This is a genomic window from Mycobacterium sp. IDUB_37 (assembly GCF_055419245.1).
This window is the reverse complement of sequence record NZ_JBVAXG010000005.1, coordinates 453,626-511,296: the sequence shown is the minus strand read 5'-3', so window position 1 is coordinate 511,296 and position 57,671 is coordinate 453,626. Positions and strand designations below refer to the sequence as shown.

Genomic DNA, 57,671 nt, shown 5'->3' with positions numbered 1-57,671 from the left:
TGTGTGGCCAGTGCCGCCGACCGCTGTGACCACTCACGCCACCCGGTGGCGGCCGGTTCCAGCGTGATCTTTTGGCCGGCCAGATGCTGACCGAATGCGATGACGATGTCGCTGCCCAGAATCTGGTGTGATGCCGTGTCCGCGACCATCGCGTGCACTCCGAGCCCCAGATAGTTGGGCCCACCGGCAGCGCCAATGATGTGTACAGCGGCAAGCGGAGCAGTCGAATCACTCTGCTCCACAATGGCTTCGGCCAGAATCCTGGATACCGCCGCTCGCTCTTCGGCGCTTTCGCCGGCTGATTGATCGGGCAGATCGCCGGGCAGCGACCGGACGGCCAGACCGACGAAATCCGATGGTGCGGCAATACGCTGCTCCCACACTCCGGCGTTGTCGACCAGTTGTAGTCGCAGCACGTCGTGATGATTGGTCAGCGCGGTGAGCACCGTCAGGATGTCCTCTTGTGTCACCGAGGAGGCCAGTCGCAGGATCAGTGGCACCCGCCAACGGCCGCCATCGCGCAACCCTCGCTCCAGGAAGTAGGTGGTGTTCGGCAGCACCGCCGGATCCGACTCGGGCTCTGGTGGTTTGGCCAAGCCACTGGCGGTGAACGCCGCATCGACGGCCGCGGTCAGTGCCGCCAGGGTCGGGTGTTCGTAAAGATCCTGGGGCGTGATGCTCAGGCCCTCGTTGGCGGCTGCCATGGCGATACTGATTGCCATTAGCGAATCACCGCCCAGGTCAAAGAAATTGGCACCCGGATCGATCGACCTGACTCCTAGGCACTGCTCCCAAACGCGTTGCAGCGTCGCTCCGGTTTGCGTCGCGGTTTGCGAGTCGGCCTCGGCAGTCGACGCGCCTTTAACCTGTGCGCTGACGGGCGAACCGTTGCTGGCGGCGGTGCCGGGCTCCCGTGCCGTGACCTTCGGTTCGATCCAATGCCGTTGACGCTCAAACGGATAGCCGGGCAGGGAGACGATGTGCGGGGAGTTGCCGGAGTGCAAGGGGGCCCAGTCGACATCCACCCCGGCCGACCAGAGTTCGCCGAGGGCGCGCAGGAAGGTGTCGCGGTCGTCGGCCTGCTGAATGGGATGGCGCATGAGCCGGACGGAACGGTGACTGCTGGACCACCGGGGGTGGCGGATCGCCGAACCGGTCAGGCTGCCGCCGGGACCGATCTCGACCAGGATCCGCTTCGGATCAGTGAGTACGGCGTCGAGTTCGTCAGCGAACCTGATCGTGGAACTGATCTGACGGGTCCAGGTGGCCGGGTCGGTGGCCTGCTCATCGGAAAGCCAGGTTCCGGTGAGGTTGCTCAGCAGTCGGGTATTCGGGGCTCTCAACTGCTGACCGGATAGGAATTTCTCGAACTCACCCAGCATGCCGTCCATCGCGCTGGTGTGGAATGCGTGGGTGGCGCGTACCCGGCGCACCGCAACGCCGTGCTCGCTGAGGCGCTGGGTGAACGCGCGGATCGCGTTCTTGGGTCCGGCGACGACGCAGTTGTCGGGATCGTTCACCGCAGACAACTCGACGCCGTCCACCAGGTGCTGCGCGACATCGGCCGGGCTCAACGCGACTGCGACCATGGCGCCGGGCGGGGCCTCATGCATCAGGCGGGCCCGCAACGCGATCGTCTTGACCGCGGTCTGCAGGTCGAACACGCCGGCCAGGGTGGCCGCGATGTATTCGCCGGTGCTGTAACCGATGTAGGCGTCGGCCCGCACGCCATAGCTCTCGACCAGCTTTGCCAAAGCGAATTCCACCGTGAACAACGCCGGCTGTGAGCGGTCGATGCGCTCCAAATCAGTTGTCGTAGAGCCCGAGCCTGATTCGGTCCGACCCGCTGCGCCCGGCTGCGCCGCGCTTGCGATCGGCCCGGATTCGCCGAAGATCAAGTCCGGCAGATCCAGCCCGCTCTCGGCCCGGAACGCCGTCGCGCAGGCGTCGAAGTGTTCGGCGAACACAGGCTCGGAGTCGTAGAGGCCCTTGGCCATCCCGACGTGCTGGGCGCCCTGACCGGGGAACAGGAAAACCACTCGGTCTCTGGTGGCGGCGTCGCTGTCTGCCGCGGATGCGCCGACGAAGACGTTGTCGTGTTCGGCGGCGCGCAGCAGGCTGATCGCCTGGGCCCGGTCGTCGACGACGGCGGCCATGGTGACGCCGTGCCTGCGTCGTCCGGCGAGCGTGTGGGCGACATCGGCGAGGTCAGGTGCGCCTGCACGCTCCAGGGTGGTTGCCAGCGCAGTGCGCGCCTCGGTGAGGGCCGCGGCGGTTCGCGCCGACAGCAGTAGTACCTGCGGGCCAACCTGTCCGGTCGGCGCCGGAGCTGTCGCGGGCGCCTCTTCCAGTACCACGTGGGCATTGGTGCCACCGATGCCGAACGAGCTGACCCCGGCCCGGCGCAACCCGTCGGATTCCCATGCGCCATAACGGCTTTGCACGGTGAACGGCGTTTCGTCGAGATGCAATTCCGGGTTGGCGCTGGTGTAGTGCAGCGTGGCGGGAATTGCCTTGTTCTTGAGGCAGAGGATGGTCTTGATCAGCGCGGCGATCCCAGCGGCGACCTCCAGGTGGCCGATGTTGGATTTGACCGAGCCGATCACACACGGGCCCGGACGTGGTTCTTCGGAGACTTCGAATGCTGTTCGCAGTCCTTGGATTTCGATGGGATCACCCAGCGGTGTTCCGGTGCCGTGTGTTTCGACGTAACTGATCGTCGACGCGTCGACGTCGGACACCGCGTGTGCCTCGGCGATGCAGTCGGCCTGAGCGGACGCGCTGGGTGCGGCGAATCCCATCTTGGCTGATCCGTCGTTGTTGATCGCCGATCCACGGATGACGGCATGGATCCGGTCTCCGTTGTCCAAGGCTGCCTGCAACGGCTTGAGGACCACAAGTCCTACACCGCTGCCGAACACCGTGCCGTCGGCGCGCACGTCGAAGGGACGGCAGTGGCCTACGGCCGAGAGCATCTGGCCGGGCGAGTGCCAATATCCGACATGATTTGGGACACAGAGGGATACGCCACCGGCCAGCGCCATGTCGCACTCACCAGACAGTAGGCTCAGGCAAGCCAGATGCACGGCAACCAGCGATGACGAACACGCGGTCTGCACCGCGAGGCTCGGGCCACGTAGGTCGAACTGATGGGAGATCCGGGTTGTCAGAAAATCCTTGTCGTTCTGCAGGAACAGGCTGAACTGATCGAAGTTGAGTCCCTCGGCCATCACCGAGTTCGGGTCGCGGTGCGACATCAGGTTGTGCAGGAGATAGCCGCTGGGAGAACTGGTTCCGTATACGCCGATCGAGCCGTCGAACCGTGCGGGGTCGCAGCCGGCGTCCTCGAGCGCATGCCACGCGCACTGCAGAAACAACCGGTGTTGTGGATCCAGAACCTGCGCGGCCTGCGGCGGGAAGCCGAAGAAGCCGGCGTCGAACTCGTCGATCCCGTCGAGCAGTGGCGCGCGACGCACATACGCCGAAGCGGCCAGGGCATGTTCGCTGACTCCCTCGTCGCGCAGTTCCTGCTCGGACAGCGTGACGATCGACTCCTTGCCGCGTCGAAGATTGCTCCAAAACGCCGAAAGATCGTTGGCGCCAGGGAACTTGCCGGCCATGCCGACCACCGCGATCGCGTTGTCGGGGATGCTCACTGCTTTGTTCCTCCCTGTGATCCAGGTTTCGCTTTGCGCCGCATCGCGGCTCCTTGTCGCGCTACCGCGCGCTGCTGCGCCCGGTCGCGAACGGTGGCACTACTTTTCTCGTTCTCGTCGCCTGCATCCGGACTCGAGAGCCCGAGTTGGCGCATCAAGTCGGCCGTCAAATCTCGCAGGGACGCGCCCTGCAGTATCACTGCCACCGGCGGCTCCACACCGAAGTCCGCCCGCGTCCCGTTGCGGATCCGCACCGCCATCAGGGAATCCAGTCCCAACTCGGTCAGGGGCATGCCGGCATCGACGGCCGATGCGTCGGCGTAGCCCATTACCGCGGCGATGCGCGCGCGCATCCGGTCGGTCACTGCTTGCTGGGCCACTGCGGGGTCCATGTCGCGAAGCGCGTCGGGACCGTCCCAGTCGCGCAGGTCGCCGGCCGTATCCAGCTCCTCGACCACCCGGGAGAAATAGCCGATGCCGCGCATCTCTGGGAAGACGGTCAGTGCCCGGTCGGCACGAAGGCGGGTAACGCCGGTGACCGCCCGGTCGGCGGCCAGCAACTCATCGAGAGCTTCGATGCCCTCCGCTGGTGTGATGGTGTCGAGGACACTTCCCACCAAGGCCTGCGCGACACCCACCTCCGACCACGGTCCCCAGTTGATTGCCGCCGCAGGCAGGCCCGCCGCGCGACGCCACTCGACCAGGGCGTCAAGCCACCCGCTGGCGCACGCGTAGGCCGCCTGCCCCGGAGAGCCCAATAGTGAAGCGGCGGAGGAGAATCCAAGCCACCAGTCGAGCTCGCAACCAACGCTCGCATGGTGCATGCGCAGTGCTCCGTCGGCCTTGGGCGCCCACACCCGTTCCAGGCTATCTCTGGTCATGGAAGTGACCAGCCGGTCTTCGATGACCGCGGCGCCGTGGATGACGCCGCGCAGCTCGGCTCTGCCCGCCGCCTCGACGAGGCTTTCGGCCACTCCCGGCGCCGCTACGTCGCCGCGCACGAACACGATTTCGGCCCGGACTTCCAGTTCTGCCAGTACTTTCTGCTGTTCTTCGGTGGGTTCACTGCGGCCGTTGAGAATGACGCGCCCAGCGCCGCGGTCCACAAGCCACCGGGCAACGACCAGGCCGAGACCCCCTAGACCTCCCGTGACGACGTACGCGGCGCCCGGACGCACCACCGGGCGGTGCGTGCCCGAATCGAGAGTGGCGCGCGACAGCCGTTCGACGAAGCGTCGTTCACCACGCCGCGCGATGAGGTCGTCTCCGTCGGGGCCGTGCAGTTCTGCGCTGAGCGCGGCAATCGGGTCGTGCGTGCTGTCGGCGAGGTCCAGGTCGAGCAGAGTCGCGCGCAGGTCGGGATGCTCGAAGGCGAGGACTCGCACCAGGCCCTTCAACGCGGCCGTCGCCGGGGACACCGGCTCGCCTTCGCGCACGCAAAGCTGGCCCCGGGTGACCAACCACAGCCGTGGTGATCGGCCATGCCACGTCCCGACGACCGCACGCACGACGGTTGCGATCGACCAGACCCACTCTCGCGCGGCGCTCAGCTGCCCGTCCAGCCCTTTTTCGGCGCTTCCAACGAAAATGACCAAGCCTGCCGGTGGGTGCTCGGGATCGCCTGCAGTCTCGGCGAATGCGGCGAGCATCGCCGATTCGTCATCAAGATTGGCGGTCTGCACGGGTCTCACCGAACTGCGCCAGCGGTGGACGAATTCGTCTGCCAGCAATTTGGCGGGTGCGTCCAGCGTCGGGGGGGAGAGTACCAGCCAACTTCCGCGCTCGATTTGGGCAGCCGCTGTCACTTCGCTGAGTGGGCTTTCGGTCCATTGGGCGTCAAAGATCTTCTGCGCCAACGGCAGTGGTACCGTGCGGCGTTCGACGCGGCGCAGATAGATACCGTCGACCTCGGCCGCTACGCAACCCGAGGCGTCGATCAAGGCGATCTTGCCCAACTTGCCGGCGCCGCCGTCGATATTGTCCAAGAACGCGCGGCAACGTACCTGCCGACCAACGTCGCCGTAGATGCGGATCGTCTCGAACGACACTGGCAGGTAGTTGGATTCGGCCGAACTCGCGACCTCAGCGTCGGATATCGCGGCAGCCAGGCTCTGCAGTGCCGCGTCCAGCACGACGGGGTGGAGTCGATACCCGGGATGCCGGGGGAGTTCGTTGGGGACGGTGATTTCGGTTTCCGCAGAACCGTCGGCCAACCGCGCAATCCGGGTCAATGCGGCGAAGGAGGGACCGTGGTGTTGACCGGTTTTGCGCAGCAGCGCATAGAAATCGGCCGGTGACACGATTGTCGCGCCCGCAGCACTCGGTTCGACGTACCTACGGGCAACCGCGTGCGGCGCCCGGTCAACCGTGGCGGTGGCGTGCCTGGTGAACTCGCCGCTGGATTTACGGGAGTAGATTTCGACACGAATCTTGCCTTCCGCGTGGCGAATCAACTGCGTCGTCAGCACGGTGTGGCTGTCGAGGGGGAGCATCTGCTCGACCTCCAACCGCTTGATAACAGGGTCGCCAACCGCCGTGTTGGCTGACGCGTCGAGTGTTTCGCCGGCCGCTGCCAAAGCGATCTCGGCAAATCCCGCGGCGGGCATGATGGATTGCCCGAACACCTTGTGGTCGGCCAGCCAAGGACTTACATCGGTTCCCACGTCGGACTGCCAGACATGGCCTCCGCCGGAAGGCATTTCAATGTGGGCGCCGAGCAGCGGGTGCCCGGCGGCCAGCTCCGCCATCGCCGATCGGTCCGCGACCCAGAACCTGGCGTGGTGCCACGGTGTGGTTGGCACGTCGACGAGTCGCCCGCCGGTCTGGTCGGACTCGGCTGATCCCACCGTGACGAGTTGGGCGTGAAAGAAAAGGGTCTGGTCCTGATCGCGGTTCATCGCCGACGTCACTAGATGACCGTCGGCCAGGGTGTCGGTAAGGGCATGCGTGAGTACCGGGTGCGGGCTGATCTCGATGAACGTGTGATGATCGGCGCCCGCCCGGGCCACGGCCTGGTGGAACCGGACCGGGTTGCGGAGGTTGGCCGACCAGTACGAGGCGTCCATCGCCGGTTGGCCGTTCTCGTAGACGGTGGTAATCAGCGGGATGCTCGGCCGCTGCGGCACCAAATCTGCTAGCGCGCTGCGCAATTCGGGTAGTATCGGATCGATGATCGGGTGATGCGACGCCACGTCCACTTCAACGCGCCGCGCCAACCGGTTCTGCGCCGCGACCGCCGAGATCACCGCGTCCACCTGTTCCGGCGGCCCGGCGATCACTGTCTGGCGCGGCGAGGCATGCACCGCCAGCGTCACTTCCGGATAGTCGACAAGCAGCGCGGTGACGCTATCGGCGTCCAACTCCAGCAGCGCCATTGCGCCTTGTCCGGACAGTCGCGCCATCATCCGCGATCGGGTGGCGATCACCCGCAGCCCCTGCTCGGGCGTCAACGCGCCGGCCACCACCGCGGCAGTGACTTCGCCCATCGAATGCCCGATCACCGCATCCGGCGCCACGCCGTAGGACTTCCACAATTCGGTCAGCGCCAACTGCATCCCGACCAACACCGGCTGGATGCGTTCGATACCCACCACTTCTTCGCCGTCAGCCAGCGTTTGCTGCAGCGAAAAGCCGGTCTCAGCAACGAATATCGGCTCGAGCTCGGCTATCGCCTTGGCGAACACCGGTTCATCGGACAGCAGTTGCCGCCCCATCCCGGCCCACTGCGAACCCTGGCCAGAGTAGACAAACACCCGGCCGGGCGCGCTGGCACGTTGATCGCATCCGACCACCGCCACCCGCGGTTGTCCGGCGGCCAGCGCTCGTAACCCGGCAATCGCCTCCGCGCGTTCGCGCGCGATCACCGTGGCGAACTCAGGATGCCGGGTCCGGTGCCGATGCAGCGTGTGTGCCACGTCGGACAATGGGATGGTCGCACCCGGACCGGACATCCAGTCTGCGAGCGCCCCGGCCATGGAGGCCACCCGCTGATGGCTCTTGCCCGACACCGTCAGCGCCGAAACATGGGCCGCGGCATAGGGCGTCGGTACCGCGGTAGCCGGCGCGTCGGGTGCCTGCTCGATGACCAGATGCGCATTGGTGCCGCTGAGACCGAACGACGACACCGCGGCGCGGCGCCGCGTCCCGGGCGTCGGTGCCGTCGGCCAAGGGCCGCTTTCGGTAGGCACGAACAGGCGGGTCGCCGATGCGTCGATCGCCGGGTTCCACCGGGTGAAGTGCAGATTGCGGGGAATCTGCCCGTGCTGCACCGCCAGCACTGCCTTGATGAAACCGGCGACACCGGCGGCAGCCTCCAGGTGACCGATATTGGTCTTGACCGACCCCAGCGCGCACGAGCCGTCACTTCCGCCTTCAACGCGGCCGTAGGTCGCAGCGAGCGACTCGAACTCGATGGGGTCGCCCAACACCGTTCCGGTGCCATGTGTTTCGACATAACCGACGGTGCCAGGGGCGACATCGGCGAGCCGCAGAGCGGACGTGATCACGTCGCGTTGCGCGAGTGCGTTCGGTGCCGTCATGCCGTTGGACCGACCGTCGGAGTTGGTGGCCGAACCGCGCACCACCGCCAGCACCCGATCCCGGTCGCGCAACGCATCCGCCAAACGCTTGAGCACCACTACGCCGCAACCCTCGCCGCGGACGAATCCGTCGGCGTTGGCGTCGAAGCTGTTGCAGCGTCCCGTCGGCGACAGCGCTGACCATTTCGATAACGCGATGGCGGTGAACGGCGACAAGGTCAGCTGCACCCCGCCGGCCAACGCCACGTCGGTCTCGCGCAGCCGTAAACTCTGACAGGCCAAGTGGATTGATACCAACGACGATGAACACGCGGTATCCACGGCGACGGCCGGACCCCGTAACCCCAACAGATAAGAGATCCGTCCCACCGCGGCGCAGTGCGGCGTTCCAGTACTGAGGTAAGCGTCGATGTCTGCCCGGCGCTCAATATTGACGATCGTGTAGTCCCACGACGACAGGCCCATCGTCACGCCGGTTCGGCTGCCGTTGAGGGAATCCGGAGGGATGCCTGCGTGCTCGAGCGCCTCCCAGGCGACCTCGAGCAGCAATCGGTGCTGCGGATCCATCGCCACGGCTTCACGCGGCGTGATACCGAAGAAATCGGCGTCGAATGCGTCGGCATCGGGAACGAAACCGCCCCATTTCGTCGTCATCCGCCCCGGGCTCGATGGATCCGGATCGTAGAACGCGCCCGCATCCCACCGATCCGGTGGCACCTCGGTAATCGTGTCCACGCCGTCCATCAGCAGTTGCCAAAAGCTATCCGGCCCAGTCACATTCCCGGGAAAGCGACAACCGATGCCTACCACGGCGATGGGTTCGGCGATGTCGGTCGGAAAGGCCGTGCCGGCCCGGATCAGCTCGCGCGCCAGAGCTGCCCGTGCGTTCGGCGACAGTTGTGCCGCGCGCTCCGCCAGACTCGTCATGCATCACCTCTCGACGCGGCTTCCAGCTCGCTGGCGTCGACCAGATCGGAGAGCAAGTCCATTTCCTCATCAGACAATTCGGGTTCCTCGGTGGAAGTCTCTGCGGCTGCCGGCGGCGCGTAGTCCATCCGCTCGCACAGCGCCGTCGCGAGATCGCTGATTGTGGGGTATGCCCATACCAACGCGACCGGCAACGTGATGCCCAGGGCTGCCTCCAGCCGATTTCGCAATTCCAGGCCCATCAGCGAGTCGAGGCCGAGCGTTTCCAGCGGCCGGTTGTAGTCGATGGGACCGCTGGAGCGCAGCACCCCCCGGATTTCGTCGGCGATCGCGGCTGCCAGGTGCCCGGGGCGCTCGGCGGCGTCGAGGATATCCAGCTGGGCCCGAACCTTGCCGCCGCCACGGCGTTCTCCACTCTTCAGGGAGGCGTCCTGCAACTTCGCGAACAACGATGATCCCGCCACCGCGGGGAAGGACTGGAACCACTGCCGTGCGTCGAGGCTGAGCACGCCGGTACGCGCCCGGTCGGCGGCGAGCACCGTCTGCATAGCCGCCAGCCCCTGGTCGACCGTGATCAGCGAGACGCCGAGGTCGGCGAAATTCTGCGCGCGCCCGACCTCGGCCCAGGGGCCCCAGTTGATTCCGACGGCCGGCAGTCCCGCTGCGCGCCGATAGGCGACAAGGCCGTCGACCCATGAGTTCGCGGCGGCGTAGGCGCCCTGGCCGGGTGTGCCGAGCAGCGAGGAGGCTGAGGAGAAGGTCAGCCACCAATCGACATCGCGAGCCATGGTCGCCTGATGGAGCTGCCAGCTGCCGGTCACTTTGGGGGCGAACACCCGTCGGGCGGCAGTTTCGGTCATGTTCAGCACGATCTCGTCGGCGAGAACCATCGCGCTGTGCAGCACTCCGGCCAGCCGGAAGCCGGCGTCGTCGACGGCCTGCACGAGGCGGTCGGCGGTGCCGGGCACGGCGATGTCGCCGGTGATCACTTCGATCCGGTGACCCGCCGCATTGAGGTCCTCGATGGTGGCCCGGACATCGTCCGCGGGAGCCGAACGTCCATTCAGCACAATCAATCCGGCACCTTGCTCGGCCAGCCAACGGGCGACGACGAAACCGAGACCACCCATGCCGCCGACGATCACGTAGCCGCCATTGCCACTGACCAGCGGCTGCGGCGGTGGGGATGCGACCGCCTCGATGGTGACGTGCTCCGGTATCGAGATGACGATTTTTCCGGTGTGCTTGCCGGAAGCCATCAGCCGGAAGGCGTCAGCAGCCTGGTTCAGGCTGAATTCAGTGACGGGCAGTACCTCGAGCTTGCCGTCGGCGACGTGCTCGAGGATGTGTTGCAGCAGCGTGCGGTACTTCGCCGGCTGCAGCTTCAGATTCAGGTCGAGGTCGACGACCGCGAAGGACGCGCTCTTCGCCAGCGCGGCCAATCCCAGTCGGGCATCGGCGAAGACATCCTTTTTGCCCAGTTCGATGAACCGTCCGCCGGGCGAAAGGATCTGCACACCGCGCTGAATTGCTTCGCCTGCAAGTGAATTGAGAATCACATCGACGCCGTGGCTGTCGGTGAGTTCGAGTATTTCGTCGGCGAAGTCCACGCTTCTCGAGTCGCCGACGTATTCGACGCCGAGTCCGGACAGCATTTCGCGTTTGGCGTCCGAGCCGGCCGTGGCGTAGATACGTGCGCCGACCATTTTCGCGATCGAGAGCGCCGCCAAGCCGACACCGCCGGTGGCGGAATGAATGAGCACACGTTCACCGGGGGCCAGCCGCCCTACCTCGCATAGTGAGTGCCAGGCGGTGAGATATGCGACGCCGAACGTGGCCGCCTCGTAATCGGGCAGTGTGTCGGGGATGGGGACGACGAGATCGGCGATCGTGCTCAGGTGAGTGCCGAAAGTGCCGGGGCCGAAGGCGATAACGCGCTGCCCGACCTCGACGGGAGTCTGCCCGGTGCTTACGTCCTCGCCGATGGCGGTCACGTAGCCGACACACTCGCCGCCGATCACCGGCGCCGCACCGTCGAGTCCTGGATACACGCCCATCGCCTTGAGCACGTCGCTGAAGTTCAGCCCCGCGGCGGCGACCCGGACCTCGACCTGGTCGCCTTGCGGCCTGATCCGCTTGACTTCATGGATCGTCAATGCGTCCAGCCGGCCGGGCTGATCGATTTGCAGTCGGACGGCACCCTCCCGGTCGAGATCGATTACCGTGCAACGAGTTTCACCGGCGAGATCGCCGTTGGTCGTGGTCGGCGCGGGCACCAGTCGGTTCACGTAGCGCTGGCCGTCGCGGTAGGCCACCTCGTCGTGGTCGGCCCCGGCGAGCAATTCCTCGGTCAGGTCCGCCAGCGCGCCCGTTCCTTCGGGTTCGATGTCCACACACGTCGGCGTCAGTTCCGAGTGCTCGAAGGTCAGCACTCGTGCCAGTCCGCGTAGCCCGTTCTGCGCCAACGTGACTGACTCGCCGGGATCGAGTTGCGCTGCGCCTCGGGTGACGATCCACAGCCGCGGGCTCTTGCGCGAGCCCATCCGCGTCAGGATCTCGACCACCTTGGCGATCTGCAGGGTGCGCGTCTGCGCCAACTGCAATTGAGCCTCATCCGATAACGACTCGTCGATCGATCGGGGCGGACAGACCACAACGACGGCGTCCCAAGTGATGTCGCTTCCGGTGATGGTCGCTCGCAACGTCGATTCGTCGGTCGCGGAGACCACTTCGGCTTGAGCCGCACGGTCGCGCAGCGACGACTGCAGCGCGGGGAGCAACGGGTCGTGCGCGACGTCCCCGACTAACAGTAGGCCGCCCGGTGCTTCGGTGGCCGTTTCCAGCGGTGTCGGCTCCCATTCCAAAGCGAAGAGCCGCTCGGTGAGTTCAGTTGCGCCGCCGCGTGATCCGAGCACCGCCATCTCGACCTCGTCGATGACGAGGAGCGGGTGGCCGTCCGGATCGGTCAGCACCACGTGGCCGGCGAGCCGACCGTCGGCCTCGGCAAGAGAGCCCACCGCGCAGACGCCTCGGGTGATGTCGCCGTAGACATGTACTCCCGCGTAGCGCACCGGCACCACCAGGGTCGACCGCGCGGTCTGCCCGCCGGCCAGGTCGGTCGCGACCCGGGTCGCGCCGAGCGTCTGCAACGCAATGTCCATCATCACCGGGTGCAGCAAAAAGTCGCGGGAACCTGTTCTGGCCGACGACGGTAACCGGACGTCGGCGCGGGCCGCGCCGGATTTCGCGACGCCGAGTGCGACGATGCCCTGGAATGCGGGTCCGTGCTGTTGGCCGGCGCCACGCAGCCGCTGGTACAGGTCTTCGGGGTCGAGTTCACCGCCCGCGGCGTCGGGGGTGGGTGGCTGAACAGGTTGCACCGATTCGGCGCGCGCGACGGTTGCGGTGGCATGCGCCGTCCAGCCCGAAGAGCTGGTACGGGAACGTATTTCGATGCGGCACCGCTGCTCGTCGCCGGTGAGCGTGGTGACCAGCACGGTCCCTTCGGTCACCTGCAGCATCTGCTGCAGGGTCAGCTCACTGATCATCCACGGCCGGTCGCCGGTAGGGGCAAAGGTGTCGGTTGCGGCTGCCAACGCGACCTCGGCGTAGGCCGCCCCCGGCAGCACGACGAGATCGTCGATGACGTGGTCCCCGAGCCACAGCAGATCGGGGTCGAGTTCGCTTTCCCATACCCGGGTGCCGTTGGTGGGGTCGGTGACCCCGATGCCGAGCAGTGGGTGCGTGTCGGCCCTGTGGAACGCGGCCGAAGTGGTGCTGATCCAGTGCTGGGTGTGCTGCCACGGGGTGGTGGGCAACACCGGGTGGGGTTCGGGTGGGTGCGGGGTCTGGGGAGGGCGGGTCGTGTGGGCGGTGTTCAGGTTGGTGTGGAAGGTCAGGGTGTCGTGCGCGTCGCGCTGCAGAGTGCCGACGCTCAGATAGTTGTCGGTCCCGTACGCGCTCGTGAGGGTGTCGCTGATCGAATGCGTCAGCAGCGGGTGCGCGCTGACCTCGATGAACGTGTGATGGTCAGCCCCCGCACGTGTGACGGCCTGGTGGAAGCGCACCGGGTTGCGCATGTTGGTCGCCCAGTACTCGGCGTCGAAGACCGCGTTGCTGCGCAGGTCGGCGTAGGTGGTGGAGATCATCGGGATGGTCGGTGGCCGCGGGGTGAGATCGGCCAATTCCGAACGCATCTGGGGTTGCAGTGCGTCCATGGCCGGGTTGTGCGGGGCCACCTCGATGTTGACCCGGTTGGCGAAACCGCCCTGCTGGCGGACCTTGTCGATCAGCTCGTCGATCAATGCGGTCGGCCCGGAGATCACGCTTTGGCGCGGCGAGGCATAGATCCCCAGGGTCACCTGCGGGTAGTCGGCGATCAACGCCTCGGTGGCCTCGGCGTCGAGCTCCAGCAACGCCATGGTGCCCTGCCCGGACAACGGCGCCATCAGCCGCGATCGCGTCGCGGTCACCCGTAGCCCCTCCGCCGGTGTGAGCGCCCCGGCGACCACCGCGGCGGCCACTTCGCCCATCGAGTGACCGATCACCGCGTCGGGGATCACGCCGTAAGAGCGCCACAGCGCGGTGAGCGCCAACTGGATCCCGATCACTCCCAGCTGGATCTGCTCGATGCCGACGAGTTCTCTGCCGCCGGCGATCGCGTCGTGCAGCGAAAACCCAGCCTGGGCAACGAAATCCGGCTCCAGTTCGGCGACCGCCGCGGCGAACGCGGGCTCGTCGGCCAGCAGTCGGCGACCCATCCCGGCCCACTGCGATCCTCGTCCGGAGTACACGAAAACGGTGCCCGGTCCGACGGCGCCGTCGCGGGGGGCGACGACACCGGGGGCGGCTGCACCCGCGGCAAGTGCGCGCAACCCTGCCACCGCCTGGTCGCGGTCGACGGCGGCCACCGTGCCGAACTTGGTCTGGCGCGCCCGATGATGACTGAGGGTATGGGCGACATCGGCCAGCGGCACCTGCGCGCCGGGTCCTGCCATCCAGTCGGCCAACACCGCTGCCGTTGCGGCCACCCGCTGCGCGGACTTGCCCGACACCACCAGCGTCGACAGCGCCGGATCCGGGTCGCACGGAACCCGCACCGGGTCGGGTGCCTGCTCAATCACCACGTGCGCGTTCGTCCCGCTGACGCCGAATGACGACACACCGGCCCGGCGCGGACGGCCGGTGTCCGGCCAGTCCATTCCCTCTTTCGTGCCGTGCCCCGCAATCTGCAAACGGGTTGCGGCCTCACTGGCGTGTGCCGTCAACTGGTGGAAGTTGAGGTGACGAGGAATGTGCCCGTTGCGCACGGCGAGCACGGCCTTCATGAGCCCGGCGACACCAGCGGCGGCTTCGAGGTGGCCGACGTTGGTCTTGACCGACCCGATCACCAACGGCGGCGAACCTTCCCGATCACCGAAAACCTTGCTCAGCGAGTCGAGTTCGATGGGGTCGCCCAGCGGCGTACCGGTTCCGTGGGCTTCGACGTAGTCGATGTCGGCGGGCTTCAACTTCGACGACGTCAGGGCGGTGCGTAACAATGCCTGTTGTGCGGGGCCGTTGGGGACGGTGACGCCGCTGCTGGCGCCGTCCTGGTTGACCGCCGTGCCGCGCACCACGGCGAGGACGCGGTTACCGTCGCGCAGCGCGTCTTCCAGTCGCTTGAGCACCACCACGCCGGCGCCTTCGCCGCGGACGTAGCCGTCGGCGGACACGTCGAAGGTCTTGCATTGACCCTCCGGCGACAGCATTCCCCAGCGCGAGCACGCGATGCTCGGCCCGGGGGCCAACAGCAGGTTGGTGCCGCCGACCAACGCCATGTCACTTTCCCGCAGGCGCAGACTCTGGCACGCCAGGTGGACCGCCACCAACGAAGACGAGCAGGCCGTGTCGAGGACCACTGCGGGGCCGCGCGCCCCGAGGATGTAGGCGAGCCGTCCGGCAGCGAAATTCGCAGAGTTTCCGGTCGGGATGTAGGCGTCGAGGTCTTCGGGCCGCAATCGGCCGGCCAGCGTGAGCATGTAGTCGTAGGCGGTGACGCCGACGAAAACCCCGGTTTGCGTACCGCGAATGCTGTGCGGCGCAACGCCTGCGTCCTCCAACGCTTCCCAGGCGACTTCGATGAGCAGCCGCTGCTGCGGGTCCATTGCCGCCGCTTCGCGGGGGGAGATCGAGAAGAACTCCGCGTCGAACTCGTCCGGTTGCCAGCTGGTGAGGAAGCCGCCGTCCCGGCTGCAGATGGTGCCTGGGACGGTGTGATCGTCGGTGTAGTACGCGTCGGCGTCCCACCGGCTGGCGGGGACTCGCACGATGCCGCTTCGACCGTCGCGCAACAACTCCCAGAACTGCTCCGGGTTGTTCACGCCGCCCGGGAACCGGCACCCCATGCCGACGACCGCGATCGGTTCGGTGCCGGCTTTTTCGGCAATCTCCAGGCGCGCGCTGAGATCGTCGATCTTGCGTAGCGCCTCGGTGATGATCGCCCGGCGGTCCGGCTGGGGGGCAGTCGGGCTGGTCCCTGTGCTCATCTCAGCCTCTCCGAAAGCTGCTTCAGCAACTCGTCTTCGCTCAGATCGTCGTAGACGTCGTCGGGCTGATCGGAGGCCTGCTGTGTAGTCGCGTCGACCAATTCAGGCTGAATGACCAATTCAGGCAGCACAGTGGCGAGGTAGTCGGTGAGTCCGTACACGGTCGGATAGTCGAAGACGACAGACGCCGGCAGAAACTCGCCGAGGCTGTCCGACAGCGCCCGCTGCAGCGTGACACTCATCAGTGAGTCCATGCCGAGTTGGAAGAAGCCGGTCGAGGGGTCGAGCGTTTCGTTGGCAGGCATGCCCATGACCGAGGCGGCCAGGGTGCCGACCTGATCGAGCAACAGGTCGTGGCGCCGTTGTGCGTCGCAAGCCCGCAGCGCTTTCCGAAATTCGCTTTCCGGCAACGTGATGTCGTTCGGTCGCGGCAACAGGTCGTCGATGACGCGCAGCGATCCACGGGTGCGGAACGCCGCCGCCAGCAACGACCAGTCCGCGGCAACCACAGCGCTGCGTGGTGCGGCGTCCGAGCCCATAACGAAAGGCAAAGCGCCGATGGCGATTTCGTCATCCATGGGCTGCAGCCCGGATTCGGCGCTGACCTGGCTGGCAGCACGCTGCGCGTCGGCGAGCGACTTCCACAGACCCCAGTCGACGACGGTGGCCGGCAGCCCCATAGTGCGGCGCGCATAGGCGAAGGTGTCCAGGAAGGCGCTGGTCGCCGTGTAATGCGCTAGCCACCGGGAGCCGAGCAGGCCCGAGATGGAGGAGAACAACACGAAGTGGCGCACCGGGTCTGTCGAAAGTTGTTGCAGCGAAAGGCGATGCAGCAGTGCCGCGGCGTCCAGCTTGGGACGGAACATCGCGGCGACGTCGTCGTCACTCATCTCGCTGAGCAGCACCGGCCCGCCCGCGAAGGCGGCCAGATAGATGCCCTCGAGGGGCGGTAGCTCGGTGCCGAACCGGTCGAACAGCGCGCTCATCGCGGTGGCGTCGGTGGCATCGGCGGCCACTTCGACAAGATTGGTCCCCGTTGCGGCCAACTGCTGGGCCAGTTCCTGGAGCGAACCGGGTTTGCGGGCCACGGCGATGACCGTCTTGGCTCCCATCCGGGCGAGCTGCCGGATCAGGTGCGGTCCGAGATTGCCGGTCGCGCCGACGACCAACTGGCTGGCGTCCGGGCTCAGTTTGACGGCGGCGGGCGCCTTGGGGCCGCGCCAATGCAACCTGGGCACGTGGCGCACACCCGACCGGTACACCACCTGATCCTCGTCGCCGGCAGCGTTGGCCGCCGCCAGGATCTGGCGTACCGCCAACTCCGGGGGCATCGAGTCGTCCAGATCGATCAGCCCGCCCCAGATTTCAGGATGTTCCAGGGCGAGTGAGCGACCCAGACCCCACAGCACCGCGTGGCCCGGATTCGCACGATCACCCGGGTTGATGGGTTGGGCGTTGCGCGTGGCGATGAACAGCCGCTGTGGTGCGCCGGTCGCAACCATTGCGGCGGCCAGCCTGCGCGCGTGATGAAACAGCTGATAAGCGGCGGCGATATCGAGTAGGTCGGCGGATACGGGCGGTGCGTAGAGCACGTTGTCGACGCCGCGCAGCGCTTCGTGCAGCGCCGTGTCGCTATCGGCAAGCGCCGCCGCCCGGGCATCGGCGGCCAGGACCATTGCGGCGGTCAGTGCCGCATCTGACGCCACCAGCCAGGTGTCACCGCTCAGTGGGGCGGGGACCTCGGCGGCGCTGGCCGGCCAGTCCAGTTGATAGCTCCAGGCTTCAACGGTGTCCACGCCGTGTGGTTGGTCGTTGACAGCAATCTCGTTGCGGCCCTGGTTTTCCGGAGCGGCTGAAGGCTGCGTGTTGTCGATCCAGTACCGGGTGTGCTGCCACGGCGTGGTGGGGATCGCGGGGTGCGGTTCGGGTGGATGGGGGAGGTCCGGCGCTCGGACCGTGTAGAGGTTGGTGCGGAACACGACGGTGTCGTCGGAGTCGCGTTGCAGCGTACCGATGTTGGCGACATCCTGCTGGGTGTCGCCGAGGGTGTCGCTGATGGCCTGGGCCAGTAGCGGATGTGCGCTGATTTCGATGAAGGTGTGGTGCGTGGTGCCGGCGCGGCTGATGGCTTGCTGGAAGCGCACCGGGTTGCGCATGTTGGTGGCCCAGTGCTCGGCGTCGAAAACCGAGGCCTCGTCCAGGGTTTCGTATGTGGTGGAGATGATGGGGATAGTCGGGGTCCGCGGCCTGATATCGGCCAGCTCGGCACGCATCGCAGGTTGTAGCGCGTCCATAGCCGGATTGTGCGGGGCGACTTCGATATTGACCCGGCTGGCGAAGCGGTTCTGCCCGCGGACGCGGGTGATCAGTTCGTCGATCTGCGTTGTGGGCCCGGAGATCACCGTTTGCCGTGGTGAGTTGTAGATGCCCACCGTCACCTGGGGGTAGTCGGCGATCAACAGTTCGGTGGCGGTGGCGTCCATGCCCAGCATGGCCATGCCGCCCTGACCGGACAGCGGGGCCATCAGCCGCGACCGGGTTGCGGTCACCCGCAGCCCCTCCGCGGGGGTCAATGCCCCGGCCACGACGGCGGCGGCCACTTCGCCCATCGAGTGCCCGATCACCAGATCGGGCTGTACTCCGTGAGAACGCCACAACTGAGTCAGGGCCAACTGCATACCGATCAGACCGAGCTGGATCTGCTCGATGCCGACCAACTCTTTGCCGTTGGCCAGCACGTCGTGCAGCGAAAAGCCTGCTTGCCGAACGAATACCGGCTCCAGTTCGGCGACTGCGGCAGCGAAAGCCGGCTCTTCCCCCAGCAATCTGCGGCCCATGCCGGCCCACTGCGACCCGCGCCCGGAATAGACGAACACCGTCCCCTGCTTGACTGCACCATCCCGGCATCCGACCACACCGCTGGCATGCTGGCCGGTAGCCAAAGCGCGCAAACCCGATATGGCGTCGGTGTTTTCGCGGGTGGTGACGGTGGCGACTTTGCTGTGCCGGGTGCGGTGATGATTGAGCGCGTGCGCGACATCGGCCAGGGCGACCTCCGAGCCCGGGCCCTCCAACCAATCGGCCAGCGCCCCAGCCGTCGTTGCCACCCGCTGTGCCGTCTTGCCCGACACCACCAGCGTCGACACCTCGCTCAGTCCGGTTACCGGCGTTGGGTCGGTTGCCAGGTCCGGGCCCTGCTCGATGACGACGTGCGCGTTCGTCCCACCCAGCCCGAACGATGACACCGCGGCCCGGCGTGGCCCCGTAATAGTCGGCCACCGGGCGTTCTCCGTCGGGACGAAGAATCGAGTGGACGCCGCGTTGATCGCCGGATTCCATTGGGAGAAATGCAGATTCGGTGGAATCTGGCCGCGTTGCACAGCCAGCGTGGCCTTGATGAATCCCGCGATCCCAGCCGCGGCTTCGAGGTGGCCGAGATTGGTCTTCACCGCTCCCAACGCGCAGGCGCCGTCGCCCCGACCGTAGGTCGTTGCCAGCGCCTCGAACTCGATCGGGTCGCCCAGCACCGTGCCGGTGCCGTGAGACTCGACGTAGTGCACGCTGTCGGGCGCCACGTCGCTGGATCGCAGGGCGTCGGCGATCACGTCGTGTTGGGCCGCGGTGTTCGGTGCGGTCACACCGTTGGAGCGGCCGTCCTGGTTGACCGCGGAACCGCGCACCACGGCCAGTACCCGATCGCCGTCGCGCACCGCGTCGGTCAGTCGCTTGAGCACCACGACGCCGGCTCCCTCGCCGCGGACGAATCCGTCGGCGGAGGCATCAAAGCTGGCGCACCTGCCCCGTGGGGAGAGCAATCCCCATGCTGAGATGGCGATTTGAGTTTCGGGGCGCAGCGTGATGCTCACGCCGCCAGCCAGCGCGACGTCGGTTTCGCGAAGTCGCAGGCTTTGGCAGGCTAGGTGCACCGCCACCAGTGACGACGAGCACGCGGTATCTATCGCGACCGCCGGGCCCCGCAGTCCCAACAGGTACGAGATGCGTCCCACCGTGATGCTGTGCGCATTGCCGGTCCCGGTGTAGGCGTTCACTCGGTCCAGGCTGCTGGCCAGCATGGACTGGTACTCGTTGAAATAGACGCCCATCATGACGCCGGTGCGGGAGCCCGACAGCGAATCCGGTGGGATGCCGGCATGTTCGAGCGCTTCCCACGCCACTTCGAGGAGCATCCGCTGCTGTGGATCCATGGCGGCGGCTTCGCGCGGGGTGATCCCGAAGAATTCCGCGTCGAACCCCGCGACATCCCTGACGAAACCGCCCCACTTCGTCGTCATCCGCCCGGGTGTCAGCGGGTCGGGATCGAAGAGTGCGTCGGCGTCCCAGCGATCGCCCGGCACCGTCGAGATGGTGTTGCGGCCGTCGACCAGTAGGTCCCAGAAACTCTCCGGCCCCGCGACGTCACCGGGGAACCGGCAGCCGATACCCACCACGGCAACCGGTTCGGCCACCGCGATGCGGGAGATCTTCTCGAATTCATTGGTGAGCGCGGCGCGTTGTTGCGCGCTCATACCGGAAATTCGGCTGAAAGCCGTTCGCATCAGGCAGGCCTTTCGGCCTCGGACGCCGTCGATTCGATGCGGTCAAAGAGGCTGTCCAAAATGCTGCCTGCCGAGGCGGATAGCGCCGCCATCTCGTCTTCACGCGAATCCGGTTCCGGTGCAACGCGATCGACCAGGTATGCGGACAACGCGGCGACGGTCGGATGATTGAACAGCATGATCGCCGACAACTCGATGCCGACGAACTGTTCGGCTTCGCGCTTGATCGCCATTGCCATCAATGAGTTGAGTCCGAGCTCGGCGAACGGACGGTCGTTGTGCAACTCGGTCTCCGGCACCCGGAGTTCGCGCGCGATGACGGCGCGCAGGCCGCCTTCGAACTCTTCGCGTAGCTCTGCTGTCGTCAGCTTCGACCAGTCGCGCTCCGGGATCAGGTAGTTGTCGCCGACAGTGGATCCGTCCGCGCCGGCGGGTACCGGCACGACCACCGCCTGCGCGACGTCATAGCCGTCCGCATGCTCCCAGGCGGTGAATGCTTCGGTGGGCGTGATGTCGCGTGATCCCATCCGCTGCAGTTCGCCGGTGACGATCTCGGCGTCGACGGCGAATCCGAGTCCGCGCCACGCCACCCAGTCCAGGCTCATGGTGTGGCAACCCTGCCGGTGGCGGGAACGTGCCAGAGCGTCCAGGTAGGAGTTGGCTGCGGCGTAGGAACCCTGACCCGGAATGCCGAATAGTCCTGCGGCAGAAGCGGTCAAGAAGAAGAAGTCCACGCTGCCGGGCGGAAATGCCTCGTGCAGCACCTGCCCGCCGCCGATCTTGGACCACACCACGTCGCGCACGGCGGCGTCGGTCATGGTCGCCACCAGTTGGTCGTTGGTGACGCCGGCGGCGTGCACGATCCCGCGGATCGGTGCGGCCCCGTCCCGGTCCCGCCGGGCCAGCAACGCATGAACGTCGTCGTGACGCCCGACGTCGAGTGCGACCGGTTCGACTGAAACACCACGCATTTCGAGAGCGCGAATCGCGTCGATCTTGCGCCGCAGCCCTGAGCCGAGAGTGTCGAGGCCCCAGTCCCGTCGTGGTGGCAAGGGTGTGCGACCGGTCAGTACAAGCCGACGGGCCCCGCGGTCGGCGAGCCAGTCGGCCGTCAGCAGGCCGAGCGCTCCCATGCCTCCGGTGATCAGATACGCCGCGTCGGGACGGCATTGCACCGGCTTGCGAAGCGGCGCCCCGGACAGTGGCGTCAATGCCGCCGCAAGCACAGAGTTGTTGCGCAGCAACAGAATTGATTTGGTTGGCGTCGCGAAAAGTCTGGCGAGCAGATCGGCGGGCGGGTGAGCGGTGAAAGCGTCGGCCGCGACATCGACCAGCCCGCCCCACAGATCGGGATGCTCGGCGGCAATGACGCCGGCTAGACCCCACAGGAAACTCTGCCGCAGCGCCGACGGAATTGCCGACTCGTGCACACCCCGGGTGACGATCCACAACGACACGGGCTCGGCACGCCGTGAGAGCGTCCGCACCAAAGTGGTGACCTCGGCGCAGACTCGAACGGCGTAATCGACGTCGGTCTCGGCGGGGTGGGCCGGAGCGGCGGCAGCCACATACAGCACGTAGCGCGCATCTGCGACGTCACCCGGTTCGAACCCGTGCTGCCTCAAGTGGCGTCCCAGCGTCGAGCGGTCGTCGTCGATGACGGCCAGCGTGCCGTGCGGCACGTGCGCGCTGATCAGATCGGCACGAGGTTGCCAATCCAGAGTGTGAACAAATTTCGTTGCGTCCGAGTGGAATTGTGAGCGATCCTCGCCGGAGGGGGCATCGCTGGACTCAAGCGCCCGATATCGCAGTGACCGCAGGGACACCCACGGTGCACCGCCGCGCGGCGACACGGTGATGTTAACGGTGACGCCCGCTGCGTTCCGGTTGATGTGTTCGAGGGTGACCGAGCCGCGGGATTCGGTGACGGTCTCGCCCAACCACACCTGGTCGATGCCGGCCGGCACGTAGAGTCGCACATCGTTGATGTCCGACAACGCGCCAACGTGAACGGCCGCGTCGAGCAGCGGCCCCGCGCATCCGTCGGGCAGTGTGTCAGGTAACCCGATCGCGGCTTCGAGCCCGGCTGGCGTCGAATCCCACGAATCCAGGGACCATTTGAACGGCAGGCCATCGACGCCGCGCAGCGCGAGCTGCTCGGTGACATCGGGAACATCAGCACGATTCTGACGGTGACCATTGGTGTGCCCGTTGGTCTTGTACCGGGCGCTCATCGGTCGGACGGCCGAGGCGGCCTCGGAAAGTCCGGACAGCGTCGCCGTCACATGCCGGGTCCAACGATCCGACGGCGCGTCGCCCGCGGTCGGACTCGACGACAGGCTGATCGAATGCTCGTCGGCGACAACCTGGATCAGCCGAGACTGGTCAGCAAGGATTGGCTGCTCGAAGCGCACGTCGGAAAGTGCTGAGTAGCCCAATTCGCTTGCTGCGGTGAGGATTGTGTGCAGAACAATGGAGGCAGGGACCACCTCGGTGCCGTGGAACCGATGCCGCCCCCGGTATGGCTTGGCCTCCGGCGCCAGCCGGGCCTGCCAAAGATGCGAGGCCGGCGTTCCTTCGACTGTGCTGACCCTGCTGTGCCGGCCGAGCAGCGTACCCGCCAATGGTGCCGAAATAGCTGCGCCCGCTAAGCGTTTGGCGTTGATCCAGTGCCGGGTGTGCTGCCACGGCGTGCAGGGGATGGGCGGGTGCGGCTCGGGCGGATGGGGGGTTTGTGGCGGGTGAGCGGTGTGCACCGTGTTGAGGTTGGTGCGGAAGGTGATGGTGTCGTCGGTGTCGCGTTGCAGCGTCCCGATACTGGTGTATTTGATGCCGTGCTGTGCGGTGTGCAGGGTCTCGGTAACGGCTTGGGTCAGCAGTGGGTGGGCGCTGATTTCGATGAAGGTGTGGTGCTGGTCGCCTGCGGCGACGATGGCCTGTTGAAAGTGGACGGGGTTGCGCATGTTGGTGGCCCAGTGGTGGGCGTCGAAAACAGTTGTCTCGGAGACATTTTCGTAGGTGGTGGAGAGGATGTGGATGGTCGGGGTGCGGGGCGTGAGGTCGGCGAGCTCGGTGCGCATGGCGGGCTGCAGCGCGTCCATCGCGGGGTTGTGCGGGGCGACTTCGATGTTGACGCGGCTGGCGAAGCGGTCGCGGGCGCGCACGGTGGCGATGAGCTCGTTGATCTGCTCAGTGGGCCCGGAGATCACCGTCTGGCGCGGTGAGTTGTAGATACCCAGGGTGACTTGTGGGTAGTCGACGATCAGCGCTTCGGTGGCCGGGGCGTCGAGTTCCAGCAAGGCCATGGCGCCTTGCCCGGACAGGGGGGTCATCAGTCGGGATCGGGTGGCGGTGACGCGGAGTCCTTCGGCGGGGGTGAGTGCTCCGGCCACGACGGCGGCGGCGACTTCGCCCATGGAGTGGCCGATGACGAGGTCGGGTTCTACGCCGTGGGAGCGCCACAGTGTGGTCAGGGCGAGTTGGATGCCGATCAGGCCGAGTTGGATCTGTTGGATGCCGAGGAGTTCTTTGCCGTTGGCCAGCACTTCGTACAGGGAGAATCCGGCGTGGGTGAGGAAATCGGGTTCGAGGTCGGTGACGGCTTGGGCGAAGGCAGGTTCGTCGGCCAGCAGTCGGCGGCCCATGCCGGCCCATTGGGATCCGCGTCCGGAGTAGACGAAGACCGTGCCCGGTCCGGGGGAGCCGTCTTGGGGGCTGACCACGCCGGGCGCGGGTCGGCCGGCTTGCAGCGCGCGCAAACCCGCGATCGCCTGCACACGGTCCCGGCCCACCACGGTGCCGAATTTGCTCTGTCGTGATCGGTGGTGATTGAGGGTGTGGGCCACGTCGTCCAGCGCCACCGTGGCGCCGGGCCCCTCCATCCAGTCGGCCAGCACGGCGGCCGTCGCCGCGACTCGCTGCGGCGTCTTACCGCCCACGATGAGCGTCGAGACCGGATCGGCGGATCGACTAGCGGCGGCAGCGACATCCTGCGACTGCTCGATCACCACGTGCGCATTGGTGCCGCCGAACCCGAACGATGAAACACCCGCTCGCCGCGGACGGCCAGTGTCCGGCCAATCTATCTGTGTATCAACAACTTTCATCCGCAAGTCGGTGAAAGGAATGTGCGGGTTGGGGCTCTCGAAGCGCTGATTGGGTGGAACTTGGCCGCGCTGTACGGCCAGCACCGTCTTGATGAAGCCGGCGATCCCGGCGGCCGCCTCGGTATGACCGAGATTGGTCTTGACGGCGCCGATGAGCAGGGGAGCGTCGGCGGCGCGGCCGCGGCCCAGTACCGCGCCCAGTGCGCGCGCTTCGATCGGATCGCCCAACAGCGTTCCGGTGCCGTGCGCTTCGACGTAGTCGACCTCATTGGGTTGCATGCCGGCATGGGTGTAGGCGGCTCGCAGCACTGCCATCTGAGCCGCCGGATTGGGTGCCATCAGACCGTTGGAGCGACCGTCCTGATTGACCGCCGACCCGCAGATGACCGCAAGTACCCGGTCGCCGTCGCGCTGGGCATCAGTCAATCGCTTGAGAACCACCACCCCGGCGCCCTCGCCCCGCACAAATCCGTCGGCGGCGGCGTCGAATGCACGGCAGTGACCGGTCGGCGACAGCGCCCCCACCTGGTCGAAGCCGCGAAATACCGCCGGAGACAGCAGCAGATTCACGCCGGCCGCGATCGCCAGATGCGAGTCCTGGGTTCGGAGGCTCTGGCAAGCCAGATGAATTGCCACCAAAGACGATGAGCACGCCGTGTCGATTGCGACGGAAGGCCCGCGCAGGTCCAGGAAATACGACAGTCGATTGGCAATGATGCTCATCGCGCCGCCGGTGTTGCTCCACCCATCGATCTGCGCGAGATCGGTGGAAGCCATGGCTCCGTACTCGCTCAGGCAGGATCCGGCGAACACGCCGGTCTGTGAGCGCCGCAACGAGCTGGGGGGAATTCCCGCGTGCTCCAACGCCTCCCACGCGACTTCCAGCAGCAGTCGCTGCTGGGGGTCCATCTTGTCGGCCTCGCTTGGAGAGATCTCGAAGAAGTCCGCGTCGAAAGCGTCGATGTCGGGCAGGAAGGAACCCCATCGCGTGGTGCGGGACAGCACCGCCTGCGCTTCCGGGGAGCCATCGTCGAAAAGGCGCCAGCGTGCGTCGGGAACCTTTCCGATCGAGGAGCGGCGGTCAGCGATGAACTCCCACAACGCATCTGGGCCGGAGATGCCGCCAGGAAAACGGCACCCCATGCCGATGACAGCGATTGGCTCCTCGAGTGAGTTTCGGACTGGACGGTTTAGCGCCACCGCCGACTCCGGGTCCGGTACCGGCGAGGTGAGATAAGCGGCCAGAGCATTGATCGTCGGGTGCTCCCAGAAGTCGATCGGGGAGACCGTCTTGCCCAGCAATTCGGTCAGCTCGCCGGACAACACCACGGCGTCGCGGGAGCTCACGCCGAGGTCGGCCAACGATAGATTGGGATCGACTTCGTCGGGCGTGCAGCCGATATTGGTTACGAGGTAGTCGACAAGCCAGTGCCGGAGATCAGCTTCACCGTCAATGCTTCCCGTCATACCGTCACGTCCAGGCGTTTGAATCCGTCGCTCCGATAACGTTCGACGCACGCGGAACGCCGGACTTTTCCGCTGGTGGTGATGGGAATCGAGCCGGGTGACACCAGCACGAGATCTGAGACCCGAAGACTGTGTGACTTCGAGATCGCCGAGGTGACTTCACGCTTCACCGAGCGGAGTTTGAGCATGGCTTCTTCGGCGGTTCCGCGGCCATTGAGCTCGATGATCGCCACCAATTGCTCGGTGATGTCGACGGGGACGGATATCGCAGCGACCCGCCCGCCGGTGATCTCCTGGATTGTCGCCTCGATGTCGTCGGGGTAGTGGTTGCGGCCGTCGACGATGAGCAAGTCTTTGATGCGGCCCATGATGAACAGCTCGCCCTCGGACAAGACTCCCAGGTCGCCGGTGCGCAGCCAGGGACCCTCCGGGATGCCCGGTGTCGGGTCGACGATCTTGCCGTTGAACGTGCGAGCGGTCTGATCCGGCTTCTGCCAGTAGCCCAGAGCCACGTGGTCCCCGTGCACCCAGATCTCTCCGACCTCGCCCTCGAGGTTTTCCATCCCGGTGTCCGGGTTCACGATCTGCACGGCAGTGGGGTCGGGCGAGCCGTAGCTGATGAGTTCGGTGCCGCCTGATCGCTCGGTGCCGCACCGCTTGGCCTGGCCGGCGGCCAGGTGCTCGTAATCGAAGCGCACCGTGCTGGGGGCAGTCTCGGGCTCGGGAGACGCCACGTAGAGAGTTGCTTCGGCGAGTCCGTAGGAAGGTCGAACCGCAGCCGGGTTGATGTTGAACTTGGCGAAGCGCTCGGTGAACCGCTGGACGGTCGCGACGTGGATCCGTTCACTACCGCTGACGATTCCGAGGACATCGCTCAGGTCGAGTCCTGCCAAGTCGTCGTCGGATGTCCTGCGCACCGCCAATTCGAAGGCGAAATTCGGCGCCGCGGAAAAGCATCGGGGGTTGGTGGCGAGCAGTTGCATCCAGCAGGCCGGGCGGCGCAGAAATGCCATGGGGCTGATCAACACCGTGCCGCGGTCGGCGATCATCGGTGCGCAAATGCCGAGTATCAGACCCATGTCGTGGAACAGAGGCAGCCACGAGACGATCGATTCAGGGAGTTTGTCGAGATCGCCGAAATAGCCGTACAGGCTTTGCGTGACATTAGAGATGACGTTCTTGTGTGAAACAATCACGCCCGCCGGCGTGCGGGTCGATCCGGAGGTGTATTGAAGATACGCCGGGCCGGTTGACAGCCGCCGGACAGCGAGCGACTCCTGCGGCGAATCGAGGTCAAGCAGGTCCACCTCGATGATGAATGGAGCCGGCTGGCCGTTTCGAGCGCTCGCGTATTTCGCCACGTCCGTGACCACGGACGATGTGGTCAGAATTGCGACTGGCCTGGAATCCCGCAGTACCGCGGAAACTCGGTCATCGTGGATCCCATATTGTGGTGTCGACAGCGGCACAGCGATAAATCCCGCCTGCAGTGCGCCTAAGAACGCGATCACATATTCCAGACCCTGTGGCGCCAAGATCGCGACCCGATCGCCGGGCGAACCGCAGAGTTTGAGTTCTTCGGCGATAACGCACGCGCGTCTGTAGGTCTGCGACCAAGTCAGCGTCTCAGCAAAACCTTTTGGATCTAGTTCGTAATCGATGTATGTAAAAGCGGTGTTGTCAGCCTGCTCGTCGGCCCGATGTTTCAGCAAAGCGGGAAGGGAACCGTCGGTCACCGGCATTACTGCACACTCCCATCCGACTGTCTGCGCTCATTCATTGGTGCGGACCATGGGAACCGTCTGTGGAGCCGCATTGCATGGCATCTAGTCGTTCTAGTCGTCGCCATCGTGAGCTGACTGTCCATCCTGACCATCATGAACACCCCCACCGAAGTACTCCTGCGTGCGAATAGCCGTTTGCCCCTGGACTGAACCCGTTCCCCGCACAACTAATCGCATGTTCAACGGTAATCATCTCTTGGGGAGAGCGCAGCCATAATCAGAAAATTGACACGGTTGCTACTGCTGGTGAGCGAGCCACAACCGAGTAGCGCAGGGGTCTGAACTGCGCTGAATCTCATCGACTCCTACTAGCTTTGTGGTTGCTGTGATTTTTGATGCGTCGGTGACGTATGTGGTCCGGTGGGTAAAGACTTCTACGCGCGGACCGGAGAGCGCGAGGATTTCTGGGACAAGCGTGCGGTTGTGACGAGCGTAACATCCCGGGAGGCGGTGCCCGGCCGACCGTGGTAAGGGTCAGACCGGCCGGGCCCCAATTTGCCCAGCTCGGCGATTTGCCGAACCGTCGCCGATTCGCCGGCGATGTCCAAGATCGGTGAGCATCGTGCGAGGTGGGGCGTGCGTACGTACTGTCTGCTCGTAATGAGGTAGCGGGCGTGGTGCAGCTAAGTCAGGTCTGCCCACTCCAGCGTCCTGGTCTCGATGTCAGTGACCAGTTCCGGGAGGTTGTTGTTCAGATAGAAATGGTCGCCAGAGAATACCCGAATCGTGAACTCGGATGTGGTTCGATCTGCCCACGGCGACATATCTTCCTGCGTTGAAATCCAATCTTTGTCGCCAATGAAAGCATAAATTGGACAGTCTAGCTTCGTTTGCGGCGGAGAATCGTAACCGGCAATAGCGCGTGCGGCGCGCAATGTGGGCAGTGCGCCGACCAAAAATTCCTCGTCACTGAAAAAGTCTGGACTCATGCCCGTCATTTGAGATACCAGATTCAACATCTCGTCGTCGGACATGTCTTTTATCTGCTTGTACCTGATGTGCCCCGGCGCCGAACAGGCGGAGACAAAAAGTGCGATCGCGCGATAACCTGCTGACTGAAAGCGAAAGGCCACTTCAAAAGCCAGCATTCCACCCATGCTGTGACCGAAGAAGGCCACCGGAACGTCTGCGTGAGCGGACGGTTTCATCAGGGCGAAGATTTCGTCTGCCAGGGCGGGAACGCTGGCCAGTGGCGGCAGGCCGGCGCCATCGCGCTGTCCGGGGTACTGCACGGCGATTCGCTTGACGTTGCCAGAAAATTCCTTGGCGAATGGCACGTAATCTTTCGCGGTTCCGCCGGCGTGCGGAAAAATATATAAGGTGGGCGTTTTGGAATTCTGCTCATTATTGCCGGTGGTCGAACGCCCATTCACCGGGCCAGCATAGCCTGGCGCGGATGCGCGGCGATCGAGCCAGCGACAAGGCAAACAGCCTGGTCGGCCCGGTGGGGGTAACCGCGTGCCGGGCCCCAAGGGGACGCCCGAGAGACTGACGGGGCCGGCTGCGGAGGCATATTCTCAAAGCAAACCGTGTGGTTGGGGCTCGGTTACGCCACTGGCCCGTGCTCCGCGGCAGATGAACGCAGCAAAATTCAATCCGACACACCGGAGCCATCACCGGTGTCACAGAGGTAACACCAGGCACACTGGTAACAATTAAACGACGCCAGGAGGGTATGGCCGTGTACCGAGTCTTTGAAGCGCTGGACGAACTCAGCGCGATTGTCGAAGAGGCCCGTGGTGTGCCTATGACCGCGGGTTGTGTGGTGCCCCGTGGCGATGTGCTGGAACTGATCGACGACATCAAAGATGCGATCCCTGGGGAGCTTGACGACGCCCAGGACGTGCTCGATGCGCGCGATTCGATGCTGCACGACGCCAAGTCGCACGCGGACTCGATGGTGTCGTCGGCGACCACTGAGTCGGATTCGATGGTCAACCACGCCCGCGCCGAGGCAGACCGCTTACTTTCGGACGCCAAGGCGCAGGCCGACCGGATGGTGAGCGAAGCGCGCCAGCACAGCGAGCGGATGGTCGGCGAGGCACGCGAGGAAGCCATGCGCATCGGCGCGTCGGCGAAGCGCGAGTACGAGGCCAGCGTCAGCCGCGCCAAGACCGAATGCGACCGACTGATCGAAAACGGCAACATCTCGTATGAGAAGGCCGTGCAAGAAGGCATCAAGGAGCAGCAACGCCTGGTGTCGCAAAACGAGGTCGTGCAGGCCGCCGTCTCGGAGTCCACCCGCCTTATCGACACCGCACACGCTGAAGCAGACCGGTTGCGTGGCGAATGCGACATCTACGTCGACAACAAGCTCGCCGAATTCGAGGAGTTCCTCAACGGGACCCTGCGTTCGGTCGGTCGGGGCCGCCACCAACTGCGCACTGCGGCCGGTACGCATGACTATGTGACCCGGTAGTCACAGACCCGGAAATCTGCCGCTTTCCACGTGGCGGCGCCGGCCCCATAGCTGTCGGACAGTGGAACTGTGCGCTACTGGCCGTAGGATTCCCGTATGGCCAAGCAGCACAGCCAGACGGCGCAGCGACGTGTGGACACGCCGTTGACGATTGAAATCGCCCGGTTGGGTCGCCGTCCGGGCTCAATAATCACCGTCCAGAACACCGTGGACAGTCCTTCGCGCATCGGCGTGGAACTGATCGCGATCCAGCGCGGGGCACCACTGGAACTCGATTTGCAGTTGCAGTCCGTGTCGGAGGGCGTGCTGGTGACCGGGACGGTGGCCGGCCCCACCTCGGGCGAATGCTCACGGTGTCTGTCGCCGATCGAGGGAAGCGTTGAGATCACGCTGACCGAACTGTTCGCGTATCCGGACAGCGTCACCGAGGCGACCACCGAGGAGGACGAGGTCGGGCACGTTGTCGACCACGCCATCGACCTCGAGCAGCCGATCGTCGACGCGGTCGGCCTAGAGTTACCGTTCTCCCCAACATGCTCGCCGGATTGCCCGGGGCTCTGCCCGCAATGTGGTGTCTCGCTGGCAGCCGAACCCGGCCACCACCACGATCTGATCGACCCACGGTGGTCGAAGCTCGCGAAACTGCTGCCACCCGAGGGCGGTGCGGACGGGGGAGAGGGAGGTGAGCGGTGACCCAATCACGACAGACATTGCTCGATGCGCTCGGCGTCGACCTATCTGAAGAATTGCTCTCCCTGGCGTTGACGCACCGCAGTTACGCCTACGAGAACGGCGGGCTGCCCACCAACGAGCGGTTGGAGTTTCTGGGCGACGCGGTGCTCGGGCTGACGGTCACCGATGCGCTCTATCACCGCCATCCTGACCGTTCGGAAGGCGATCTGGCCAAACTCCGGGCGAGTGTCGTCAATACCTTGGCGCTGGCCGAGGTGGCGCGCAACCTGACTGCGGAGGGGCTCGGTGCCCACGTTCTGTTGGGACGCGGCGAATCGAACACCGGCGGAGCCGACAAGTCCAGCATCCTGGCCGACGGTATGGAATCGCTGCTGGGTGCGATCTACCTGCAACACGGCATCGACGTGGCGCGGCAGGTGATCATGCACCTGTTCGGCCCGCTGCTCGACACCGCACCCACGCTGGGCGCTGGACTGGACTGGAAGACCAGCCTGCAGGAACTCACCGCAGCGCGTTCGCTCGGCCCGCCGTCGTACTTGCTGACCTCCACGGGGCCGGACCACGACAAGGAGTTCACCGCGGTAGTCCTGGTGATGGATACCGAATATGGGTCCGGCGTGGGTCGCTCCAAGAAGGAAGCCGAGCAGAAGGCGGCGTCGGCTGCTTACAAGGCGCTGGAGGCGCTGGAAGTGCTCGATTCGGCGGGGAAGTCGTCCGCCTGACCCGATAGCGGCGACCCGTGGCGCCCGGGTTCCCCGGGCTTGCGATCATCACTGGCTCAATGGTGATGACCCGCTGCGCCCGGGTTCCCCGGCCTTGCGATCATCACTGGCTCAATGGTGATGACCCGCTGCGCCCGGGTTCTCCGGGCTTGCGATCATCACTGGCCCGATGGTGATGACCCGCTGCGCCTGGGTTCTCCGGGCTTGCGATCATCACTGGCTCAATGGTGATGACCCGCTGCGCCTGGGTTCTCCGGGCTTGCGATCATCACTGGCCCGATGGTGATGACCCGCTGCGCCCGGGTTCTCCGGGCTTGCGATCATCACTGGCCCGATGGTGATGACCCGCTGCGCCCGGGTTCCCCGGGCTTGCGATCATCACTAGATGCCCGAACTGCCCGAAGTCGAGGTGGTGCGGCGCGGTCTGCAAGCCCATGTCGTGGGCAAGACGATCACTGCGGTCAGGGTTCACCACCCCCGCGCGGTACGCCGTCACGAAGCAGGCCCCGCCGATCTCACCGCGCGACTGCTCGACGCCCGCATTACCGGCACCGACCGGCGCGGTAAGTATTTGTGGTTGCTGCTCGATGGCCCGGACGGCCCGGACACCGAGGCGACGGCAAGTGCCGATACCGCGCTCGTCGTGCACCTCGGTATGAGCGGGCAGATGTTGTTGGGGACGGTGCCGCGTGCCGACCACGTCCGTATAGCTGCACTGCTCGACGACGGGACGATACTGAGCTTCGCCGATCAGCGGACCTTCGGTGGCTGGCTGCTCGCCGACCTGGTTACCGTGGACGGCAGCGTCCTTCCGGAGCCGGTCGCGCATTTGGCCCGTGACCCGCTCGATCCGAGGTTCGATGCCGATGCCGTGATAAAAGTGTTGCGGCGCAAGCACTCCGAGATCAAACGCCAACTGCTGGATCAGCAGGTGGTGTCGGGAATCGGCAATATCTACGCTGACGAGGCGCTGTGGCGGGCCAAGGTGAACGGCGCGCGCATTGCCGACACGCTGACCCGCAAACAGCTGGCCGCGGTGTTGGACGCAGCTGCCGAGGTGATGCGCGAGGCACTGGCCAAAGGCGGCACATCTTTCGATTCGCTGTACGTCAACGTCAACGGCGAATCGGGGTATTTCGACCGGTCGCTGGACGCCTACGGTCGGGAGGGCGAAAACTGCCGGCGCTGCGGAGCGGTGATGCGCCGGGAGAAATTCATGAACCGATCGTCGTTCTACTGCCCGAGGTGCCAGCCACGGCCTCGTGGGTAACGGATGGGGTCGAGCCTGCGTTGACGGCATCGAGACTGCATCTAGGGTGCGCTAGTCGCTCGGTGCGGCGAACTGCAAGAGAGAGGTAGATATGACCGAATTATGGGTCGAACGCACCGGCACGCGCCGGTACACCGGGCACAGCTCGCGGGGCGCGGAGGTACTCGTCGGCAGCGAGGACGTCGAGGGCGTCTTCACCCCCGGGGAGTTGATGAAAATCGCGCTCGCCGCATGCAGCGGGATGTCCAGTGACCAGCCGCTGGCGCGCCGACTGGGGGACGACTACCAAGCGGTGCTCAGAGTGTCGGGTGCGGCTGACCGCGATCAGGAGCGCTACCCGCTCCTCGAGGAGACCCTCGAACTGGACCTCTCGGGACTCAGCTCAGAGGAAAAGGACCGCCTGCTGACGGTCGTCAACCGCGCTATCGATCTGGTGTGCACGGTCGGGCGCACCCTGAAGTCGGGCACGACGGTGAACTTCGAGGTCAACGATGTCGCACGCCCCTGAGTCCGATGTGCGCCTGACCGCATGGGTCCATGGCCACGTCCAGGGCGTCGGCTTCCGCTGGTGGACTCGCTGCCGCGCGCTGGAGCAGGGGCTGACGGGTTACGCCGCCAACCAAGCCGATGGCCGGGTGTTGGTGGTTGCGCACGGTTCGCGGGAGGGCGGTGAGCGGCTGCTGGAATTGCTGCGGGGCGGCAGCACTCCGGGCCGGGTGGACAACGTTGTCGCTGACTGGTCGGAACCTGCGGAGCAGTTCACCGGCTTCGTCGAGCGGTGATCGGCCCTGGCGACGCAAGCGCGGCGATCTTAGGGTGAAGCCGGGCGCAGCGGGTCACCGCAATCCGATACAGCGGTAGTCTGGCACGCCGTGTACCTCAAGAGTCTGACGCTGAAGGGCTTCAAGTCCTTCGCCGCGCCGACGACTCTGCGCTTCGAGCCGGGGATCACCGCTGTCGTCGGACCAAACGGCTCCGGCAAGTCGAACGTTGTCGACGCCCTGGCCTGGGTTATGGGGGAGCAGGGCGCCAAGACACTGCGTGGCGGCAAGATGGAGGACGTCATCTTCGCCGGCACTTCATCGCGCGCCCCACTGGGCCGCGCCGAAGTGACTGTCACCATCGACAACTCCGACAACGCGCTGCCGATCGACTACTCCGAGGTGTCGATCACCCGGAGAATGTTCCGCGACGGAGCCGGCGAATACGAAATCAACGGCAGCAGTTGCCGGTTGATGGACGTGCAGGAGTTGCTGAGCGACTCCGGGATCGGCCGCGAAATGCACGTCATCGTCGGGCAGGGCAAATTGGACGCGATTCTGCAGTCGCGACCGGAGGACCGCCGCGCATTCATCGAAGAGGCTGCGGGTGTGCTGAAGCACCGCAAGCGCAAGGAAAAGGCACTACGCAAGCTTGATTCCATGGGGGCGAACCTGGCCAGGCTCACCGACCTGACCACGGAGTTGCGTCGGCAACTCAAGCCGTTGGGCCGCCAGGCCGAAGCAGCCCGCCGTGCCCAGACCATCCAGGCCGACCTGCGCGACGCCAAGCTGCGACTTGCCGCCGACGACCTGGTCAGCCGCCGGACCGAGCGCCAAGCGATCTTCGACGCCGAAGCTGCCATGCGACGCGAGCATGATCACGCCGCCGCCCGGCTGTCGGTCGCCGCCGAAGAATTGGCCGCGCATGAAGCGTCACTCACCGAGCTGACCCAGCGCGCCGAGGCCGTCCAGCAGACCTGGTTCGGGCTGTCGGCGCTGGCCGAACGAGTCGGCGCCACCGTGCGCATCGCCAGCGAACGGGCTCAGCACCTGGACCTGGAACAGCTGCGGACCAGCGACACCGACCCCGATGAGCTCGAGGCCGAGGCCTATGAGATGGCCTTCTTCGAACAGCAGTTACTTGAAGAGCTGGCCGACGCCCGGGCCCGCCTGGATGAGGCGCGAGCGGAATTGGCAGAACGCGAGTACCGCGTTGTCGAGGCAGACGAGGCGCACATGGCGTCGGTGCGCGCAGAGGCGGATCGGCGGGAGGGCCTGGCGCGGTTAACCGGGCAGGTGGAAACCATGCGCGCCCGCGTCGAATCGATCGACGAAAGCGTGGCGCGGCTGTCTGAGCGGATCGAACAATCCGTCGCTCGCGTCGAGCAGACGCGTTCGGAGTTCGACAGCGTGCAAAGCCGCGTCGCTGAACTCGATCAGGGCGAGGTCGGCCTCGACACCCACCACGAGCGAACGGTGGCAGCGTTGCGGCTGACCGGAGACCGGGTCACCGAACTGCAGGCCGCTGAACGCAGTGCCGAGCGCCGGGTGGCGTCACTGCACGCGCGGATCGATGCGCTGTCGATGAGCCTGGAGCGCAAGGACGGCGTCGCGTGGCTCACCCAGAACCTCAGTGACGCAGGGCTTTCCGGGTCGATCGCAACATTGGTCAAGGTTCATGCCGGGTACGAGGCCGCGCTGGCCACCGTGCTCGGTTCGGCGGCCGACGCGCTAGCGGCTGACAGCCTGGGCGCCGCCCGCTCCGCAGTCGCGGCGCTCAAGCAGGCCGACGGCGGTCGAGCCGCCCTGGTACTCAGTGACTGGCCGGCCCCGGCCGAGCCGGCGCCGACAGTCGCCCTGCCCAGCGGAGCCCGGTGGGCGCTTGACCTGATTGACGCGCCGGCACGCCTACGGGGCGCGATGGTCGCCATGCTGTCGGGCGTCGCGGTGGTCAACGACTTGGGCGAGGCACTGCAGCTGGTGGCAAGCCATCCGAGGCTCCGTGCCGTCACGCTCGACGGTGACCTGGTGGGCAACGGCTGGGTGAGTGGGGGCTCGGACCGGAAGCCGTCCACGTTGGAGGTCACCTCCGAGATAGAGAAGGCGCGTACCGAATTGGCCGCCTCGGAGGAGCAGGTGTCGCAGTTGACCGCCGCGCTGTCCGGTGCGCTGACCGAGCAGACAGCTCGCCAGGATGCGGCGGAGCACGCCCTGGCGGCCCTCAATGAATCCGACACCGCGATCTCTGCGATGTATGAGCAACTCGGCCGGTTGGGGCAGGAGGCTCGAGTGGCCGAGAGTGAGTGGACGCGACTGGTGCAGCAGCGTGAAGAACTCGAAACAGGGCGCGGCCGCACTGTCGAGGAGGTGGTGGAACTCGAGACTCGGCTGCGCAACGCACAGCAGAGCGAACACTCGCAGGCCGGCCAGCCCAATGCAACTGAGGCCAGGGAGGCGATTGCGGCGGCCGCCGACACCGCACGCAGCTTTGAGGTCGAAGCCCGATTGGCGGTGCGCACCGCCGAGGAGCGCGCCAACGCGGTGCGTGGGAAAGCCGATTCGTTGCGACGCGCTGCCGCGGCCGAACGTGAGGCGCGGGTCCGGGCTGAGCAAGCACATGCCGCCCGACTGAAGGCCGCCGCGGTGGCGGCTGCGGTGGCCGACTCTGGACGGCTGCTGGCCGCGCGGCTCAAGCGGGTGGTGGACTCGGCCTCGCGATTGCGCGACCGGTTGACCACGGAACGCCAGCAGCGCTCGGCGGCCCTGACCGCGGTACGCGAAGAGACCAGCACGCTGAGCGCGCGGGTGGCCGCGCTCACCGACTCGCTGCACCGCGACGAGATGGCGAACGCGCAGGCAGCGATGCGAATCGAGCAGGTCGAACAGATGGTGCTGGAGCAGTTCGGGATGGCGCCGTCGGATCTGGTCGCCGAGTATGGTCCAGACGTCCCGCTACCTCCGACCGAGCTGGAGATGGCCGAGTTCGAGCAGGCCCGCGAGCGGGGTGAACAGGTGGTGGCGCCGGCGCCGATGCCGTTCGACCGCACTACCCAGGAACGGCGGGCCAAGCGTGCCGAGCGGTCGCTGAATGAGCTGGGCCGGGTCAATCCGCTGGCTCTGGAAGAATTTGCTGCGCTGGAGGAGCGATACAATTTCCTTTCTACCCAGCTCGAGGATGTCAAGGGTGCCCGCAAGGACCTGCTCGATGTGATCGCCGAGGTCGACGCCCGCATCCTGCAGGTGTTCAGTGACGCGTTCGTCGACGTAGAGCGGGAATTCCGAGTAGTTTTCAGCACCCTGTTCCCCGGCGGGGAAGGTCAACTCCGGCTGACGCAGCCAGATGACATGCTGACCACCGGCATCGAGGTGGAGGCCCGTCCGCCGGGGAAGAAAATCACCCGGCTGTCTTTGCTCTCCGGCGGCGAGAAGGCTCTGACCGCAGTGGCGATGCTGGTCGCGATTTTCCGTGCTCGGCCATCCCCGTTCTACATCATGGATGAGGTGGAAGCCGCGCTCGACGACGTGAATCTGCGCCGGTTGATCAGCTTGTTCGAAATGCTGCGAGACCAATCGCAGCTGATCATCATCACGCACCAGAAGCCCACCATGGAGGTGGCGGATGCGCTCTACGGCGTCACGATGCAGGGTGACGGGATCACTGCGGTCATCTCGCAGCGGATACGTGGACAACAGGTAGATCGGCTGGTCGCTAGTCCGTCGTGAGATTTCAGTGAGTTTCCGGGAAGCGCTCGCCGTGCCCGTGAACTGCACTTTTACAGCTGGGAGGAATTAATAGCGTGTCCCAAGGTCAGTGGATCGCCGTTGCGGTCGTCGCCGCCCTGTTCGTCATCGCGGCGCTGGTTTTCGGTCTGGTGCGGTACCGCCAGCGCCGGATCAGCTTGTCGGCGCCGCCCAAGCCCGACGCGATCGACCGGTCCGGCGGATACACCGCCTCGTCCGGCATCTCGTTCAGTCAGACCCCGACGCTGGACAAACCCAAGCCGGTCGAAAGGATCGACACCAGCGGACTGCCCGCGGTCGGTGACGACGCGAGCATCCCGCGCGACGCACCCAAGCGCCCTATTTCCGAGGTTCAGCTGCCCGACCTCGAGGCCGAACCGGAAGCGACCGCGCCGCCGGTCGAGCCCGTCATCCCCGAGGGTCTCGAAATCCTCGAGGTGCTCGAGCCCGAGGCGCCCGAAGCACCTGCGATGGACGAGATCGCGCCCACCGAAGGCAGGCTGGAACGACTGCGCGGACGGCTTTCTCGGTCGCAGAACGCACTCGGCCGCAGCATGCTCGGCCTGATCGGCGGCGGCGACCTGGACGAGGACTCCTGGCAGGACGTCGAGGACACGTTGCTGATCGCAGACCTCGGACCAGTGGTCACCGAAGCCGTCGTCTCAGAATTGCGCAGTCGGCTGGCCAGCGGCAACGTCCGCACCGAGGAGCAGGCTCGCGCGGTGCTGCGTGACGTTCTGATCAAAGCGCTGCAGCCGGACATGGACCGCTCGATCCGCGCGTTGCCGCACGCCGACCACCCGGCGGTGCTGCTGGTTGTGGGTGTCAACGGCACCGGCAAGACCACCACGGTCGGCAAGCTGGCCCGGGTGCTGGTGGCCGACGGCCGCCGCGTCGTGCTCGGTGCCGCCGACACGTTCCGGGCCGCCGCGGCTGACCAGTTGCAGACCTGGGCGTCGCGGGTCGGGGCCGAGGTGGTTCGCGGCGCCGAAGGTGCTGATCCGGCGTCGGTGGCGTTCGACGCCGTCGACAAAGGCATCGCCGCGGGCGCCGACGTCGTTGTCATCGATACCGCCGGTCGGCTGCACAACAAGGTCGGATTGATGGACGAACTGGGCAAGGTCAAGCGTGTCGTAACGCGACGCGCGGCCGTCGATGAGGTGCTCCTGGTGCTCGACGCGACGATCGGGCAGAACGGCCTGGCGCAGGCCAAGGTGTTTGCCGACGTCGTCGACATCACCGGCGCGGTGCTCACCAAACTGGACGGAACAGCTAAGGGCGGCATCGTTTTCCGCGTTCAACAGGAGCTCGGCGTTCCGGTGAAGTTGGTTGGCCTGGGCGAGGGTGCCGACGATTTGGCGCCTTTTGAGCCGGCGGCGTTCGTCGACGCCCTGCTTGGCTAAAAGCTCTTACACAGCAACTTTTACGTTAATCCTGACGAAACACAGTGGCCCCATTGCGGCAACAACTTATGCGCATGGTTCTGGATCAGGCCACCAGTCATCCATCTGGGGCCCTCCCCGACGCTGACTGGAGGTGATAGCGAGTGAGTTTTCCTACTTTGGGCCAGCCCAATACGGGCGATACCGCCTGGATGTTGGCAAGTTCCGCGCTCGTTTTGTTAATGACGCCGGGCCTGGCGTTCTTCTATGGCGGCATGGTGCGCGCCAAGAGCGTGCTCAACATGATCATGATGAGCGTCAGCGCGATGGGTGTCGTCACAGTGCTGTGGGTGCTGTACGGCTACTCAATGGCGTTCGGCACTGACACCGGCAATGTGGTCGGCAGCCCGACCGAGTACTGGGGCCTGAAGGGGCTCATCGGTGGCAATGCAGTGGCCGCCGACCCCTCCAAGGTCCCGCCCTTGGCAGCGACCGACATCCCGCTGGCCGGCACCTTGCCCGCCACCGTGTTCGTCGCATTCCAGCTGATGTTCGCGATCATCACCGTCGCCCTGATCTCGGGTGCCGTGGCGGACCGCCTGAAGTTCAGCGCCTGGCTGATCTTCTCCGGACTGTGGGCGACGCTGGTCTACTTCCCGGTCGCGCACTGGGTGTTCGCGTTCGACGGTTTTGCCGCTGAGAAGGGCGGCTGGATTGCCAACAAGCTGCACGCGATCGACTTCGCCGGTGGAACCGCGGTCCATATAAACGCAGGTGTGGCCGGCTTGGTCTTGGCGCTCGTCCTCGGCAAGCGCAAGGGCTGGCCGACCACCCTGTTCCGACCGCACAACCTGCCGTTCGTGATGCTCGGCGCCGGTCTGCTGTGGTTCGGCTGGTACGGGTTCAACGCCGGTTCGGCCACCAGCTCCAACGGGGCCGCGGGTTCGACCTTCATCACCACCACGGTCGCCACGGCCGCGGCAATGCTGGGCTGGCTGCTCACCGAGCGCATCCGCGACGGCAAGGCCACCACCCTGGGTGCGGCCTCGGGCATCGTGGCCGGACTTGTCGCCATCACACCGTCGTGCTCGTCGGTCAACGTGGTGGGCGCCCTGGCGATCGGCGTAGTGGCCGGCGTGTTGTGCGCACTGGCGGTCGGCCTGAAGTTCAAGCTCGGCTTCGACGACTCGCTCGACGTTGTCGGGGTGCACCTGGTCGGTGGTTTGGCCGGTACTTTGCTGGTCGGACTGCTTGCCGCACCCGAGAGCGTGGCGATCAACGGCGTGACCGGGGTGTCCAAGGGACTGTTCTACGGCGGCGGTTTCGACCAGCTCGAACGGCAGGCAGTGGGCGCATTCAGCGTTCTCGCCTACTCGGGCATTGTCACGCTGATCCTGGCCCTTATCCTGAAGTACACCATCGGGCTGCGTCTGGGGGCTGAGCAGGAGGCCGCCGGCATCGACGAGTCGGAGCACGCAGAGAGCGGCTACGACTTCGCTGTTGCCAGCGGTTCGGTTCTTCCGCGCGCCAGCCTGCCGGAGACAAGCAGCAACGGCCGACTGGAGGAGCGAGTGGGCGAGAAAGTGGAGGCGGAATAAATATGAAGCTGATCACCGCGATCGTTAAGCCGTTCACCCTTGATGACGTCAAGACCAGCCTGGAGGACGCCGGCGTCCTGGGCATGACGGTCAGCGAGATTCAGGGCTACGGGCGGCAGAAAGGCCACACCGAGGTCTACCGAGGTGCTGAATACTCGGTCGACTTCGTGCCCAAGGTTCGCATCGAGGTCGTTGTCGACGACTCCATCGTCGACAAGGTCGTGGACAGCATCGTCAGGGCGGCACGGACCGGCAAGATCGGCGACGGCAAGGTGTGGGTCAGTCCGGTAGACACCATCGTTCGGGTGCGTACCGGTGAGCGCGGGTCCGACGCTTTGTGAGAACCGCGAGAATAGCTCGATCTTGCTGAACGAGCTCAGATGGGCCGGCCGGGTGTGAATCCAAACCGGCCGGACCCCATCGAGACATCGAATTCGGAAGTGACGCAAGCAGGAAGCGCCGTCGTGGCAGTCGATTTGGCTGCCGCCCGGCGCGAACTGCTGTCTAGCGGGCTTGACGGCATGAAGCCGGCCGAGATGCGCCAGGCGGTACTGGAACTTCACGAATCTTGGCTCACCGCAAAGGCTTCCGAGATCGGGATCACCGACGGCAGCGGTTTCGCGATCGTCGGTGTCGGTGGCCTCGGCAGACGCGAGATGTTGCCGTATTCGGACCTGGACTTAGTGCTGCTGCATGACGGCAAGCCGGCCGAGGTGCTGGGTCCCGTCGCCGACAAATTGTGGTATCCGTTGTGGGACGCCAACATTCGTCTCGACCACAGCGTGCGCACGGTCAGCGAGGCACTGGCAACCGCCAATGCGGACATGACTGCCGCTCTGGGTATGTTGGAAGCGCGACACATTGCCGGTGAAGAACGGCTCTCGGCCGAACTGATCACCGGGGTGCGACGGCAGTGGCGCACCGGAATCCGTTCTCGCATGGACGAACTCGTAGAAATGACGCACGCGCGCTGGCTGCGGCTGGGCCGGATCGCGCACCGCGCTGAGCCGGATCTCAAGTCGGGCCGCGGCGGGCTCCGGGACGTTCAGTTGCTCGATGCGCTGGCGTTGGCGCAACTCATCGACCGACATGGCATGGCCCGTGCCGATACCGCCGTCGGTTCGCTGGACGACGCGTATCTCACGCTGCTCGACGTCCGCACCGAACTGCACCGGGTGTCGCGCCGTGGCCGCGACCAACTCCTGGCCCAGTTCGCCGACGAGATCAGTGCTGACCTGGGCGTGGGGGACCGGTTCGATCTGGCGCGCATGCTGTCCAGCGCCGGCCGCACCATCAGCTACCACGCCGTCACCGGGTTGCGCACCGCCGCCAACGCCTTGCCCAAACGCGGGCTCACCGCGTTGGTGCGTCGGCCCAAGCGGCGGCCACTGGACGAGGGCGTCGTCGAATATGCCGGGGAGATCGTGCTCGCCCGCGAGGCGCAACCACAGCGCGATCCCGGGTTGGTGCTGCGGGTGGCCGCCGCGTCGGCCGACAGTGGCGTGCCCATCGGCGCCGCCACCCTGAACCGGCTGGCTGACAGCGCGCCGCCATTGCCGACGCCGTGGCCGCGGGAGGCACTCGACGACCTGCTGGTGGTGCTGTTGGCCGGTCCCACCCTGGTGCCGACCATCGAGGCGCTGGACCGGACCGGGTTGTGGGGCCAGTTGTTGCCCGAGTGGGATGCGATCCGCGACCTGCCGCCGCGCGACGTGTCGCATAAGTGGACCGTGGACCGCCATGTCTTGGAGTGCGCCGTTCATGCGGCGCCGCTGACTACGCTGGTGGCCCGGCCGGACCTGCTGGCGCTGGGCGCGCTGCTGCACGACATCGGCAAGGGCAGGGGAACCGATCACAGCGTGCTCGGAGCCGACCTGGTGATCCCGATCGGTGAGCGGTTGGGGCTGTCGCCCGCCGACATCGACACGCTGTCCACGATGGTTCGTCACCACCTGCTGCTGCCCATCACGGCCACCCGGTGCGACCTCAACGACCCCAAGACGATCGAGGCGGTGTGCGAGGCTCTCGGCGGGGATCCGCTGGTACTTGAACTCTTGCGTGCTCTGTCGGAGGCCGACTCCAAAGCCACCGGACCTGGCGTGTGGAGCGACTGGAAGGCGTCCATTGTCCAGGACCTGGTGCGTCGCTGCCGGCTGGCGATGGCGGGCGAGCCGGTTCCACAGGCCGAACCGACTGCGCCTCACTATCTTTCGTTGGCGGACAAGCAAGGCGTGCATGTCGAACTCAAACCGGGCGATGGCGAGCGCCTACACGCCGTAATGGTTGCTCCCGACGAGCGTGGGCTGGTTTCCAAGGCGGCCGCCGTGCTGGCGCTGAACTCGCTGCGAGTCCACTCGGCGTCGGTCAACATCCATGAGGGCATCGCGATCACCGAGTTCGTGGTGTCACCGCTGTTCGGCTCACCGCCTGCGGCGGATCTGCTGCGGCAATCGTTCGTGGGCGCGCTGCGCGGCGACGTCGACGTATTGGGCACCTTGGAAAAACGGGACAGCGAGGCCACCAGTTCAGCGACCGCCCGGGCCGGCGAGGTCCAGATCGGGGTGCCGTTCACCCGCTCGACCGCGCCGCCGCGCATCCTGTGGCTCGACACCGACACACCGGGGCAGCTGATCCTGGAAGTCCGCGCCATGGACCGGGTGGGCCTATTGGCTTTGCTGGCCTGGGCCCTGGAGCGCTCCGAAACCGACATCGTCTGGGCGAAGGTCAACACCTTCGGGTCGACGGCTGCCGACGTGTTCTGCGTGGCCGTACCGCCGGAGCTGAACGCACGCTCTGCCGTGGAAAAGAACCTGCTGGCCGTGCTGGGTGCGCCGGCGCTGGTGATGGTCGACGAGCCCGTCGGGGACTGACCACACACCTGATGGTCGCGATCCGCTGCGCCCGGCTTGTCCCGCGCTGGCGATCGCAACTACACCGGTTCTGCGTTGACCCTTACACCGGTTCGGTGTTGAGCTGCCGCACGGCGTCGATGCGTGCCTTGAGCTGATCGCGGGTGGCAGCGGCAATCGGGGGCCCGCCGCAGCGTCGGCGCAGTTCGTTGTGGATCCAGCCGTGTGGCTTGCCGGTGCGGTGGTGCGCGATCGACACCAGGGCGTTGAGTTCGCGGCGCAACTCCCGCAACTGCCCGTGGGTGGTGATCGGCGTGGGCGGTGCTTGACCAGACTGGGCCCGTTTCTGCAGTTGCTCGTCCTGCCGCCGGTGCAGCAGCGCGCGCATCTGCTCGGCGTCGAGCAGGCCGGGGATGCCGAGGTAGTCGGCCTCTTCCTCGCTGCCGGCGGGGGTGGCGGTACCGAATGAAGACCCGTCGAAGATGACCTGATCCAGCTCAGCGTCGGCGCCCAGAGAGGTGAAGCCCTTCTCTTCGCCAGGCTCGTTCTGCTCTTTGGTGGCGGGGTCGCCGTCGAGGGGGTCTTCGCCCTCGGATTCGCGGTGCGGCTTGCCCAGCACGTGGTTGCGCTGCGCCTCCAGTTCGCTGGCCAGCTGCAGCAGGTTCGGCACCGACGGCAGGAAGATGCTCGCGGTTTCGCCGGGTCGCCGCGACCGCACGAACCGGCCGATCGCCTGGGCGAAGAACAGGGGCGTCGAGGCGCTGGTGGCGTAGATCCCAACCGACAGCCGAGGCACGTCGACACCCTCGGAGACCATGCGGACCGCGACCAGCCACCGGCTGGTGCTTTCCGCGAACTCGGAGATTTTGGCCGATGACCCGGGATCGTCGGAGAGCACGACCGTCGGCGTCTCGGAGGTCAGCTTCTTGAGCAACGTGGCGTAGGCGCGTGCCGCAGTCCGGTCGGTGGCGATGATCATGCCGCCCGCGTCGGGCACGTGCTCGCGCAGCTGACGCAGACGGAGGTCGGCGGCGGTGATCACGGCCGGCATCCATTCACCGGCGGGATCCAGCGCAGTGCGCCAAGCCCGCGCGGTGTGTTCTGCCGACAGTGGCTCGCCGAGTCTTGCTTCGTGTTCCTCGCCCGCGCTGTCACGCCAGCGGGCCTGACCCGAGTAGGCCATGAACACCACCGGTCGCACCACGCCGTCGGCCAGGGCTTCGGCGTAGCCGTAGGTGTGGTCGGCCTGCGAACGCAGCACCCCTTCGGCGTCCGCCTCGTAGTTGACGAACGGGATGGGGCTGTCGTCGCTGCGGAAGGGTGTTCCGGTGAGGGCAAGCCGTCGGGTGGCGTCGCTGAAGGCTTCGCGGATGGCCTCACCCCAGGTCTTGGCATCCCCGCCGTGGTGGATCTCGTCGAAGATCACCAAGGTCTTGCGTTGCTCGGTGCGCACCCGGTGCAACGTCGGGTGGGCGGCCACCTGCGCGTACGTGACCACCACACCGTGGTACTCAGGCGACGTCTGGGGGTTGGAGTTGGAGAACTTCGGGTCCAGCGACAGACCTTGTCGGCCGGCCGCCTGTGCCCACTGAATCTTCAAGTGCTCGGTGGGCACGACGACTGTGAGTTGCTCGACGGCCCGGTGAGAGATCAGTTCGCCCGCGATCCGTAGCGCGAACGCGGTCTTACCGGCGCCCGGGGTGGCGACGGCCATGAAATCGCGCGGTTCGGTGCCCAGGTACTTCACCAGGGCGCGACGTTGCCAACCTCGCAACGACCGAACGGAGTCAGCACTGGGACCGGAGGAAATATCGACCGGCTGCAACGACAACAGATTCCCCCGTAGCTGATAGCTGTGCTCACGCGCATCGGAAACCGACCCCCGGCGCAGCTGTAAAAACTAGCATGGCAACACATTTCGGTGCCGCTGCGACATGAGGACTCTAGCGGGTCAGGTCGCGCTCTTCCAGCCGGTTATGGATACGACGTGGGGGGGACAACCCAGGGTTTCGGTCCGTGGGCGCGCTTGCTTGCCTAGACGCTCGTCGGTTTCGGCATGACGATGGGCTTGACGCCGTAGCGAGGCGCACCGAAGCCGGCGCTGTTGCGCGCGGCCGAGGCCATTCCGGGCATGCCGGGGTAGAACCCGTTGGCCGCGGCGGCCGGCGCCGGGGCGGTCCAGCCGGCTCCCGTCAGGGCGCTGGGGGCGGTGCTCGAAACCAAGGTGGTCCCTGCAGCCCAGCTCGGCGGCGCTGACATAGCGCCGACCATCGTCGAGGTGCCCACGCTGGCAGCGACAGGCCCGCCGCCGCCGACCGAGCTGGTCAGCCCGCCCTCGATCGCTGCGCCTTCGACGGCCGCGTCGGCGGAAAGCTCCGCGGGAACGCCGTAACCCTCTGGCATCAGGCCACCGCTGGTCAGACCGAGCATGTTCGAGGAGGCCGAGGCGAAGTTACCGATTTCGTAGCTGCTGACGTTGGACAAGTTGCCCGAGAGGCTGAACGGTTGGCCCCCGGTGCTGGTGAGGGGACCGCCCAGCAGGGTGGCCAGCTGGTCGATGGCCTCGTTGATGGTGGTCGGTGCCGCAGAAGGTGCCGACGCTGCGGAGGAGGCGCCGTTGGCCAGTACGGCTGATGCCGCGTTGGCGGCCTCGGACTGCTCATAGGTTCCGCTGCTCAGCCCGAGGGTTTGCACGAACTGTTGTTGGATCGTTTGGGCTTCGGCGGCGAACTGCTGGTAGAGGGCGCCGTAAGCCGTGAAGATGCCGGACTGAATGATCGACACCTGGTCGGCGGCCGCAGGGGCGATGGCGGTAGTCGAGGCGGCGGCACCAGCATTCTGTGCTGCCAGGGCACTGCCGATAGCTCCCAGTTGAGCCGCTGCAGCGGCGATTTCCTGGGGCACTGCTGACAGAAAAGACATATTCGCTCCTTAAGCGTTGAACACGCCGGCCCCAGTCCGCAGATCAATTTCTGAGTTTCATGTGAGGTCCATATGTGTGTTGGCTCGATGCTATGCAGCGATGGCCCCGCAGTCCCTGCCGAAAAGCGTCCAGTGAACGGACCTTTACGGCCTCTTAACGCGGATCCGGCGGATTTAACAGGTTGGACAATTCAACCGACGATCTGTGCGGCGGCGGCTACTTCGTAGCCACGACGAAATAGCCGCGCGGGACGTCCGCAACGCTCATCGGCACCGTCGGCGCGAACCAGCGGTTGTAGCGATTGCCGATCTCGGCGATATCGGTCACCTCCGCCGACCAGCCGAGCCGCTGAGCCAGCTGTTCCGGCTCGTCGGTCCCGAACAACCACGGTGCACCCTGCTGCGCCATGGACTCCAACAGTCCGGCCATCGCAGGAGATTCGAGCAACTTCTGGCCGACGACCTCGTACAGCAGTATCGAGCCGGGTGCCGATAGTGCGTCGATGCGGTCGAACAATGCGGATACAGCGGTCCCGTCGAGGTATTGCAACAGGCCCTCCAGCAGCCACACCGTCGGATCCGTGGCATCGAGCCCGGCAGATCGAATGGCGGCCGGCCAGTCGTCAGCGAGGTCGACACCGACCGCGACGCGCCGGCATCGGGGCTGTTCGTCGGCAAGCAGCTCGGCTTTGAACGCCATCACCTCCGGTTGATCCACCTCGTAGGCGACCGTGCCCTCGGGCCACGCCAGCCGATAACTGCGCGCGTCCATGCCGGCCGCGACGATGACGACCTGATTGACCTTCGTGGCAGCCTCGAGCAGGGCTTCATCCCAGAATCGGGTGCGCACGATGATCTAGGCCGTCGACTGCTCGCCAGCCGACGCCAACGCCCCGGCCAACAGTTCCCGTCCGCGGTCGCCCGCCAACCGCTCGGCGAACGGGTCGGTGAAGAGCCGGTCTTGGCGTTCTGATTCGCGGGCCCGCATCGCCGCGACTAACAACCCGGTGTCCGCAACTGCCTGGTGATGTGTGTCCATGCGGCCATCATGGGTTGACCTGCATCGGCGTGGCTTGGATATTTCCGCCAGACACTTACACGAGCTGGATATGGCCGGGCATTGTCGAGCGTCGCTGTGCGTACTGCGTGGGCGTTATCGACGTGAATTCTCCGAACTCGCGCACCAAGTGAGCCTGATCGAAGTATCCGAGGTCGGCGGCGATCGTCGCGCCACGCGCCGATGAGTTGAGCGCCCGCAGTGCCGCCTGCATCCGGCGCACTCGAAAGAATGCCTTGGGTGACAACCCGACTTCGGCACGGAACAGCGCATTGAAGCGTTTGGGCGACAGGCCGGTCACGTCGCAAGCTTCCGAGACCCGCATCGATGGGTTGCGCTCCGCGGCGTCGAGTACCGGTGCCATCTTGGGGTTGAGCCGGGCATGCTGGCTGCGCGCCCGGTCCAGCAGGAACGACCCGAGCAGCGCCACCCGCGTCTCCGCTGCGTCGGCCCGCAGCAATTGCTCCCGCAGCAGGTCAGCGCTCGAGCCCCACAGATCGGACAAGCCGACGCATCTGTTTTCCAGCTCACCGAGTGGACACCCGATGAAAGCCAGCACGCCGGCGGGTCGGAAGTGCACGGTCACGCTGGTCTGGGCCGGGTCGATCCGGGTGACGTAAGACGTGACGCCGGCCCCCACGATGAATGCGGGCGGAACGGCCAGCGGAGTGCGGCCATCGGCTGCATAGAAGCCGAGGTCGGGGCGGTCACCGAGGTCGATGATCACGGTGGCCGCTCCCCGGGGCAGCGCGCGACTCGCGTGCACCTCGGTGGTGTCGGTGCCCCGCTCCCAAACGCCGAAGTAGTCGACGTAGTCCGTCAACGGTGGCCGCGGTCGGTGCAACCGCGGCCCAGCCTTCGGCGGTTGCGAGGACATATTCGCGATGTTAGAGAAACCGAATCTGCCGTGCAGCCCATCCGCCCTGGCCGCTGCTTCATCGACATATGACCCACGGACACCCGCATCGGCGCGTCGTGTCGCAGGGTTATATGTCGGCGCGGACGGTGGTCCGCTGCGTCCAACTGGGCACTTGTCTGCCGCCTCGGCTGCGCCCAACTTCGTTGTGCTGGCGATCACCATTAGGCTGGCGGTCGTGTTTGAATCGCTCTCCGACCGGTTGACCGGTGCGCTGGCGGGGTTGCGCGGCAAAGGCCGCCTGACCGACGCCGATATCGACGCCACCACCCGCGAAATCCGGCTCGCGCTGCTCGAAGCCGACGTTTCGCTGCCCGTGGTACGCGCGTTCGTCCACCGGATCAAGGAACGTGCGCGCGGCCACGAGGTGTCCGGTGCCCTCAACCCCGCGCAGCAGGTCGTCAAGATCGTCAACGAGGAACTGATCGGCATCCTCGGCGGTCAGACCCGCGAGCTGGCGTTCGCGAAGAACCCGCCGACGGTGATCATGCTCGCCGGTCTGCAGGGCTCCGGTAAGACGACGCTCGCCGGCAAGCTCGCTTTCCGGCTCAAGAACATGGGCCACACGCCCCTGCTGGTCGCCTGCGACCTGCAGCGACCCGCCGCGGTCAACCAGCTCCAAGTGGTCGGACAGCGGGCCGGTGTGCCTGTCTTCGCGCCGCACCCCGGTGCGTCGCCCGAGTCCGGTCCGGGTGACCCGGTAGCCGTCGCGGCAGCGGGTATCGCCGAGGCCAAGTCCAAGCACTTCGACTTCGTCATCGTCGACACCGCCGGACGCCTGGGCATCGACGAGGAGCTGATGGCGCAGGCGGCGGCAATCCGTGACGCCGTCGACCCCGACGAGGTGCTGTTCGTCCTCGACGCGATGATCGGCCAGGACGCGGTCGCGACCGCTCGGGCATTTGGCGACGGAGTCGGATTCACCGGCGTCGTCTTGACCAAGCTCGATGGTGACGCCCGTGGTGGCGCGGCACTCTCGGTGCGCGAAGTGACCGGCGTCCCAATCCTTTTCGCCTCGACCGGCGAGAAGTTCGAAGACTTCGACGTCTTCCATCCAGACCGGATGGCCAGCCGCATCCTGGGTATGGGCGACGTGCTGAGCCTGATCGAACAGGCCGAGCAGGTCTTCGACGCTCAGCAGGCCGAGGATGCCGCCGCCAAGATCGGCGCCGGTGAGCTGACGCTGGAGGACTTCCTCGAGCAGATGCTTGCCGTGCGCAAGATGGGCCCGATCGGCAACCTGCTGGGCATGCTGCCCGGGGCGGCGGGCATGAAGGACGCGTTGGCCGAGGTCGACGACACCCAACTCGACCGCATCCAGGCGATCATCCGCGGCATGACGCCGCAGGAGCGGGCCGACCCGAAGATCATCAACGCCTCGCGCCGACTGCGCATCGCCAACGGTTCCGGTGTGTCGGTGTCGGAGGTCAATCAGCTCGTCGACCGGTTCTTCGAAGCGCGCAAGATGATGTCGTCGATGCTCGGCGGATTGGGCATACCGGGCATAGGTCGCAAGTCCGCGACGCGTTCGAGGAACTCGAAGGGCAAGAAGGGCAAGAAGGGCGGAAGGGGCCCGACGCCGCCCAAGGTGCGCAGCCCCTTCGGCGCCGGCATGCCGGGTATGCCCGCAGGTTTCCCCGATCTGTCGAAGATGCCCGAAGGCCTCAACGAATTGCCGCCCGGTCTGGCCGATTTCGACCTGTCCAAGCTGAAGTTCCCCGGCCAGAAATAGTGGTGATCGCGAGCGCGGCGGAGCCGGGTGAAGCGGGTGTCGCCACCATCAGGAACGTGGTGATCGCGAGCGCGGCGGAGCCGGGTGAAGCGGGTCGCCACCATCAGGACTAGTCGCGCCGTGCGGATGCACGTGCGGGGCCTGGGGCTACCTGACGAAGCCCAGACGGAACTGTGGATCGTTGACGGCCGGATCAGCACCGAGCCGGTGGCCGGGGCTGACACTGTCTTCGATGGTGGCTGGATCCTGCCCGGACTGGTGGACGCCCACTGCCACGTCGGGCTCGGCAGTCACGGCGCCATCGAACTCGACGAGGCGGTCGCTCAGGCGCGGACCGAACGCGACGCGGGTGCGCTGCTGCTGCGTGACTGTGGCTCGCCGACCGACACTCGCAGCCTTGATGACCACGAGGATCTGCCGCGCATCATCCGGGCCGGCCGACACCTGGCCAAACCCAAGCGCTACATCTCCGGTTTCGCAGTCGAGATGGAAGACGAATCGCAGCTGCCGGCGGCGGTCGCTGAGCAGGCGCAACGCGGTGACGGCTGGATCAAGCTGGTGGGGGACTGGATCGACCGCAAGGTCGGCGACCTCGCCCCGCTGTGGTCCGACGACGTGCTCAAGGCCGCGATCGATACAGCACATGCACACGGATGCCGGGTCACCGCGCACGTCTTCGGCGAGGACGCATTGCCCGGCCTGATCAAAGGCGGCATCGACTGCATCGAACACGGCACCGGTCTGACCGACGAGACGATCGGCCTGATGCTCGAACACGGCACCGCGCTGGTGCCCACCCTGATCAACCTGGAGAACTTCCCGGGCATCGCCGACTCCGCAGGGCGCTACCCGACCTACGCCGCGCACATGCGCGACCTGTACGACCGCGGCTACCAGCGGGTGGCCGCGGCGCACGACGCGGGTGTCGCGATATATGCCGGCAGCGACGCCGGCAGCACGATCAAGCACGGCCGCATCGGCGATGAGGTCGAAGCGCTCACGAGGGTGGGGATGACCCCTACCGAGGCGCTGGGTGCTGCGTGCTGGGACGCCCGCCGTTGGCTGGGCCGGCCGGTTCTCGACCACGGCGCGTCGGCCGACCTGTTGTGTTACGCCGAAGACCCCCGCCTGGGCCCCGCGGTGCTGAGTAAGCCGGATCTGGTGATATTGCGCGGCAAGGCCTTTCAGCCCGGCTGACGATCCAACTGTTTGCCCAGTGTTTGTCCGACGCTAAGTGGGCCGGGTATTCGCGGCCTGGTTACTATCTCTGAATGGCGTTGGCCAGCGGTGCGACCTTTGCCGGCTACACCATCGTGCGGATGCTCAGCTCTTCTGAAACGGGCGAGCAGTATCTGGCTCAGCGGCGAGGCTTGCCGGGCTGGCAGACCCTCAAAATCCTCCCGCTCGCCCTGTGCGCTGACGGCGAATTCCGGCAGCGATTTCATCAGGAGACCGAGACTGCCGCGACCCTTTTTCACCTCAACATCGTCGAGGTGCATGGGCGCGGTGAGTTCGACGGGCAGTTGTGGATCGCGATGGACTACATCGATGGCAGCAGCGTGGCCCAGCTGATGGCCAACCGATTCCCGGCGGTGCTGCCGGTAGGTGAAGTTCTGGCGTTGCTGGGCGCCGCCGCCGGCGGCCTCGACTTCGCCCACCAGCGCGGTTTGCTGCATCGCGACGTCAGGCCGGCGAATATCTTGCTGACGACTCCGGGAGCCGGCGAGCCGCGCATTCTGCTGTCCGATTTCGGGTTGGTGCGCCCCGCCGGCGAGCGGGTCTACGCCGCACCGGAGGAACTGACAGGCGGCGGGGTCGACGGGCGCGCCGACCAGTATGCGCTGGCAGCCACCGCAATTCACCTGTTCACGGGTGCTCCGCCACCCCTTGACTCGGGCGACCCGGCGTTCAACCCGCCGAAACTCAGCGACCTGCGCCCCGACCTGGCCCGCTTTGACGACGCGATCGCCAGAGCGCTCGCCAAGAATCCGACCGACCGCTTCGACAGCTGCCGCGAGTTCGCCGCCGCACTCGCCGACGGCGCAGGTGTCGTCGACCGCGGCCCCGAGGTAGTCGCCGCCGCCGAAGACCCGGTTGCGCCCGCCTATGTCGCCGACTACCCCGCCTATGGGTGGCCGGCCGGCGCCAACACCGGAACCCAGCCCGTTCGCGAACCGCAGGCTCTATCGCCGGAGCGTCGCGGCACCGTGCTGCGGTCGGCGGCGGGGTCGTTGGCGCGGCGTCTGGACGCGTTCTCTACCGGGACCAACGAATCGAATGGTCGCGGCCCACGCAGGTTGCTGATCGGTGTCGCCGCGATCGTCCTGCTCGTCGGTCTGTTCGTCGCCGGAATCACAGTCGGGCGCAAGACGACCACACAAGCCGGTGCCCCGGCGACGAGTGCGGCGCCATTGCCAGGCGGCACCGCAAGTTCAAGCCCGGCAACCGGACCCGCCGCTGCGCCGACCCCACTCGAGGGCACCTACTACATCGAGGTGCAACGTTCGAAGCAGACCTTCGACAACACCCCGACTCCGCAACCACCGGATGTCACCACTTGGTGGGCAATTCGATCGTCGTGCACGCCGACCCGATGCCTGGCAGCGGCGACGTTGCTGGACGACAATGCGCACGCGCAGGAGAAGGCGCCGGACGTTCATCCGCTGATCTTCGAGTTCGGCGATGGGCAGTGGAGATCACAGCCGGAAACCCTGAAATTCCCCTGTACCAGTCCGGCCGGGTCGTCGAGCACCCAGACCACGACGCAGGTGCTGTCGTTGCGTCCGCAACCGAAGGGCGACCTCGTCGGGGAAATGGTCGTATCGGTGAAGACCGACGAGTGCAAACAAAAAGGCGGTGTCATCCGCATCCCGGCGGTGGCAAATCGCAGCGGCGACGTGCCGCCCGCGGTGAACGTGCCGGACCCGGTGTCGGTGACGCCGGTGCCCTCGGAAGGTCCGGCCGCGACGTCACCACCCTCGGTTACGCCCTCGGTAACGCCGCCCGCCAGCCCGTCGCGCCCCGGTCGCTGACCCAGGTTCAGCTGCTCTTTCGATCTTCGGCGACGATGTCCAGCCAAAAGATTGCGAGTGATCGCTATCTATGTTAACTTCGTGGCAGCCCACGACTTGGAGGAACTGTGACCTACGACGTGATCATCCGAGACGGACTCTGGTTCGACGGCACCGGCGCGCTGCCGCAGACTCGCACGCTGGGCATTCGGAACGGCGTGGTGGCCACTGTATCGGCCGGTCCGTTGGATGAAGCCGGTTGTCCAGAGGTGATCGATGCGGCGGGGAAGTGGATCCTGCCGGGCTTCATCGACGTGCACACCCACTACGACGCCGAGATCCTGCTCGACCCGGGCCTGCGCGAGTCGGTACGGCACGGGGTTACCACGCTGCTGTTGGGCAACTGCTCTTTATCTACGGTCTACGCCGATTCCGAAGACGCTGCCGACCTGTTCAGTCGCGTCGAAGCGGTGCCGCGTGATTTCGTCCTAGCCGCTCTGGAAGGCGCGCGGGGCGGCAACAAGACCTGGTCGACGCCCGCTGAGTACATCGAGAAGATCGACGGTCTGCCGCTGGGCCCGAACGTGAGCTCCATGCTCGGTCATTCCGACTTGCGCACGGCCGTGCTCGGACTGGAGCGAGCCACCGACGGCGACGTCCGGCCCACCGACGCCGAGTTGGACAAGATGGCAAGGTTGCTGGACGAGGCGCTCAAAGCCGGGATGCTCGGCATGTCCGGGATGGATGCGCCGATCGACAAACTCGACGGCGACCGCTTCCGCTCCCGCGCGCTGCCATCCACTTTCGCGACCTGGCGAGAGCGGCGACGGTTGATCAAGGTGCTGCGCAAGCGTGGCAGGATTCTGCAGAGCGCACCTAATGTCGACAGTCCGGTGTCGGCGTTGATGTTCTTCCTCACCAGTAGCCGGATTCTGAACCGCCGCAAGGGCGTTCGAATGAGCCTGCTGGTATCGGCCGATGCCAAGTCGATGCCGCAGGCCGTCCACGTCTTCGGACGCGGTACCCGGTTGCTCAACAAGGTGCTGGGCTCCAGCGTGAAATTCCAGCACCTCCCGGTGCCCTTCGAGTTGTACTCCGACGGAATCGATCTGCCGGTATTCGAAGAGTTCGGCGCCGGCACCGCGGCCCTGCACCTTCGCGAACAACTCGAGCGCAACGAGTTGCTGGCGGACGAGGACTACCGTCGCCGGTTCCGTCGCCAGTTCGATCGCAAGAAGCTAGGACCGTCGTTGTGGCACCGCGACTTCCACGATGCGGTCATTGTCGAGTGCCCCGACCAGTCCTTGGTCGGCAAGAGCTTTGGCAAGATCGCCGAGGAGCGTGGACTGCACCCGCTGGACGCCTTCCTCGACATCCTCGTCGAAAACGGGGAGCGCAACGTGCGCTGGACGACTATCGTCGCCAACCACCGTCCCAAGCAGTTGGACAAATTGGCTGCGGACCCGAGCGTGCACATGGGCTTCTCTGACGCCGGCGCGCACCTGCGCAACATGGCGTTCTACAACTTCCCGCTGCGACTGCTCAAGCGAACTCGCGATGCCCTGCAGGCAGGGGCGCCATTCCTCACCGTGGAGCATGCAGTACACCGACTCACCGCAGAAGTTGCCGATTGGTTCGGCCTTGACGCCGGCACGCTGCGCGAGGGTGACCGTGCGGACTTCGTCGTGATCGATCCTGCCCACCTCGACGAGTCGGTCGACAGCTACAACGAGGAAGCGGTGCCTTTCTATGGTGGCCTGCGGCGCATGGTCAATCGCAATGACGCGACCGTGATCGCGACCGGCGTCGGCGGTGCGGTGGTGTTCCGCGAGGGCGAGTTCCGCGACGGCTACGGACAGACCGTGCAGTCAGGCCGCTACCTGCGGGCGGGGGAGCGTCCTGCGCATCGTGCCCAGCCCGCGCTGACCGCCTCCGCCTGACCCGAATTGCCATGGCCAGAACCCAGCAGCAACGTCGGGAAGAAACCGTCGGCCGGCTCTTCGAGGCCTGCATCGACACCATCATCGAGGTCGGCTACGCCCGTGCTTCGGCGGCCGTGATCACGAAACGGGCGGGCATGTCGGTAGGTGCCTTATTCCGCCACTTCGAGACCATGGGCGACTTCATGGCGGCCACGGCCTCGGAGGTGTTGCGTCGTCAGATCGAGACGTTCACCAAGCAGATCACCGAGATACCGGCCGACCAACCGGCCCTGCAGGCAGCACTGGCGATCCTGCGCGACATCACCCGCGGTCCGGTCAATGCTGTGCTCTACGAGCTGATGATCGCCGCCCGAACCGATGAGAAGCTCAAAGCCACGCTGCAAGAACAACTTTGCCAGTACCGGACGAAGATGTACGACGCAGCAAAGGCGATGCCGGGCACCGAGAATATTCCGGACGACACGCTTCCGGTCCTGGTCGCGTTGCTGACCAACGTCTTCGACGGGGCCGCCGTGGTGGAAGGCGTAATGCCGCAACCCGATATCGCCGAGCGCAGGATCCCGGTGTTGACGGAGCTGCTCAGCGCGACGTGGCCGAATCCGCCTGAGTAATAACGGGATTCGGCTCTACGGCAGGCCTATTTCTGCAGGGTGAACTGGTTGACGTCGATGTAGCCCTCGCGGAACAGGTTTTCGCAGCCGGTCAGGTAGTGCATGTAGCGGTCGTAGATCTCTTCGGACTGAATCTCGATGGCCTGGTCCTTCTGCGCTTCGAGGGCAGCGGACCAGAGTTCGAGTGTCCTGGCGTAGTGCATTCGCAGCGACTGGTTGCGGGTCAGCGTGAAACCCGCCGCCGCAGAGTCCTGCTCCACCATCTCGATGGTCGGGGGAGCGCCACCTGGGAAGATCACGAACTTGATGAAGTGGAAGAACCGGAGTATCCGGATGGTGAGCGGCAGACCTTGGTCGGTCATCTGCTGCCGGGTGAAGCCGGTGATCGTGTGCAGCATCATCACCCCGTCGGCAGGCAGGATCTTGTGCGCCCGCGCAAAGAACTCGGCGTGCCGGTCGTGACCGAAGTGCTCGAACGCCCCGACCGACACGATGCGGTCGACTGGTTCGTCGAACTGCTCCCAGCCTCTGAGCTCCACTCTCCGGGTGCGGGGGGTGTCCATCGCGTCGAACGTCTCTTGCACGTGGGCGGCCTGGTTCTTCGACAGCGTCAGCCCGATCACGTTGACGTCGTACTTCTCAACCGCGCGGCGCAGGGTGGCTCCCCAGCCGCAGCCCACGTCGAGCAGTGTCATGCCCGGCTCCAGTCCCAATTTGCCCAACGAGAGGTCGATCTTGGCGAGCTGAGCCTCTTCCAGCGTCAGGTCCTCAGGCTCGAAGTACGCGCAACTGTAGGTCTGAGTCGGGTCAAGAAACAGACGGTAAAAGTCGTCGGAAAGGTCGTAGTGCGCCTGCACATCGTCGAAGTGGGGCTTGAGGTCATCGCTCATAAGACTGCTGAGCCTATCCCCTCGGAAGACCGCCCCAGCGCAACAGAATCTATTTCCGCTGGTGGCGGCACCGAATTGCAGCAGTCCGTCTGCGCAGTACTAGAGCGAGCCGATGCTGCCTTGCGGGCCTAGTGCGAAACCCCAGTCAAACAAGCTGGCGGCCTGGTCCCAGTATGTGGGACCACCCTCATGGATCAGGCCGTACATCATTGCGATCACCAGTCGGCGGCCACCGCGAGCGGCCGCGCCGACGAACGTCTTGCGCGCTGCGTTGGTGAAGCCCGTCTTGCCGCCGATCGCACCCGGATACCGTTGCAGCAGCTCGTCCTGATTCACGATCGGGTGGTCGCCACCGTCGCCGGGGCCGCCGGGGAACATCGCCGACGGCTCGGCGGTGATCTGCGCGAACACCGGATTCGCCATCGCGGCGCGGAAGATGACCGCGAGGTCGTGTGCCGTCGATGCGCCGGGGTTGCCGTCGGGCCCGTCCAAGCCGGACGGGCTGGCCGCCTGGGTCCCTCCGGCGCCTAGAGACGCGGCTTTGGCGTTCATCTTGGCCACGGCGACGTCCTGGCCGCCGAGCATGTGCGCCAGCGTGTTGGCCGCGTCGTTGCCCGAGACCAGCAGCAGGCCGTCGAGTAGTTCGCGCGCGGTGTAGCTCTGGCCGGGCTTGACGCCGACGCAGTTGCACTCGACCTGGGTGTCGGCGACGTCGGCAACGACGGTGGAATTCAAGCTCAGCTCGTCGAGTACCACCAGCGCCAGCAGCACCTTGATCGTGCTTGCCGGCGGGTGAACGGCATTCTGATCGCGTCCGGCCAGCACCTGACCGCTGTCGAGGTCGGCCACAATCCAGGTTTGTGCCGGACCGTCGGGGATCGGCGCCGCACTCGCGGCCTGCACGTCGGTGTCGGCCCAGGCTGTACCAGCGCCAATGGTTACACCACAGGCCGTGAACAGCGCCGCGGCGGTCGCTATGAGCTTTCGCATGGGCGCAGAGTTTAGCCATCCCACGTGGCCACCGCACCCTTGCGAACGTAACCAGGCCGCGAATCTGAGCGCGGATTCTCGCAATGGGGTCACAGTCGTGAGCGCTCCGACCGAGAAGGGCTATTCGCCGCGGTGTTGAATCAAGGGCATGTTGAGCCTGGAAGAAATTTCCGACCGTCTGGAGATTCAGCAGCTGCTGGTGGACTATTCCACCGCTATCGATCAGCGGCGATTCGACGACCTCGACAATGTCTTCACCCCCGACGCGTACATCGATTACACCGCGCTCGGAGGTATTGAAGGCCAGTACCCCGAGGTCAAGAAGTGGTTGTCGGAGGTGTTGCCGAACTTCCCGGTGTACTCGCACATGCTCGGCAACTTCTCGGTTCGCATTGAGGGCGACACGGCATCCTCGCGGGTGATCTGTTTCAACCCGATGGTCTTGGGCGGCGAGAAGGAGAAGATTCTGTTCTGCGGACTTTGGTACGACGACGAGTTCGCGCGGACACCGCAGGGTTGGCGGATGACCCGTCGGGTTGAGACCAAGACTTTTCAGAAGGTGCTGTAGGCGCGCTTGATGGTCGCGACCCGCTGCGCCCGGCT

The 57,671-nt window shown here is 65.9% G+C and carries 29 protein-coding genes and 1 pseudogene (1 of these 30 cut by a window edge); 17 read left to right on the top strand and 13 right to left on the bottom strand.

Translation table 11 applies throughout. From position 1 onward, the window contains the following. The 7 genes from ACZY1I_RS20130 to ACZY1I_RS20100 form a co-directional block, all read right to left on the bottom strand. Nucleotides 1-3,656, bottom strand: partial view of a type I polyketide synthase gene (locus tag ACZY1I_RS20130; protein WP_463756225.1) — the 5' portion only. It extends 841 nt beyond the left edge of the window; the window shows 3,656 of its 4,497 coding nt (coding positions 1-3,656); the start codon lies at nt 3,654-3,656; its stop codon lies off the left edge, out of view. Then, nucleotides 3,653-9,121 (bottom strand): type I polyketide synthase, encoded by a 5,469-nt coding sequence (locus ACZY1I_RS20125; protein ID WP_463756224.1) that lies wholly within the window; start codon nt 9,119-9,121, stop codon nt 3,653-3,655. Before ACZY1I_RS20125 ends, ACZY1I_RS20130 begins: the two co-directional genes overlap by 4 nt. After that, nucleotides 9,118-15,648 carry a type I polyketide synthase gene (locus ACZY1I_RS20120; RefSeq protein WP_463756223.1) on the bottom strand — a complete coding sequence of 2,177 codons (6,531 nt, stop codon included), beginning with the start codon at nt 15,646-15,648 and terminating at the stop codon, nt 9,118-9,120. Before ACZY1I_RS20120 ends, ACZY1I_RS20125 begins: the two co-directional genes overlap by 4 nt. Continuing rightward, complete coding sequence (locus ACZY1I_RS20115; RefSeq protein WP_463756313.1) at nt 15,645-20,207, bottom strand: type I polyketide synthase; 4,563 nt, start codon at nt 20,205-20,207, stop codon at nt 15,645-15,647. The genes ACZY1I_RS20120 and ACZY1I_RS20115 overlap by 4 nt, the downstream gene beginning before the upstream one ends. Continuing rightward, complete coding sequence (locus ACZY1I_RS20110; protein WP_463756222.1) at nt 20,204-25,777, bottom strand: type I polyketide synthase; 5,574 nt, start codon at nt 25,775-25,777, stop codon at nt 20,204-20,206. Before ACZY1I_RS20110 ends, ACZY1I_RS20115 begins: the two co-directional genes overlap by 4 nt. Further along, on the bottom strand, nt 25,774-27,519 hold the full coding sequence (fadD26, locus tag ACZY1I_RS20105; RefSeq protein WP_463756221.1) for a long-chain-fatty-acid--AMP ligase FAAL26/FadD26: 1,746 nt from the start codon (nt 27,517-27,519) through the stop codon (nt 25,774-25,776). Before fadD26 ends, ACZY1I_RS20110 begins: the two co-directional genes overlap by 4 nt. Nucleotides 27,520-28,184: 665 nt before the next feature. Beyond that, a complete protein-coding gene (locus tag ACZY1I_RS20100; RefSeq protein ID WP_463756220.1) occupies nt 28,185-28,988 on the bottom strand; it encodes a thioesterase II family protein in 804 nt (267 codons plus the stop codon). A gap of 254 nt (nt 28,989-29,242) precedes the next feature. Here ACZY1I_RS20100 and sepIVA point away from each other — a divergent pair, with 254 nt between their 5' ends. The 11 genes from sepIVA (at nt 29,243) to ACZY1I_RS20045 (ending at nt 43,017) form a co-directional block, all read left to right on the top strand. Next, complete coding sequence (gene sepIVA / locus ACZY1I_RS20095) at nt 29,243-29,980, top strand: cell division protein SepIVA (RefSeq protein WP_463756312.1); 738 nt, start codon at nt 29,243-29,245, stop codon at nt 29,978-29,980. A 96-nt stretch (nt 29,981-30,076) separates the two neighbouring features. Continuing rightward, nucleotides 30,077-30,673, top strand: coding sequence for a YceD family protein (locus ACZY1I_RS20090; RefSeq protein ID WP_463756219.1), 597 nt, complete (start codon nt 30,077-30,079; stop codon nt 30,671-30,673). Next, the gene (gene rnc / locus ACZY1I_RS20085; RefSeq protein WP_463756218.1) at nt 30,670-31,395 is read left to right on the top strand and encodes a ribonuclease III; all 726 of its coding nucleotides are present in this window, start codon (nt 30,670-30,672) and stop codon (nt 31,393-31,395) included. The genes ACZY1I_RS20090 and rnc overlap by 4 nt, the downstream gene beginning before the upstream one ends. A 385-nt stretch (nt 31,396-31,780) precedes the next feature. Then, the gene (gene mutM / locus ACZY1I_RS20080; protein ID WP_463756217.1) at nt 31,781-32,665 is read left to right on the top strand and encodes a DNA-formamidopyrimidine glycosylase; all 885 of its coding nucleotides are present in this window, start codon (nt 31,781-31,783) and stop codon (nt 32,663-32,665) included. Between the two features lie 91 nt (nt 32,666-32,756). Further along, a complete protein-coding gene (locus ACZY1I_RS20075; RefSeq protein ID WP_463756216.1) occupies nt 32,757-33,173 on the top strand; it encodes an OsmC family protein in 417 nt (138 codons plus the stop codon). Continuing rightward, complete coding sequence (locus ACZY1I_RS20070) at nt 33,157-33,447, top strand: acylphosphatase (protein ID WP_463756215.1); 291 nt, start codon at nt 33,157-33,159, stop codon at nt 33,445-33,447. Before ACZY1I_RS20075 ends, ACZY1I_RS20070 begins: the two co-directional genes overlap by 17 nt. Before the next feature lie 90 nt (nt 33,448-33,537). Beyond that, complete coding sequence (gene smc / locus ACZY1I_RS20065) at nt 33,538-37,149, top strand: chromosome segregation protein SMC (RefSeq protein WP_463756214.1); 3,612 nt, start codon at nt 33,538-33,540, stop codon at nt 37,147-37,149. A gap of 74 nt (nt 37,150-37,223) precedes the next feature. Continuing rightward, complete coding sequence (ftsY, locus tag ACZY1I_RS20060; protein WP_463756213.1) at nt 37,224-38,570, top strand: signal recognition particle-docking protein FtsY; 1,347 nt, start codon at nt 37,224-37,226, stop codon at nt 38,568-38,570. Between the two features lie 191 nt (nt 38,571-38,761). Next, complete coding sequence (locus ACZY1I_RS20055; protein WP_463756311.1) at nt 38,762-40,147, top strand: ammonium transporter; 1,386 nt, start codon at nt 38,762-38,764, stop codon at nt 40,145-40,147. A 2-nt stretch (nt 40,148-40,149) separates the two neighbouring features. Beyond that, a complete protein-coding gene (gene glnB / locus ACZY1I_RS20050; protein WP_055577570.1) occupies nt 40,150-40,488 on the top strand; it encodes a nitrogen regulatory protein P-II in 339 nt (112 codons plus the stop codon). 54 nt (nt 40,489-40,542) lie between these two features. Continuing rightward, a complete protein-coding gene (locus ACZY1I_RS20045; RefSeq protein WP_463756310.1) occupies nt 40,543-43,017 on the top strand; it encodes a [protein-PII] uridylyltransferase in 2,475 nt (824 codons plus the stop codon). An 82-nt stretch (nt 43,018-43,099) separates the two neighbouring features. Here ACZY1I_RS20045 and ACZY1I_RS20040 read toward each other — a convergent pair whose 3' ends face one another. The 4 genes and pseudogenes from ACZY1I_RS20040 to ACZY1I_RS20025 form a co-directional block, all read right to left on the bottom strand. Then, complete coding sequence (locus tag ACZY1I_RS20040; RefSeq protein ID WP_463756212.1) at nt 43,100-44,827, bottom strand: DEAD/DEAH box helicase; 1,728 nt, start codon at nt 44,825-44,827, stop codon at nt 43,100-43,102. 203 nt (nt 44,828-45,030) lie between these two features. Continuing rightward, entirely contained in the window at nt 45,031-45,918 is an 888-nt protein-coding gene (locus ACZY1I_RS20035; RefSeq protein ID WP_463756211.1) for a PPE family protein, SVP subgroup, read from the bottom strand. Between the two features lie 217 nt (nt 45,919-46,135). Next, nucleotides 46,136-46,957: pseudogene (locus ACZY1I_RS20030) on the bottom strand (SAM-dependent methyltransferase). 55 nt (nt 46,958-47,012) lie between these two features. After that, entirely contained in the window at nt 47,013-47,852 is an 840-nt protein-coding gene (locus ACZY1I_RS20025) for a helix-turn-helix domain-containing protein (RefSeq protein ID WP_463756210.1), read from the bottom strand. Between the two features lie 217 nt (nt 47,853-48,069). On the opposite strand from ACZY1I_RS20025, the gene ffh reads away from it, so the two are divergent. From ffh to ACZY1I_RS20000, 5 genes are all read left to right on the top strand, one after another. Then, nucleotides 48,070-49,623, top strand: a complete 1,554-nt coding sequence (gene ffh, locus ACZY1I_RS20020) for a signal recognition particle protein (protein WP_463756209.1) — start codon at nt 48,070-48,072, stop codon at nt 49,621-49,623. 84 nt (nt 49,624-49,707) lie between these two features. Then, nucleotides 49,708-50,820: a metal-dependent hydrolase family protein gene (locus tag ACZY1I_RS20015; protein ID WP_463756208.1), complete on the top strand. Its 1,113-nt coding sequence runs from the start codon at nt 49,708-49,710 to the stop codon at nt 50,818-50,820. 74 nt (nt 50,821-50,894) lie between these two features. Continuing rightward, a complete protein-coding gene (locus ACZY1I_RS20010) occupies nt 50,895-52,655 on the top strand; it encodes a serine/threonine protein kinase (protein WP_463756207.1) in 1,761 nt (586 codons plus the stop codon). A gap of 107 nt (nt 52,656-52,762) precedes the next feature. Continuing rightward, a complete protein-coding gene (locus ACZY1I_RS20005) occupies nt 52,763-54,574 on the top strand; it encodes an N-acyl-D-amino-acid deacylase family protein (RefSeq protein WP_463756206.1) in 1,812 nt (603 codons plus the stop codon). Between the two features lie 11 nt (nt 54,575-54,585). Then, nucleotides 54,586-55,188, top strand: a complete 603-nt coding sequence (locus ACZY1I_RS20000; RefSeq protein ID WP_463756205.1) for a TetR/AcrR family transcriptional regulator — start codon at nt 54,586-54,588, stop codon at nt 55,186-55,188. A 26-nt stretch (nt 55,189-55,214) separates the two neighbouring features. Here the strand turns inward: ACZY1I_RS20000 and ACZY1I_RS19995 are convergent, their stop codons facing one another. Then, nucleotides 55,215-56,078, bottom strand: coding sequence for a cyclopropane mycolic acid synthase family methyltransferase (locus ACZY1I_RS19995; RefSeq protein WP_463756204.1), 864 nt, complete (start codon nt 56,076-56,078; stop codon nt 55,215-55,217). A 99-nt stretch (nt 56,079-56,177) separates the two neighbouring features. Then, a complete protein-coding gene (locus ACZY1I_RS19990; protein WP_463756203.1) occupies nt 56,178-57,068 on the bottom strand; it encodes a D-alanyl-D-alanine carboxypeptidase family protein in 891 nt (296 codons plus the stop codon). 148 nt (nt 57,069-57,216) lie between these two features. Here ACZY1I_RS19990 and ACZY1I_RS19985 point away from each other — a divergent pair, with 148 nt between their 5' ends. Next, nucleotides 57,217-57,636, top strand: a complete 420-nt coding sequence (locus ACZY1I_RS19985) for a nuclear transport factor 2 family protein (RefSeq protein WP_463756201.1) — start codon at nt 57,217-57,219, stop codon at nt 57,634-57,636. The last annotated feature ends 35 nt before the right edge of the window (nt 57,637-57,671 follow it).

Coding starts and splice junctions, on each gene's coding strand:
- ACZY1I_RS19995 (WP_463756204.1), bottom strand. CDS start 56,078: ATGAGCGATGACCTCAAGCCCCACTTCGACGATGTGCAGGCGCACTAC.
- ACZY1I_RS19990 (WP_463756203.1), bottom strand. CDS start 57,068: ATGCGAAAGCTCATAGCGACCGCCGCGGCGCTGTTCACGGCCTGTGGT.
- ACZY1I_RS20110 (WP_463756222.1), bottom strand. CDS start 25,777: ATGACGGGAAGCATTGACGGTGAAGCTGATCTCCGGCACTGGCTTGTC.
- ACZY1I_RS20035 (WP_463756211.1), bottom strand. CDS start 45,918: ATGTCTTTTCTGTCAGCAGTGCCCCAGGAAATCGCCGCTGCAGCGGCT.
- ACZY1I_RS20070 (WP_463756215.1), top strand. CDS start 33,157: ATGTCGCACGCCCCTGAGTCCGATGTGCGCCTGACCGCATGGGTCCAT.
- ACZY1I_RS20000 (WP_463756205.1), top strand. CDS start 54,586: ATGGCCAGAACCCAGCAGCAACGTCGGGAAGAAACCGTCGGCCGGCTC.
- ACZY1I_RS20090 (WP_463756219.1), top strand. CDS start 30,077: ATGGCCAAGCAGCACAGCCAGACGGCGCAGCGACGTGTGGACACGCCG.
- ACZY1I_RS20120 (WP_463756223.1), bottom strand. CDS start 15,648: ATGAGCACAGGGACCAGCCCGACTGCCCCCCAGCCGGACCGCCGGGCG.
- glnB (WP_055577570.1), top strand. CDS start 40,150: ATGAAGCTGATCACCGCGATCGTTAAGCCGTTCACCCTTGATGACGTC.
- ACZY1I_RS19985 (WP_463756201.1), top strand. CDS start 57,217: ATGTTGAGCCTGGAAGAAATTTCCGACCGTCTGGAGATTCAGCAGCTG.
- ACZY1I_RS20075 (WP_463756216.1), top strand. CDS start 32,757: ATGACCGAATTATGGGTCGAACGCACCGGCACGCGCCGGTACACCGGG.
- ACZY1I_RS20025 (WP_463756210.1), bottom strand. CDS start 47,852: ATGTCCTCGCAACCGCCGAAGGCTGGGCCGCGGTTGCACCGACCGCGG.
- fadD26 (WP_463756221.1), bottom strand. CDS start 27,519: ATGCCGGTGACCGACGGTTCCCTTCCCGCTTTGCTGAAACATCGGGCC.
- ACZY1I_RS20125 (WP_463756224.1), bottom strand. CDS start 9,121: ATGACGAGTCTGGCGGAGCGCGCGGCACAACTGTCGCCGAACGCACGG.
- ACZY1I_RS20010 (WP_463756207.1), top strand. CDS start 50,895: ATGGCGTTGGCCAGCGGTGCGACCTTTGCCGGCTACACCATCGTGCGG.
- mutM (WP_463756217.1), top strand. CDS start 31,781: ATGCCCGAACTGCCCGAAGTCGAGGTGGTGCGGCGCGGTCTGCAAGCC.
- ACZY1I_RS20055 (WP_463756311.1), top strand. CDS start 38,762: ATGTTGGCAAGTTCCGCGCTCGTTTTGTTAATGACGCCGGGCCTGGCG.